The organism is Nocardia sp. NPDC051570 (assembly GCF_044454005.1).
Taxonomy (GTDB): Bacteria; Actinomycetota; Actinomycetes; order Mycobacteriales; family Mycobacteriaceae; genus Nocardia.
Window position 1 is genome coordinate 113,051 of record NZ_JBITDI010000009.1, and the last position, 57,671, is coordinate 170,721.

The following is a 57,671-nucleotide window of genomic DNA, read 5'->3' on the forward strand; positions in this document are numbered from 1 at the left end:
TTCCCATGGCGCGCATGGCGGCCAGCGACTCCGGTGTGCTGGCGTAGGCGAACCGTTCCGCGATCAGCTCCGGCGTGATCAGCGACTGGTCGAAGACCATGATCCGCAGGAACCGCTCCAGATTCTCCCGGGTCGGCTCGACGTTGAAGCGTCCCAGCGCCTTCACACCCTCGGTCGGATCCGGCGCGAACAGATTGGTGCTCAGCCCGCCCGGCCCCATCAGCACGAGCCTGCCCGCGCGGTCCGGATAATCCAGCGCGAACCGCACCGCGGCACCCCCACCGAGCGAATTGCCCAGCAGGTGAACGCGTTCGGTGATCCGCAGGGTGTCCAGCAGATCACGCAGCGCCGACGAGCTGTGTACGAAGTACTGCGGATGCTCGGTCGGCTTATCGGATAACCCGAATCCGGGCTGATCCACGGCCAGCACATGGAAAGTCCGCGCCAGCACCGGGATGTTGCGGGCGAAATTCGACCAGGAGGAGGCGCCGGGGCCGCCGCCGTGCAGCAGCACGATCGTCGGGCCGTTGCCCACGCCCGCCTCGTGATAGTGCAACGTCAGATCGGGACGCACCTGCGCGTAGCGGGAGGTGGATTCGAAGGTCAGCTCTGCTGTGGAAGTCATCGTCTACACCATCGTGTCCCCGACCGGAAGGCCGAATTCGTGGGTGCCGTACATGACGTAGGCCCGCTCCGGATCGTTGGCGGCATGCACTCGTCCGGCGTGCGCGTCACGCCAGAACCGTTGCAGTGGTGTGCCATTGGCCAGCGCGGTAGCGCCCGAGCTCTCGAACAGCCGGTCGATCGAGGCGATCGCGCGGCCGGTGGCGCGCACTTGATCGCGGCGCGCCCGCGCCCGCAGATCGAACGGAACCTCCTGGCCCGCGACCAGATACGCGTACTCGTCGGCCACATTGCCCGACAGCTGCCGCCAGGCCGCATCGATATCGCTGGAGGCCTCGGCGATGCGCACCTTGGCGAACGGATCGTCCTTGGCCTTCTCGCCGGCGTAGGCGGCGCGGATGCGCTTGCCCTGATGGTCGATGTGGGCCTGCAGCGCGCCGTAGGCCATGCCCACGATGGGTGAGGAGATCGTCGTGGGATGGATTGTGCCCCACGGCATCTTGTACAGCGGATCGGTATTCTGCGCCAGGCCTGGGGATTTCAGTTCGCCCATGGTCCGGAAGGACAGGAACCGATGGCTCGGCACGAACACATCCTTCATGACCAGGGTATTCGAGCCGGTTCCCTTCAGACCCACCACATTCCACACATCGTCGATGCGATAGTCGCTGCGCGGAATCAGGAAGCTGCCGAAGTCGACCGGCTTACCGTCCTTGATCACCGGGCCGCCGACGAAGGTCCAGCCGGCGTGATCGCAGCCCGAGGACCAGTTCCACGAGCCGTTGACGAGGTAGCCGCCCTCGGCCACCACGCCCGCGCCCATCGGTGCGTACGAGGAGCCGATCCGCGTCTCGGTGTCCTCGCCCCAAACATCGGTCTGCGCTTGCTGATCGAACAGTGCGAGATGCCAATTGTGGATGCCGATGATCCCCGCGACCCAGCCGGTGGAGCCGCACGCGCCGGCGATCTTGCGGACCGTGTCGTAGAAGACGACCGGATCGGCGGCCAGGCCGCCCCATTGCCGCGGCTGCACGAGCCGGAAGAATCCGGTCTCGGCCAGCGCCTTCATCGTCTCGTCGGGGATGCGGCGCAGATCCTCTGCCTCCTGTGCGCGCTCGCGCAGCATCGGCAACAGCGCATCGACCCGCTCCGTTACTTCTCGCGTCATCTCGGGGGCTGCTCCTGCCTGGTCGCCTGGGACCGGGTGCCTATGTGATTCTGACACTGACACTAGAACACGTTCCTATTCCTGTCGAGAACGGGTATCGGTCGCCGGGATGGTCGGGCCTTTGCCTGGTGGTCGCGGCGATAGGTAGCGCTGGGTCCGACAATTTTGTAACGTGTTCTAGTACTTCAGAGGAGGGATCATCATGGCGGAAACCGCACCTGCGCGCAGCGGGAAGATCCGTGAGATCGATATCGGATCCATGCCCACGCGGTACGCGCGGGGCTGGCATTGCCTGGGCATGGCCGCGGCGTTCCGGGACGGCAAGCCGCACGCCGTGCAGGCGTTCGGCACCAAACTGGTCGTATGGGCGGACAGCTCGGGGGAGTTGCGGGTGCTCGACGCCTACTGCCGGCATCTCGGCGGCGACCTGAGCATGGGCGAGATCAAAGGCGATTCGGTGGCCTGCCCGTTCCACGATTGGCGCTGGGGCGGCAACGGCCGATGCACCGCGATCCCGTATGCCCGCCGCGTGCCCCCGCTGGCGCGCACGCGCTCGTGGATCACCATGGAGCGCAACGGCCAGCTGTTCGTCTGGCACGACCACGAGGGCAATCCGCCGCCGGACGAGGTGACCATCCCGTATATCGAGGGCGCGTACACCGACGCCGAGGGCAACTCGACCGAGATCCTCGGCAGCGGATGGACCGACTGGACCTGGAACTCGATGTTGATCGAGGGCGCCAACTGCCGCGAGATCATCGACAACGTGGTGGATATGGCCCACTTCTTCTACATCCACTTCGCCTATCCGACGTACTTCAAGAACGTGTTCGAGGGCCATATCGCGTCCCAGTTCCTGGAGACGAAGAACCGTCAGGACGTCGGGATGGGCACGCAGTACGGCGAGACGCTGCTGAAGTCGGTGGCCGCGTACTACGGCCCCTCCTACATGGTGAACCCACTGCACAACTTCTACGGCGGGTTCGAGGTGCGCAGTGCGCTCATCAACTGCCACTATCCGGTGACGCAGGATTCGTTCATGCTGCAGTGGGGCATCACGCTGGAGAAGCCGAAGGGCATCGACGAGCAGGCGTCGAAGAAGTTGGCCGCCAAGATGACCGAGGGCATCAGCATCGGCTTCCTGCAGGATGTGGAGATCTGGAAGCATAAGTCCAAGATCGATAATCCGCTGCTGTGCGAGGAGGACGGTCCGGTCTATCAGCTGCGCCGCTGGTACGACCAGTTCTATGTCGATGTCGCCGATATCGAACCGAAGTCGGTGCAGCGCTTCGAATTCGAGGTCGACACCACCAAGGCGAACGAGGTGTGGGAGGCCGAGGTCGCCGACAATCTGCGGCGCAAGCGGGAGGCCGAGGCCGAGCAGGAGGCGAACGCCGGATGACCAAGTGGGCGAAGGCACCGGATTTCGCGGATCGTCCGGAACGGCTCGCGCAGGTGCGCGCCCAGACGGTCGTCGACCGGCAGCGCTATCTCGAGGACGGGATGACCCCGCTCGCCTGCGCGGGTTGCGGCACCCGGGTGCTGGTGCGCAAGGCCAGCTCCCATCAGCAATCGGTGCAGTGGACGGTGGATCCGGCCGCCCACTGCCCGATGTTCCGGAAGCTGGGCGGCGGACCCGGCCGCCCGGAGTCCTGCCCCGATCTCGACCGCACCATCGACCATGCCGTGAGCGAGGGCATGCTCACGGTCGGGGAGTGATCGCCTCAGTCCATCCGGAAGTCGGCGAAGTCGAAGCCCGGTGAGACGATGCAGCTGACCAGGACGTATTCATCCGTCGCCGGATGGGCCCACTGGCTGACCCCGCCGGGGACGACGGCCTGTAGCAGCTGACCGTGTTCCACGCCGGGGCCGAGGATGATCTCCTCGCCGCCGATGTTCAGCGCGAGCGGGCCGCCGCGATGCCACAGCCACATCTCGTCGGAGCGGACCGTATGCGGTGCGGACTTCTCGCCCGGCAGCAGCAGGAAGTAGATCGCGGTCCCGGTCGAGCGCGGACCGGTGTAGCCCGCGGGCTCGAATTCGACCGGGCTGCGCCAGGTTTCGCGGAACCAGCCACCCTCCGGGTGCGGTTGCAGATCGAGTGCTGCCGCTAGCGCGGGCCTGTCGGGCATCGGATCTCCTCCGGGTCGTCGCATTACTTCAGGCCGTGCAGGGTGGCCGTGATCCGTTCCATCATCGACTGCGGCAGCAGCCGCCGCAGCGCGAACGCCAGCGGGGCGCGGCTGCCGACGGCGACGAAGGGCTTGCGTGATTCGATCGCCCGGAGGATCGTCTCCGCCGTCTTCTCGGACGAAATCCCCTTGGCCTCATTGCGTTTCAGCACGGCCAGCACGGTGTCCAGTTCGGCGCGATAGGGCGAGTTCTCCCCGATGAAGACCTCGCGCCGGGTGGTGATGCCGGTATTGACCGAACCGGGTTCGATTGTGGTGACCGCGATTCCGAACGGTGACACCTCCCGCCGCATGGCATCGGCGAAGCCCTTGATCGCGGTCTTCGTCGCCACATAGGAGGAGCGGTAGGCCAGCGGGAAGCTCGCCAGCATCGAGCCGACCATCACGATATGGCCGCGCCCGCGCGTCCGCATACCGGGCAGCACCAGCTGTGCGAGCCGCACCGGGCCGAAAACGTTGACCTGGAACAGTCTTCGGATCGCATCGATCGGCAGCTCCTCGAGCGGGGCGGCCTGGCTCTCCCCGGCATTGTTGATCAGGATGTCGATCTCGCCCAGCTCGGCGGCGAAGGTCTCGATCGCCGCGGTATCGGCCAGATCCAGCGCCCGGTACTCCACCCCCGGGATTCGCGCGGACTCGGCCATGGCCTCTGGTTTGCGGCTGGTGCCGATGACGCGGAAGCCGCGGGCGGCCAGGGCGGCGGCGGTCGCGGCGCCGATGCCCGAGGAGGCGCCGGTGATCAGGACGGTTCGGGATGCCATGGACGATCAGTCTAGGCAGCGAGCGCCGCGTCCGGGGGTGCCGGGCTTGTCCGAGAAGTGACCTATCCGCAGCCGAAAAGACGCCTTATCCGGAGCAATGTAAAGAATCTGTATACGTTCGGGTCAACCGACCAGATGCGGCGTAGCGTCTTTATTACTTCCATTTGGAACATTACATGTTCACAAGGTTCATGGCTGATTGCCAAAGTCTCCGGTAACCGCATCGATCGAACCGTTCCAGCTCCGTTTCACTGTTGATCCGGGCGATGGCATCACAGGATCGACCGGCGCAGCGCAACATTCAGAGGAGCGAAGATGGAATCGTCACTCTCGCGGACCCCCATCGCGATCGTCGGGTTGGGCGGTTTGTTCCCTCAGGCCCGGAATGTCCGGGAGTTCTGGGCCAATATCATCGCGGCCCGCGACTGCATCGAGGCCGTGCCGGAAAGCCATTGGCGGATCGCCGACTACTACGATCCGGATCCGAAGGCGCGCGACAAAACCTATTGCAAGGTGGGCGGATTCGTCCCGACGGTCGATTTCGATCCGATGGAATACGGGATACCGCCCAACGTGATCGAGGTCACCGATACGGTGCAGCTGCTCAGCCTGACGGTGGCCAAGCAGACCTTCATCGATGCCGGCGCCTTCGGCTCGAGCTGGTATGACGCCAGCCGTGCGGGTGTGGTGCTCGGCACTATCGGCGGCGCCTCGATTTCCGAGGGGTTCAACGCCCGATTGTTCACGCCGCAGATTCGTGAGGCGGTGCTGGCATGCGGACTTTCCGAGCGCGATGCCGAGGAGATCGTCACCAAGTACAGTTCGTCTTTCGCGCCGTGGGAAGAGAATTCGTTTCCGGGCGCGCTCGGTAATGTCATCGCCGGTCGTATCGCGAATCGATTCGATCTGGGCGGCACGAACTTCGTGGTGGACTCGGCCTGTGCGAGTTCGCTCACCGCGGTTCGGCTGGCCGTCGACGAATTGTTGTCCGGCCGGGCCGATTTCATGCTCACCGGCGGCGCCGAGTTCAAGAACACGACCTTCAACTATCTGTGCTTCTCCAAGACCCCCGCATTCTCCCCGGAGGGCCGGGTCCGGCCGTTCGACGAATCGGCCGATGGGACGCTCAGCGGTGAGGGGATCGGGATGCTGGCGCTGAAACGTCTCGATGACGCAGAGCGCGACGGTAATCGGATCTATGCCACGCTGCGTGGCATCGGTTCGTCGAGCGACGGACGGTTCAAGAGTATCTACGCCCCGCGGCGCGAGGGGCAGGTCACCGCGCTGCACCGCGCCTACGCCGAGGCGGGCTTCGACGCAGATCAGATGGGACTCGTCGAATGTCACGGCACCGGAACCTCGGTCGGTGATGGCGTCGAGGTGTCCGCGCTGCGCGATGTGTTCGAGATGGCCGGGGCCGGTACGCATTCGGTGGCCCTCGGATCGGTGAAATCGCAGATCGGACATACGAAGGCGGCCGCGGGTGTGGCCGGGTTGATCAAGGCGGCCCTGGCGCTGCACGAGAAGGTGCTGCCGCCCACCATCAATGTCGACCGGCCGGCCACGAGTCTGGACGATTCACCGTTCTACGTGAATACGGTTGCCCGGCCGTGGATTCTCGATCCGAGCCGGACTCGGCGGCGCGCCGCGGTATCGGCCTTCGGATTCGGTGGCACGAACTTCCATTGCGTCCTCGAGGAATACGAGGCGATCGGCGACGATACCCAGGTGTCGCAGCCCGCGGCGCTGGTGTACTCCTGGCATGCGGCCACCGTCGCTGATCTGATCGAACAGCTCGAATCCGGTGTGGCCGGGGATGATTCGATGGAGCCGATACCCGCCGAGCATGTGCGGGTGGCGATCGTCGGATCGGATCCGGCCGAATTCGCCGCGTTGCGTGCCAAGGCGGTCGAGCGGTTGCGCGCCGATGCCGCGGTCGTGGAATTCGCTGTCGATCGCGCGATCTTCTACCGGCGTTCCGCCTACCTCGGTAACCCCGCGGCGGGCCGCGTCGCGGCATTGTTCGCCGGGCAGGGCAGCCAGTATCCGGAGATGGGATCGCGCGCGGTCATGACGCTTCCGCCGCTGCGACTCGAATTCGATGCGACGGCAATGGCGTTCGCGGGAGCCGAATCCCTCGGTGCGGTGGTGTTCCCGCCGCCCGCCTTCGATGCCGCGCGGCGTGCCGAGCAGGACGCTGCGCTGCGCCGGACCGAATACGCGCAGCCCGCGATCGGCGCATTGTCCGTCGGGCAGTACAAGTATCTGCGGGAACTGGGGTTCCGCGCCGAGGGCGCGATGGGGCACAGTTTCGGCGAACTCACCGCGCTGTGGGCGGCCGACAGCCTCACCGATGCCGAATTCCGCCGCCTGGCCGCCGAGCGCGGCGCGGCCATGGCCGGCAATCCGGACGACAGCATCGATGCGGGCACGATGGCCGCGCTGTCCTGTGGTGTCGATCGCGTGCGCGAATTGCTGGCCGGGCATCCGGATGTATTCGTCTGCAATATCAATGCGCCCGATCAGGTGGTGGTCGGCGGGGGATCGGCCGCGGTGTCGGCCTTCGCCGCGGTCTGCGCCGACAACGGCATCACGGTGCGCGAGCTCGCCGTGTCCAGGGCATTCCACACCCCGTATATCGCCCATGCGGTCGAGGGCTTCCGGCGTGCCGTCTCCGAGGTGGAGGTTCGCGAGCCGAGCATTCCGGTGTACTCGAATATGGCCACCGCCCAGTACGTGGCGGATCTGGCAGGCAATCGGGAAAACCTGGTCCAGCAGCTCCTGTCGACGGTGTACTTCTCCGCTCGCATCGCGCAGATGTACGACGACGGGTTCCGGATCTTCGTCGAATTCGGGCCGGGCACAGTGCTTTCCGGACTGGTCCGCAAGACCCTGCAGGGCCGCGAGGATGTTGTGGTGCTGAGCGCGGACGCCGGGCGTGGACAGGATTCCGACCGGGCCGTCAAGCAGCTGGCGGCGCGACTGCTGGTGCTGGGCATGCCCCTGACCGGAATCAACCGCTACACCGCGCCGATTCCGCCCGAACAGCAGGCCGGACGGCTGCGGATTCCGCTGAACGGCGCGAATTACGTGCCGCCGAAACGAATCGAGGAACACGACCGACTGCTGCACAACGGCTACCGCGCGAGCGTGGTGGCGGCGAACGGATCACTGCCGATCGTGAATTCGCATCACCTTAGTCCCGTTCCATCCTCCGCCGCATGACGGAATCGGCTATCCCTCACCGCAATACAGGAAATGAGTTCGACATGACCACCTCGCTTGCCTCGACCAACGGCCATTCCTCCAACGGGGTCGCCTCCTCCACTCCCACCGCTGGCGCCTTGAACGACTATCTCGCGCTGCATCGGGACTTCCTCGCCTCGCAGCTCGGCGTCGGTCAGCGTCTGACCGAGTTGTTGTCCGCCGAGATCGGCAGCGGTAGCCCGCGCAAGGACGTCCTCGACAGTATCGGCGCGGTGGCCTGGCAGAGTGTCGCACTCGGCCAAGCACATGCCAACGCCAACAATGCGCTGAACACCTTGGCGGGCGGCACCGCGATCGCCGCCCCGCCGACCGAATCGGCCGCACCGCAGGTACCCGCCGCACCGGTTCCGGTCGCCCCGGTCCCCGTCGCACCGACGCCTGTTGTCAACGGGAACGGTGCGCACGCAACGCAACCCGCGCCTCTCGTCGACGGGAGCGGTGCGCACGCAGCGCAACCCGCGCCCCTCGTCAACGGAAACGGTTCAACGCAACCCGCACCCCTGGTCAACGGAAACGGTGCGCACGCAGCACAACCCGCGAATCTCGTCATCGAGACACCCGTCGCACCGGCCCCCGCGCCCGTCGCACCGGCTCCGGCAGCACCCGTCGCACCCGCACCCGCTCCGGCAGCACCCGTTGCCCCCGCCGCGGCACCGGCCGCCGGTCTCGATCCCGCGACCGCACAGCGGGTGGTGTTCGACATCGTCGCCGATAAGACCGGCTACCCCACCGACATGCTCGAGCCGGGGATGGAGATGGAGGCCGACCTGGGCGTCGACTCGATCAAGCGGGTGGAGATCATGGGCGCGATGCGGGATCAGTATCCGTCCGTGGGCGAGGTTCCGATGGAGGAGATCGGTGAGATCCGCACGCTCGGCGAGATCACCGATTTCCTCGCGCGCTACGGCGGCGGCGCGGGCGCGAGCGGCGCGACCGTGGCGGAGGCGGCCCCAAAAGCCTGATCGGGCGGTCGTTCGCACACCTCGGCGAACTGCCGGTTCCCGATCGCCTAGAGGCAGGGTTTCGCGACCAGCCTTATGCCCTGATCACGGGTGACCGTGGCGGACTGTCCGAGAGCTTCGCCGCGGCGTTGCGCTCCTCGGGCTGGCAGGTTCGCGATGACGAGTCGGCGGACGAGTTCGATCTGGTCGTCTGGTTCGCCCCGACGGATCCGGCCGATGGCGCCGCGGCGGTCGCGGCGCTGACGGAGGTCATGCTGCTGGCGCAGCGCACGAAACCCATCCTGGAACGGGCCGCGGCCGGTGGCCGGGCCGCGTTCCTGGCGGTCACCCAATTCGACGGCGCCTTCGGCCTCACCGGTGTCGCCGATGATGAAAAGGCCACGCTCGGAGGCGTTTTCGCCCTGGTGAAGACGTTGGGAATCGAGGCGCCGACACTGTTCTGCCGCGGTATCGATCTGGCGAGCGAACAGGGTGTGGATCGGTGCGCGGCGCAGTTGCTGGCCGAACTCTACGATCCGAGAACCGAACTCACGCAGGTCGGTTACGGCGCCGACGCCCGACGCCGGACACTCGAATTCGGCGAGAGTTCCGCGGACCCGCTCATCGACGCTCCCGAGACGGCCGAACCCGGTCCCGGGGATCTGCTCGTCTTCACCGGCGGCGGTCGCGGCGTCACCGCGGCCTGCGCGGTCGCGGTCTCGGCGCGGTTCCACTGCGGTCTGCTGCTGCTGGGCCGCACCGGACTCGCCGAGGAACCGGAATGGGCCGCGGGTGTCCCGGATGCCGAACTGATGAAAGCCGTTGCCGCGCACCGGAAGGCGACGGGGCAATCCACGACGCCGCTGGAACTGCGGAACATCTCGGGCACCCTGCTCGCCCAGCGTGAGATCCGGGCGACGCTGGCCCAGGTGCGCGCCCAGGGAGGGCAGGTCGAATACCTCGCGGTGGATGTGAGCGATCCGGTCGCTGTCCGCGCGGCGCTGGCCCCCTACCGGGACCGGATCACCGGACTCGTGCACGGCGCCGCGGTGCTGGCCGATCAGCTGATCGAGGGTTTGACGCCCGAGGCGATCACGACGGTGCTGACCACGAAGATCCGTGGCTGGTCGGCACTGCTCGCCGCGGTCGACGCCGATCGGCTTCGGCATGCGGTGATGTTCGGGTCGGTGGCCGCGACATTCGGCAACTGCGGGCAGGCGTCCTATTCGGTGGCCAACGATGCGCTCAACCATCTGGCCTGCGCGCTGAAGCTGCGCCATCCCGCGATCGCGGTGACATCGATCAACTGGAGTGCGCTGGCCGGTGGCATGCTGCGGCCGGAACTGCAGAAGTTCCTGCTCATGCGCGGCATCACCCCGATCTCGCTGACCGACGGTGGCGCCATGCTCGCCGAACAGCTGACCGCGGCCCGCTCCCGGGACGTGATGTGCCAGATCGGGCAATGGCCGCCCGCGCCGCTGGAACTCCCCGAGGCCATCGTCCCCGGCCGCGAGATCCGGATCAGCCGCGATATGCGGCCGATCGCCGAAAGCCGGGCGCTGGGCGACCATATGGTCGACGGCCATCCGGTGCTGCCCGCGACGGTCGCCCTGGGTGCCATCTTCGACGTGGTCGGGCAGACGCATCCGGGTCTGGAGATCCGCTCTGCGCGTGATCTGAAGGTGCTCAAGGGACTCGTCTTCGACTCACCCGCGCCGCGGCTGTACTTCACGATCCGGGATATCGGACCGACCGAGGTGTCGGTGCTGGTCACCGACGAGACGAATCGGCCACGCTATCGCGCGACCGTCGGTTCGACTCTGCCGGAACCGGATTCGGCCACGACGAACCAGTACACGGATCTGCCGCCGCTGACCGGTGGCACGCCGGTGACCTGCTATCAGGACGGGACGCTGTTCCACGGACCGTCGATGCGGGGATTGCGTGCCGTCCTCGCCGACGACGGTGAGCGGTTGATCCTGTCCGCTCAGCTGCCCGTCCCGGACTGGGCCGGTGGCTACTGCGGCACCGATCGATACCGCCCACTGACCGCCGATGTGGTGGCACACGGCACGGCGCTGCGCTCATATCTGACCGTCGGCGTCCCGGCCCTGCCGACCGGCTGTATCACGACCGAGCTGCTCGGGCCGCTGCCCGACGCCGAGCCGATGTATCTGGTGGTCCATCGGCCCGAGGTGGCTCTGCCGCTGGTTCGCTGCACGGTCGAGGCATGCGATCCGAGCGGGCGGGTGTTGCTGCGCTTCCGCAATATCGAATTGATCACCAGCGCAGCGCTTGTCGAGAAGTTCAAGAACGCGGGGACGAGGCCCGCCGATGTCTGAGGTAGTCGGTGTGCGGATCGCCGGGACGGCGTGGCGACAGGGCGCGGCACTGTCGGCGGTCGGTGACGCCGCGCTCGCGGATGCGGGCATCGAGCTGGCCGCGGGTTTCGAGATCGAGGGTGTCGCCGTCCTGTTCGCGGGCGTCGATCTCGATGCGGCGCGGCGGTTCGCCCGCGAACGCGGCCTCTCGGGGCCCGTCGAGGTGGCCGGGGTGGTGTCGCTTCTGGACCGGGCCCGAACGCTGTTGTCCGACACGATGATCGACGCCGTCCTGGTAGGTGAGATCGGTTCCGGCGAGGCGGCGTCGGTGGTGCTGGCCGGAACCTCCGGCACGGCCGACCTGCGATATGCCAGGCTGGATGCCGTCTGCGCCGCGACCGGCGCCGACGCGATCGGCACGGCCGCGCGAACAGCGTTGCGGCAGGCCGGGATTCGACCCTGGGAGGTCGGCTGGCTCGGGATGGTCGACCCCGATGTGGTCGCCGCGATGACACCGGCCTATCCCGCCGAGGGCCATCCGCTCTCGACGGTGGTCGGCGCACCCGCGACCACCGTGCTCGGCACGCTCGTCGCCGGGGCGCGCTGCGTCTACGAGGCCATGCTGCCCGCCACGCCGCCCGGCGTGCTCATCGAATCGGTCCCGACCACGTTGTGCCGCACCGAAGATGAGCAGCCGTGGATGTGGCCGGGCCCGACGGGCCGCAGAACCGCGGCGATCGCGGCCTACGACGGCTCGACGGCCGTACATCTGGTGCTGTCCACGGCCACCACGAAAGGCCGTGACGTGCCGGTCGATTGGGTCGCGGGCGGCGGCGCGTTACTGCTGGCGCTGAGCGCCGAGGGCGGCGCGGAGCTGGCACAGGCCGCCCGGGATTGCCTGGCCGAGTTGGCCGGTGACACCGACGCCGTAGCGCTGTGCCGTCGCCGGGCCGCCGCGCCCGCCGAAGGCCGCTATACGGCCGTCCTCGTCGCCTCCGACGGGCCGCGTCTGCGCACCGAACTCCAGGCCGCGATCCGCGATCTTCCGGATGTCATTGCCCAGCAAGGGGAATGGATCACGCCCGCCGGAAGCTTCTGCACCGCGACGCCGATCGGACCGGCCGGCCGGGTCGCCCTGATGTATCCGGGAACCTTCTCCACCTATCCCGGGGCGGGCCGGGACCTGATACGTCTGTTCCCGGCGTTGTCGACCTTGCTCGACGACAGCGGGCAGGCGGAGATGTTGCGTCGACACCTGGTGTGTCCGCGCTCGACCGACGGGCTGGACCGGCAGGCGCTGAAGCGTTACGAGGCCGCCATGCAGGAGGATGTCGCCGGGCTGCTCAGCACGGGTATCACCTTCGGGATCGTGCACACCGCGCTGCTGCGGGATCTGCTCGGCATCCGGGTCGACGGCGGATTCGGCTACAGCCTGGGGGAGTGCAGCATGCTGATGTCGCTCGGGGTGTGGGATCACAGCGCGATCGTCGATCTGGTCAGTCCCGCGCCCGGATTGTTCACCGAGCGATTGGGTGGCCGGAAACAGAGTGTGCGCCAGCCGTGGTCGGTGCCGGAGGAGACGCCGGACGAGGAGGTGTGGACGGTCCTGGTGCTACTGGGCGATGCCGACGAAATCGCCACTGTCGTAGCCGAATTCGACCGCGTCTACATCACTCACGTGAACACCCCCCGCGAGGTCGTCATCGCCGGCTGGCCCGAGCAGTGCAGGGCGGTCGTCGACCGGGTGGGCTGCCCGTCGGTGCGGGGGCCCGACGCCCTGGTGGCGCATTGCCCGCCGTCGGAGGCCGAGGCGGGCGCGCTGGCGCGGGTGGCCGACCATCCGATCATCGCGACCGAACATCCCGGCGAACTGCTGACCGCCTACAGCTACGACCGGGTCGACATCGGCGATCGCGGACGCCTGGCCGACCATGTCGCGCACACCGTCTGCCATACCGTGGACTTTCCCCGGTTGACGCGGCTGGCCCACGATCGTGGGTTCCGTTACTTCGTCGACGTCGGTCCCAGCGCCAATTGCGCACGGTGGGCCGATGATTCGCTGCGGGACAGGAACCATCTGGCCGTGGCGATCGACCGCCGCGGCATGCCCCTGGGATCGGCGCTCGCCCGCGCCGTCGCACAACTGATGAGCCACGGCCTGGCCGTCGATCTGAAACAACTGCTGGGCGAGCCGTGGCCCGCCGGCACACCCCAGTGCGCCCGGGTCCGGGTGCGCAGCCGCAGGAGGTCTCCCGTGTCCGAGGAATACGACGCCATCACCTTCGACGGTGTGCCGATCGCCGACTATCTCGCCGCCGCCGCTGCGGTCGATCGAGCGCCGGCGCACGATATGCCGATCGCGGCTCGCGAGCGCGCCATCGACGGATCGCCCGCCGCGGTGGCCGTGGCGGCGATCGCGCCGAGCACCGCTACGGGCCACCACGCCTTCCTGGCCGCGCACGCGCGAATGGAACAACTGCTGCGCGATGAGCCCGTCGATGTGCCCGTCCCGGCGCCGGCCAGGATCGCGGTGGAATCGGATTCGCGGTTGTACCAATTCATTTCGCGGATCGTCGAGATCCGCGGCGAACCCGGCAGATTCGAACCCCCCGCCTCGATCACCGCCGAATACGACATCCCCGAACATGCCTGGTACACCCTCGACGGCACGGTCCCCGCCGCGATGGTCATCGAAACCACCCAATGCGTGCTCGCCCTGCTCGAACATCTCGGCCTGGACACCCGTAACGGCAACGTCTACCGGCTGCTGTCGGCCGATCCGGTCTTCCACGACCGTCTGCCGCGTGAGGGACGCACCCTCCGATTGCGCGCCGAGGCAACACGATTCGAGGCACGCGGGCGAAGCATGCTGGTGTACTTCACCTTCCGGTGCTACACCGGCGACACCCTTCTCATGGAGATGACCGACGCCTGTGCGGGATCCGGCACACCCGGCGAACTGCTGACCGGGCGCGAATCCGCGAAAGCCTTGCGGGGCAGGCATCAGCGCACTCCCACGGCGGGCGCCCCGTTCAAACCCCTGGAGCGCACCGACCGGGTGAGCCTGCTTTCCCAGGATGTGGATCTGCTGACCAACGGTGAGCTCGGTGCGGTATTCGGTCCCAACTGGGATCAGCGGGCCGACGGCTGCAATCCCTCGATCCGCCTGGCCCCCGGTGGGATTCGGATGCTCGACGACATCACCGCGATCGACCGGTTGGGCGGACCCCGCGGCCTCGGTGAACTCACCGCCCGCCGCACCGTCGATCCGCACGGGTGGTACTTCCACACCGGCGCGGCCGGAGACGATGTGCTGCCGGCCACGCTGGTGGCCGCGGGTGCCGCACAACTGCTGCAGGTCTACGCGATGTATCTGGGGCTGCACCTGGTGTTCCCGGACGGCGAATTCCAGCCCGCGGTCGATATCGCCCGCGCGATGCACGTCTTCGGGCAGGTGACCCCGGAGATCCGGACGATCTCCTATCGCGCGGAGATCACCGACGTCACTCTGCTGCCGCGGCCGACCGTCGTCGCCGACGTGACCGTCTACGCCGATTTCGAACCGATCATGCGGATAACCGATCTCTCGGCGCAGGTCCGGGAGAAGCCGGGTACGCCGAGCGGTGCCGCCCCCGACGGCGCGGTTCGATTCCTGGGCAGGCGCAATCACGAGGGCGAGGCCAGTATCGGCACCGAATACCATCTCGCGCATTCGGCGCGCGGCGCGGCCTCCGCCGCGCTGGGACAGGATTTCGCCCGATTCGACGAGCGGGTCATGCCGCGGCTGCCGAACGGGATCTTCCAATTCGTCGACCGCATCCAGCGCCTGCCCGCCACCCGCGGCGAATTCGGCAGGGGTATCGAACTGGTCACCGAATTCGATGCGGCGCAGGAGGATTGGTACTTCCGCGATAACGGGACGGCGAATATGCCGCACTGCGTCCTGATGGAGACGTCGCTGCAGTCGGCGATCCTGCTCGGCGTCCAGCTCGGTGGGCCCCTGCTCCTGTCGGACGAGCCGGATGTGTACGTCCGCAATCTCGACGGTGTGGCCACCGTGCTGCGCTCGATCGATCTGTGCGGCAAGACGATTCGGCAGGAATCGGTGTTGCAGATGCATCAGAGCGTCCCCGGCGCCGTGCTGGAGAGGTTCTCCTACCGGTTGTTCGCCGACGGAGAGGTCTTCTACGAGGGCGAATCGCTGTTCGGCTTCTTCGACGCCGCGGCGCTGAGCCATCAGGTCGGACTCGACGCGGGCAAGTATCAGCCGCCCTGGCTGGAGGGCAATCCGAATCCGCCCGGGGCGCATACCGTCGCGGTTCGCTCCGACGATCGCTGGTTCGCGCCGCAACCCGGAACCGGACTGCGGCTGGGCGACGGGCATCTGCGCATGATCGAGAACGCCACGGTGGTCCCCGGCGGCGGCCGGTTCGGCCAGGGTTATGTGCACGGCACCCGGGTGATCGATCCGGAGGACTGGTACTTCGCCTGCCATTTCCACCGCGACCCGGTGATGCCCGGTTCGCTCGGTGTCGAGGCGCTCATTCAGGCGCTGCAGTTGTACGTGATCGACAGCGGCCTCGCCGCGGACATGGGGCCGGTGACCTTCGAGCTGCCCGTCGGCGTGCCGACGAGCTGGCGGTACCGGGGCCAGATCGATCAGGGCGATCAGGAAATGACCTTCGACGTCAGCGTCAAGGAGATCCGGCGCGAACCGGAACGGCTGCTGATCATCGCCGATGCGAACGTCTGGAAGCCCGGACTGCGCATCTACCAGCTCACAGATATCGCGGTCGAGGTTCGGCCGGTCGCTCGTTAGGAAGAATGCCATGCTCAACGAACTCACCGCACAGGTCGCCCTGCAGCAGCGGCTGTTGAAGCAGCTCGATCGGGTCGCCGGACGTCCTTCCGTCGCCGATGGTGTGCAATCGCCGGATCTGCCGTTGTATCAGTTCGTCTCGCGAGTGATCGAAATGCGCGGCGCGCCGGGCCGATTCGAGCCGCCCGCCTCGATCACCGCCGAATACGATGTCCCCGAACATGCCTGGTACACCCTCGACGGTGTGGTCGCGGCCGGTGTCGTTGTCGAAACCACCGACTGTGTGCGCACTCTGATCGAGCATCTCGGTCTCCGGCTCGGCACCGGGCAGGTGTTCCGGCTGCTGTCCGCCGATCCGGTCTTCCACGGTCGGTTGCCGCGCGTGGGGCAGACGATCCGATTCCGCGCGGACATCACGCGATTCGAGGCCCGAGGCGGCATTCTGCTGGTGCATTTCACCTTCGGATGCCATATCGGTGACACCCTCGTCATGGAGATGACCGACGCCTGCGCCGGATTCGGCGCACCGACCGAACTACTGGCCGGGCGTCGGGAACTGGCCGACAGACAGGGCAGTCATCGCCGCGATCCCAGGGCGCCGACGAAATTCAAGCCGCTGGAACGCAGCGTCCGGACGTGCCTGGTGGACGAGGATATCGATCTACTCACCCGGGGTGAGCTCGCGACGGTATTCGGGCGGTACTGGGATCAACGGGCCGACGGCTGCAATCGGTCGATTCGCCTCGCCCACGGCGGAATTCGGATGCTCGACGAGATCGATATGATCGATCGGCACGGCGGCTCCCGCGGTTTCGGCGAGCTGATCGCGAGCCGGGCCGTGGATCCGAACGGCTGGTATTTCCGTGGCGTGCAGGGGGATTCGGCGGTGCCCGCCACCCTGCTCGCCGAGGGCGCGGCGCAACTGCTGCAGGTGTTCGCGATGTACACGGGGTTGCATCTGGTATTCCCGGACGGGGAATTCCAGCCCGCGTTCGACATTCCCGCCGGGGTGTATCTGCTCGGGCAGGTGACCCCGGACATCCGCAGGGTCTCCTATCGCGCGGAGATCACCGACGTCTCCCTGCTGCCGCGGCCGACCGTGGTCGCCGATGTCACGGTCTGCGCCGACGGCGAACCGGTGCTGCGGTTGACCGATCTCGCGGTGCAGGTCCGGGAGAAGCCGGGTACGCCGATCGGCCCCGGCGCGGACGGGATCATGCCGTTCCTCGGCCGCCGCAATCACGAGGGCGAGGCCACGCATTCGAACGAATTCCATCTGGCCCTGGCAGGGGTCGGCGAATTCGCCGCGGCTATCGGGGCGGAGCTGAGCGAGGCCACCGGAATCGGTAATCGCGTGCCGCGGACGCCGGGCGGCGACTATCAGCGGTTCGACCGGATTCAGCTGTTCAACGGGACGCCCGGGGAATTCACCGAGGGCGCTTCGATCGTGACCGAATACGATTCGGCGCCGGAGTGGTGGTACTACCACGACAACGGGGCCCCGACCACGCCGAACTTCATCTTCCAGGAGATCGCGCTGCAGTCCTCGCTGCTGCTCGGCTATCTGCTCGGCGGTCCGCTGCTGTTTCCCGAAGATGATCTGTTCGTCCGCAACCTGGACGGCTACGCCACGCTGACGCGGCCGATCAATCTGCGCGGCAAGACGATTCGGCAGGAGACGACGCTGCGGACGCATCTGCCGGGTTCCGGTGTGCTGTTGCAGCGGTTCGCCTTCCGCCTGTTCACCGATGGCGAGCTGTTCTACGAGGGGCAGACGCTCTACGGCTACTTCCCCGGGGAGTGGCTGAGATCCCAGCGCGGGCTCGACGGCGGCACGTACCGGCCGAGCTGGCTGGAGGAGCATCCGAATCCGACCGGGGCGCATACCCTTTCGCTGCGTACCGATGATCGATGGCGCGAGCCGCAAGCCGGGACCGGACTGCGGCTGGCGAAGGGGCGGCTGCGCCTGGTCGACGAGATCACCGTCGTTCCCGGCGGTGGCGTCCACGGCAAGGGGTATGTGCACGGCTGCCGGGCGATCGATCCGAACGACTGGTACTTCGATGTCCACAACGACCTGGACAAGGTCATGCCGGGCACGCTCGGTATCGAGTCGCTGGTCCAGGCCCTGCAGGCCTATGTGCTCGATACCGGCCTCGCCGCGGGCATGGGTCCGGTGACCTTCGAGGCTCCCGTGGGAGTGCAGGTGCGCTGGAGTTACCGGGGGCAGGTCGAGGTCCACGACAAGCAGATGACCTTCGACCTCAGCATCAAGGAGATCCGTCGCGAACCGGACCGATTGCTGGTCATCGCGGATGCGAACGTCTGGAAACCGGGTCTGCGTATCTACGAGGTCAGCGATGTCGCGGTCGAGGTGCGCCCCACCTGGGAGGTGATCGCGCGATGACGATCGAGACGATCGGCCAGACGGCGCGTCACGAGGCATCCGGCGTCGCGGATCCGTATGCGGTTCTGAGTCGGCTGGAGGCGCCCTGCTACGTCGTCGAGGGATCCGACGGCATCGTGCTGACCAACGAGGTGCCCGGCCCCAGCGCCCGGATTCTCACCGTGGCCGCGCCCCTGCCGCCGAATCGGCTGGGCTCCAGCGACTTCCGTACCGCGCACCGGGTCGGCTATGCGTACATGTCCGGCGCGATGGCCGGGGGCATCGCCTCGGCGGATCTGGTGATCGCGATGGCGCGGGCCGGATGTCTCGGATCATTCGGCGCCGCAGGTCTTTCCGTCGATCGCGTCGACGCCGCCCTGACCAGGTTCGCCGCCGAGATCCCGGGCCTGCCCTATTGCGTGAACCTCATCCACAGCCCCCAGGAACCCGCCATGGAAACGGCCCTGGTCGAGCTGTTGCTGCGTCGCGGTGTCGACTGTGTGGAGGCCTCGGCGTTCATGGATCTGACGCCCGCCCTCGTCCGCTATCGCGTGGCCGGGCTGACGCGGGGGCCGGACGGCCGGACGCGGATCGGCAACCGCGTGATCGCCAAGGTGTCTCGCGCCGAGGTCGCCGCGCGGTTCCTGCACCCGGCGCCCGAACCGATCCTCGCCCAGCTGCTGTCGTCCGGTGTGATCTCGAGCGAACAGGCCGAGCTGGCCGCGACGGTGCCGATGGCCGACGACATCACCGTCGAGGCCGATTCGGGCGGGCATACCGATCGTCGTCCGCTGTCGGTGATCCTGCCCGCCATCGCGGCCCAGCGCGATGCTGTCCAGGCCCAGCGGCGGTATCCGGGCAGGGTTCGGGTCGGTGCGGCGGGCGGCCTCGGCACTCCCGCCGCGGTCGCGGCCGCCTTCGCGCTCGGCGCGGAGTATGTCGTCACCGGTTCGGTCAATCAATCCTGTGCGGAGTCGGGAACCTCCGATGCCGCACGGAAACTGCTGCGCGCGGCCCAGGTCAGCGACTGTGAGATGGCCCCCGCCTCGGATATGTTCGAACTCGGCGTCGATGTGCAGGTGCTCAAGCGCGGCACCATGTTCGCGATGCGGGCCAAACATCTCTACAGCCTCTATCGCGGCTACGACGGAATCGACGCGCTGCCCGACGCCGAACGGACCAAGCTCGAGCAGCAGATCCTGCGCCGCCCCGTCGAGGACGTCTGGGCGGATGTGGTCGCCCACTTCCAGGCGCGCGATCCGGCTCAGGTCGAGCGGGCGACGGGGGACGCCAAGCGCGCGATGGCGTTGATCTTCCGGTGGTACCTGGGCCTGGCGTCGCGCTGGGCCAGCTCCGGCGAGGCCGATCGCGTGGCCGACTACCAGATCTGGTGCGGGCCTTCGATGGGCGCGTTCAACGAATGGGCGGCTGGTACGTACTTGGAGCACGATCGGCGCGCCGGAGACGTTGCGCGGCAACTGCTTCAGGGTGCGGCCTACGGTGCGCGGATCAATCAGCTGGCATTGCTCGGCGTGGGCTTGCCCGCGCACCTGCGCCATTATCGGCCCGTGGCGCCGATCATCGCGGAGGTGGTGTGATGGCAATCGCGCAGGCGCGGATGGACATTCGTGACGACGGTGCGAGCCGGACCCGGCGGCGAGCGCTGCTGGCCATTCTGGCCTGCTCGATTCCCGAATTCATGGTCGCCCTGGACAATCTGGTGGTCAGCAACGCGCTGGTACCGATCTCACACAGCTTGCATGCCGATGAGGCGCAGCTGCAGTGGGTGGTCAACGCCTATACGCTGTCGTTCGCCAGCCTGTTGCTCACCGGCGCGGCCCTCGGCGACCGGTTCGGGCGACGCCGCATCTTCCTCGCCGGACTCGTGCTGTTCATGGTCGGATCGATGGTGTGCGGGCTGTCGGGCACGGTACAGATATTGATCCTGGGCCGGGTCATCCAGGGCGCGGGCGCGGCCGCGGCGATGCCGCTGTCGCTGACGTTGATCGCCGAATCGGTACGCCCCGAAAAGCGCAGCGCCGCGGTCGGATTGTGGAGCGCGATGACCGGATTGGGCACCGCGCTGGGGCCGGTCATCGGTGGCGCCATCACCCAGGGGCTGGCCTGGCAGTGGATCTTCTGGATCAACATTCCGGTCGGTGTCGTCGCGGTCGTATTGATTGTGGCGGCGGTGCGGGAAAGTGAGGGTCCCGACCGGGCCGTGGATCTGCCGGGTGTGGTCATGGGCGGCGCGTCGGTGTTGCTGTTCGTCTGGGCGATCGTCAGCGGCCACCGATACGGCTGGGCCTCGGCGCGGATCGACGGCGCCTTCGTGGCCGCGGTGGCGCTGCTGATCGCCTTCGTGTTCTGGGAGCGTCGCACCACCAATCCGCTTCTTCCGCTGCGCTTCTACCGGATCCCGAGTTTCGTGCTCAGCAATGTGGTGTCCGCGACCTTCTACTTCGGGCTGTTCGGGGCGATCTTCCTGCTCGTGCAGTATCTGCAGATAGTGCAGGGGTTCAACGCGTTCGAGGCCGGATTGCGAACGTTGCCGTGGTCGCTGGGGCCGTTGATCACGGCGCCGCTGGCCGGGCTGGTGACCGATCGGGTCGGGGGCGGGCGGCTGATGGCGATCGGAATGACGCTGGACGCGGTGGCACTGGGCTGGCTGGCCCTGATCGGCCGCGAGGGCCTGCCCTATACGCATGCGATTCCGGCGCTGGTGATCGGCGGCATCGGCATGGGAATCGTGTGGACGCCGGTGACCGCGGTGGTGCTGGCCTCGGTGCGCCCGGACGAACGCGGTAAGGCCTCCGGCGCCAACAGCACCGTGCGGGAGGTGGGCGGTGCGCTCGGCATCGCGGTGAGTACCTCGGTGGTCGCGCACTATGCGACCCCGATCCATTCGTTCGCCGATATCGGCATGTCGTTCAGTAACGGCATGCGCCCGGCGCTGTGGCTGTCGGTCTGTGTGCTGATGGTCGGCGCGGCGGCCGGGGCCGCGATACCGCGTAAGCGGGTTGATCTGCTGTCCGACGAATCCCAGGAGGTAAATCGGTGACGCTCAACGAATCTCGGCAGATGGACAGGGTCGGACCGGCGCGCTGGGATGCGATCGTCGTCGGCGCGGGCCTGGGCGGGCTGTCCGCGGCCGCCTATCTCGCCGCCGCCGGACAGCGCACCCTGCTGCTCGAGCGCTACCAGGTGCTGGGTGGTTTCTCGCATGTGTTCCGCAGGCAGGGTAAATGGGAATTCGATATCGGCATGCATTACATCGGCGACTGCGGACCCGACGGCCTGACCGCGCGGGTGCTGCGCGGTGTGGGACTCGAGGACCGGATCACCTTCCGGCCGTTGGACCGCGACGGTTACGACATCGTGGTCGGACCGGACTTCGAATTGCGGATCCCCTCGGACTGGGATGGTTACCTGGACAACCTGATCGCGGCCTTCCCCGGGGAGGAGCGGGCGTTGCGCCGCTACCTCTCGGTCATGCGCAAGCTCGGCAGCGGCGTCGACCGCAGCCGGGCGGCGGCCTCACTGCGTGGTGAGGCACAAGCCTGGCGGCATGGCGGGGCGGCCGCGCCCTGGCGCTATGTGCCGCATGGGGTGCTGTTGGCCGCCTGCGGATTGAGTCCCCGTGCGATCCAGGTGCTTTCGCAGTACTCCGGCGCGTACGCGTCGGCCCCGACCGCCGCCCCCGTCGGCCTGCATGCGGGATTCATGGACGGCTTCATCTCCGGCGGCGCCTGGTATCCCGAGGGCGGAGCGCAATCGCTGGCCGCCAACTTCGCCGATGTCATCGTCGCCCATGGCGGCGAAATACGCACCAGCACAAGTGTTTCGGAGATCCGCGTCGAGGGTGGGCGGGTGTGTGGTGTGCGGCTCGACGACGGTGAGACGCTGGACGCCCCGGTCGTGGTGTCCGATATCGATATCAAGAAGACCTATCTGGACCTGATCGGCCGCGATCGGCTGCCGTGGCGGCTGGCCCGGCGGGTCGACCGCTGGAAGATGGCGACGCCCTATCTGGCCGCGTACTTCGGGCTGGAACTCGATATGCGACAGCAGCGCAACGCCAACTACTACGTCATACCCAGCTGGGACGATGCCACCAGTGTCCGCAATCTGTCGCGGATCATCCCGGATCTGGCGACCGATGCGCAGGGCCGTGTTCCCCAGGAGTGGGCGCGCGACCACGCGGCGCGCATGCCCGGGATGTTGTTCTCCGGGACGACCCGGGATCCGGGGAACCTCCGATCCGCCCCGCCCGGTTGCGGTTCCGTGGAGATGCTGTCGATCGTGCCGCCCGTGGGACCGGTGTGGGGCATCGAGCCGCAGGAGCTGGCCGATGGTTCCTACCGCCGGTCGGGCATCTACCAGGAGGTCAAGGAGATCCTCCTCGAGGGCATGCTGGACCGGGTCGAGCAGGTCTACCCCGGGGCCCGATCGCTGGTGCGCTTCCGCGAGGCCGCCACCTCCGCAACGCATTTCCGTTACACCGGAACGCAGAGCGCCGCCGGTCTGCAGCTGCGGCCCAGCCAGTTCGGCATGTTCCGGCCGCGCTCGGCCACCCCGATCCCGGGCCTGTTCCTGGCCGGTGCGAGCACAGCCTGGGGTCCGGGCACGCTCGGCGCGATGCTCAGCGGAATGCATGCGGCGGGTGCGATTCTCGACCGCGATCTCGATGCCGAGGTGCAGGCGGGTCTGGTACTCGCCGATCGTAGCCGCCTCGGCCGCTACCCCATCGAGGCCGATCCGCTGCGGGCGAGCCGCGGCTTCGGCCGCGTGCGGCACGACGCCACCGCCTGATCCGTCGCCGCCGGGTAGCCGAATTACCGTGGCGCGCGAAGGAACTCGTCGAGCAGTGCGGCGATCGTCGCGCCCTGTGCGGGCGCGTCGAGATCGCGATCGCCGCCGGTATGCCCGTGCCCGCGCAGATCGATCCGGATCACGCGGTGCCGCGGCGCGAGCAGCGGGGCCACCCGGTCGTACCAGTGCATCGATCCGCTGAAACCATGAAGCAGCACAATGGGTTTCGCCGCAGGAGCACCATCGTCGCGTAGATGGACGCGGATATCGCCGATGTCGGCGAATTCCCCGATCGGGGCGCGGGCGGGCGGGAACATCAGCACGGCTCGCTGTAGGCCAGCACCACATGATGGAACAGGTCGACGCGCTGCGTCCGCACGGTGGCGCTGTCCGGTTCGAGCAGGCATTGGGTGGCGGTGCCGTCGTGCACGGCCACCAGAGCCCGGCCCAGTGCCGCGGCATCGGTCACCCGGCGGTCGGCCAGGCTCAGCAGCGCCTCGACCATCGGCAGCAACGCCGCGGTGATCGCATCCTCGCGGGCGGCCATGATCCGGCGCAGCTCCGGATTGCGCAGCGCGTGGGCGGTGAATTCGTAGGTGATGCGAATCCACTTGTCGTCCAGGGGGATCACGCGCAACGCGCGTTCGACGCCGCGCCGCAGATCGGTCACCTCGACGGCGTGGCCCTCGTCGAGCAGCGCGGTCACCTCGCTGAGCATGCGTTCGGATCGCTGCTCCCACATGGCCAGGAACAGTTCTTCGAGGGAGGCGAAGTTGGAGTAGAACGCGCCGCGGGTGTAGCTCGCGCGCTCGCAGATCTGCTCGACGGTGCAGCGGCCGAACCCCTCGGCGGCGAAGGCGTCGAAGGCCGCGTCGAGCAGGCGCTGCCGCGTCTCGGCGCGGCGCTTGGTCATGCGCACGCCGGGATAGGCGGTCGGCTGATCGGCCTCGGTGGACATCGCCATGAGCAAGTCCTCTCCGTCGGTGATCGGATACATGAGCGTATCAAACCTCGGTTACGCTGAATTGGTGGATGTTCTCAGCGACACCATCGCGGCCGTGCGCACCGGCAGTCCCGTATCCGGGGTGTTCGTCCGGCACGCGCCCTGGGGCCGTCGATATCCGCTGGTGCCCAGCGCCGGATTCCATGTCATGGTGCGGGGCTCGTGCTGGCTGCTGGCGCCGGAGCGGGAACCGCTGGCACTGGATCCCGGCGATGTGCTGTTCCTGCCGCGCGGTGCGGCCCACCTTCTGGCCAGCGATCCCGGCGTCGCGGTGACCGAGATCGCGATGCCCGGCGCGCCGCACGAGATCGCCGGAACCGGCGAGCGCGCCGAAGTGCTCTGCGGCGCATACGAACTCGGGCGGCGTCATCCGCTGCTCGAGGGCCTACCCGAATTCGTCCATCTCCCGGCGCGTTCCGAGGATCCGGCCCTGCGCGGTGCGGTCGAGCTGTTGCGCGGCGAGTTGTCGCAGGCGCGGCCGGGCGGCGATGCGGCACTGCCCGCCCTGCTGGACATGCTGCTGCTGTTCATCCTGCGGGCCTGGTTCGAGAATCCCGAAAGCCGCGGCAGGTCAGGCGTTTTCGCCGATGCCGCGGTATCGGCCGCATTGCGTGCCATCCACGGCGATCCGGCCCATCCGTGGTCGGTATCGGCGTTGAGCTCGGTCGCGGGTGTCTCCCGGGCGACGCTGGGCCGTCGATTCACCGCCCTCGTCGGCGAGCCCCCACTGGCCTACCTCACCCGCTGGCGCATGCTCACCGCCGCCCGCCTGCTCCGCGAGACCGACGCCGCCCTCGCCGCGATCGCCCACCGGATCGGCTACACCTCCGAATTCGCCTTCGCCAAGGCCTTCAAGCGCGAATTCGGCCTTGCCCCGGGCCAGTACCGCCGCACCCAGACCCGGGCGGCCGCCTGAGACCCTCTCGGCCTGAGCCCTATTCGTAGTGGCCGCGACAGGCGATCACGATCACGCCGCCCTCGTCGGCGTGATAGACGATGCGATGTTCATGATCGATGCGCCGCGACCACCATCCGGTCAGGTTCTGTCGCAACGGTTCCGGCTTTCCGATGCCCTCGGCGTTGCCGTTGCGGCGTATGTCCTCGATCAGCCGGTTGAGCTTTCGGAGCATGGCCCGGTCCTGTGCCTGCCAGTACAGATAGTCGGTCCACCCGGTGTCGGTGAACGTGAGCTTGCGGCTCAAAGGTCGGCGGCCTGTTCGTCGTCGTCGGCGTCGATCAGTTCGCGCGGAGTCGTCTGCCCGGCCTCGGCCTGCGCGATCCCCTTCGCCAACCATGCGGCATTGGCCGGGTTGGACAGCAGGTAGGCGGTTTCCTTCATTGCCTCCCACTCGCGAAGGGAGACGACCACGGCCGCTTCCTTGCCGCCGCTGCGGGTGATCACCACCTCTTCGTTGTCCTCGGTGGCGGCGTCGAGGACCGCGGCGAAGTTGTTTCGTGCGTCGGTTGCGTGCATCGCGCGCATGGACGTGTCCTTTCTCTACGCCTCCATGATAGCGATCACGTACGCAATTCTGTACCTAAAAGTGGTAATCGTTCGAGCGGGCCGGTTCCGTCTTGTTTCCGCCGGTCAGTTGAACGGGGTCTTCGGGCGGTCCTGGAGTTCGCCATCGATGAAGAGGTCGACCTTCTCGTTGTAGAAGCAGACCAGGCCCGCTACCTTTTGGCTCTCGGGGAGGGGGGTGCGGTAGAGCCAGACCAGGTCCGGGTATTCGGCGTCGCCGATGTGGATGGTGAAGTATTCGGCGGTGCCCTTGTACGGGCAGCTGGTGCGGGTGGGGGACGCGGTGAGCAGGTCCATGCGGACGTCGGTCATCGGGAGGTAGTAGCGCGGGGGGAGGCCGGTCTCGTACAGGATGTGCGGGGCGTGGGATTCGGCGACGGTCTGGCCGCCGATCGCGACCCGGACGTGTCGGGAGCTGGTCAGGACGTCGACGCGGGTGTAGGGATTGCGGGGATGGACGTAGATCGGCTCGTCCTCCTCGAACCACTCGTCCATCAGATCCCAGTCCAGCCGGACCCGATCGCGCAGCTCGGGGATGGGAGAGTCCGGATAGCGCAGGGCCGCAGCCGATTTGGTCACGCCGTCGACGATCACGTCGTACTGTAGGCCTTCACCACGGCTGGGCGAGTGGCGGGTGGAGCCGGACGGCTCCAGTTTTGCGTGGAGATCGGCGACCGGTAGGTAATACGTTGGGTAATAAGGACTTTCCCACACCAGCAGCGGTGTGGTGGTATCTGCCACCAGGCGACCCTCGACGTAGGTCCGGACCCGCTTCGGGCTGGGTTCGATCCGGACCCGCCCCCGATTCGTTTCGGTCATACCTCCCGACGGTACTCCCGGGGCGTAAACGATCGCTGGCTACGCTGTGACCGCAACACCGGGGCGAACAAGAAGTAACTGCATGACCGAACAAGAGGTAATTGCATGACGAAGACGAGCGGCGCCGAGCGCGGGGGCCTGCGCACCGGCCTACGCCGTCGCCATATGACGATGCTCGCGATCGGCGGCGCGGTCGGCGCCGGCCTGTTCGTGGGCAGCGGCTCGGTGATCAAGACCGCCGGCCCGGCGGCGGTGCTGTCCTATGCGGCCGCGGGCGCGCTGGTGCTGTGCGTGCTGCGGGCGCTCGGCGAGATGGTCGTGGCCCGCCCGGTGGCGGGTTCGCTGGCCGAATACGCGCGCCTGGCGGTCGGGCCGTTCGCCGGATTCACCGTGGGCTGGCTGTACTGGTACCTGTATGTCGTGCTGGTCGGCGCGGAGGCGACCGCGGGCGCGGCGATCCTGGAGCAGTGGATCGACCTGCCGCAGTGGATGCTCTCGGCCGCGCTGCTGATCGTGATGACGGCGGTCAACCTGATCTCGGTGCGCTCGTTCGGTGAGTTCGAGTTCTGGTTCGCCTCGATCAAGGTGGCCGCGATCATCGTATTCCTCGTCCTGGGCGCGCTCTATGTGCTCGGCATGTGGCCGAACGGGCATGGCGGACTGGGCAATCTGACTCAGCACGGTGGATTCGTGCCCAATGGCGTCAGCGGGCTCTTGTCGGCGATCGTGGTCGTGATCTTCGCCTTCGGCGGCACCGAGATCGTCACCCTGGCCGCGGCCGAGAGCGCCGAACCCGGTAAGGCGGTGGCGCGGGCCACCAGCAATGTGCTGTGGCGGGTCGGCCTGTTCTATGTGGCGTCGATCTTCCTGGTGGTCACGATCCTGCCCTGGAACGATGCGAAGGTGCTGACCAGCCCGTTCGTCAGCGCGCTGGACGAGATGGGCGTGCCCGCGGCGGGCACGATCATGCAGGTGGTCATCCTGACCGCGGTGCTGTCGGTGCTGAACTCGGCGATCTACGTCTCCTCGCGCATGCTCTACGTGCTGACCCGCGACGGCGACGCCCCGGCGGCGCTGGTGAAGGTGAATCGCCGCGGCGTGCCCGCGCGGGCGGTGCTGCTGGGCACCGTGGCCGCATGGTGTGCGGTGCTGGCGTCCTATGTCTCCCCGGACCGGGTGTTCACCTTCCTGGTGAATTCCATCGGCGTCCTGCTGGCCTTCATGTATCTGGCGATCATGTTCTCGCAGTTGCGGTTACGCGCCCGGTTGCAGCGCGAGGATCCCGCCGCGCTGAAGTTCCGGATGTGGGGCTATCCGTATCTGAGCTGGCTGGTGATCATCGCGCTGCTGGTGGTGCTGGTCTCCGAGGCGGTCATGCCCGCGCTGCGCCCGCAGCTGATCGCCTCCACGCTCAGCCTGCTGGTGGTCGCGGCGGCCTATCCGCTGCGCGCGAAGTTCGGCAAGACGCCGCCGGTGCGCGAGGTGCATGTGCTCGAGCACTGACGGCCGATACCGAGGGAGGTCTCAGGCGGGCCGCGCCAGCGGCCGCGCCGGGGAACCGAACAGCTGGGCGTCGGCATGGGCGCGCTTGAAGTACAGCTGGGCGTCGTGTTCCCAGGTGATGGCGATGCCGCCGTGCATCTGCATCGTCTCGCCGGCCACGGTATCGAACATCCGCGTGCAGTGGCGACGGGCGGCCGCCAGATCCAATGCCGCCGACGGACTCTCGTCGTCCAGTGCCGCGATCGCGGTGTAGGCCATCGAACGCGCGGATTCGACCAGCACATACATATCGGCCATGCGGTGCTTCAGCGCCTGGAAGCCGCCGATCGGGCGGCCGAACTGTACTCGGGATTTGGTGTACTCCACCGTCATGGTCAGGCAGTGCTCGGCGGCGCCGACCTGCTCGACGGCCACGGCGGCCCAGGCGGTTTCGCGCAGCCGGGCGATCGCCCGCGAATCGCCGCCGAGCGCGCGAGCGGGTGCGGCGGCGAAGGTGATCTCCGACAGCCGCCGCGTCGGGTCCATGGTCGGCGACACCACGCGCGTCACTTCCGGTGCGGCGGTATCGATCTCGAACAGGCCGTCGGCGGTGACGACGATCAGCGTATCCGCGCTCGCGCCGTCTAGCACGTAATGCGCGGTGCCGCTGAGCCTTCCGTCGGCGGCCCGCACGCCCGGCTCGTCCCAGCCGCGTGCATCGGCCCAGCAGACGGCCAGGGTGCGTGACCCCTCGGCGACCTCCGGCAGCAATCGCCCGGCGGCCTCGGCATCGCCTGACAGCAGCACCGCGCGCACGCCGAGTACGGCCGAACCGAGCATCGGCGGCGCGTGCAGCGTGCGCCCCAACTCCTCGACCACGACCAGCGCCGCCTCGAGCCCGGCGCCGATCCCGCCGTACTCCTCGGGAATCGCCAATGCGGCGACCCCGACCTGCTCGCACAGCAGCTTCCACAGCTGTTCGTCGTGGCCGAGTTCGCCGGAGACGGCCCGCCGCAACGCCTCTCGATCGCCGTGTTTGGCGAGGACGGCCCGCACGGTCTCGGCAAGCTCCCTGAGTTCGGTGGCGTCGCTCATCCCCGTGCTCCCGTTCGCAGCGCCTCGGCAACCCGGGCGCGATGGAAATCGTTGGTGCCCCAGGCGGACCGCAGCGCGGGGACCCTGGTCAGCCAGAGCGACAGATCGTATTCGGCGGTGAAGCCGATCGCGCCGTGCACCTGCAGCGCGGTGCGCGCGGCGCGCTGTGCGGCGTCGGCGCAGGCGATCTTCGCGGCCGAGGTGTCGCGGGCCCGGTCGGGGGTGTCCGCGGTCAGCGCGGCGCGCAGCAGCAGCGGCTCGGCCAGCTCGAGGCCGATGAGCACATCGGCCAGCTGATGTTTGACGGCCTGATACTGGCCGATCGGCTTGCCGAACTGATGCCGCTGCTTGGCATAGGTGACGGTGCGGTCCAGCAGCGCCCGGCCCGCGCCGAGCAGCTGCGCGGCCGTGGCCAGGGCGCCCGCGTCGAGGGCCGCCGCGAGCGCCGACCGCACCGAATCACCCTCGGCCACCAGCTCATCCGCGGCCACGGTGAACAGCCGCCGGGGCGGATCGATCGAGCGGATATGGTCCTCGGCGCGCGCGGTGTAGAGCCGATCGCCGTCGGCCAGCAGCACCACCTCGGCGATATCGGCGTCGACCGCGGGCAGTCCCGGCTCGAGCGCGATGGTTCCGAGCGCCCGGCCCTCGGCGAACGCGCCCAACCACCGCCCCGCGGGTTCGGACTCCGAAAGTCCCTGCAGCAGAGCGGGAATCACCGCCGCGGTCTCCACCAGGGGACCCGGCACCGCGGCCCGGCCGAATTCCTGGGCCGCCACCACCAGATCGATCGGCGTCGCGCCGAGCCCGCCGTACTCCTCGGCGATCGTCAGGCCGAGCGCGCCCGCGCCTGCCAGCTGGCGGATCAGGGTGCGCCCGCCGCGATGGGCGCCGCCGCCCCACGCCCGCACGAGCCCCGGCGTGCCCGCGGCATCGCATATCTTGCGCAGACTTCCGGCGAATTCGCGCTGTTCGGGTGCTAAGGCAAATCTCATCGACAATCCGTTCGAGGGTGCGATCACCGGGGCAGGCCGAGGAGGCGTTCGGCGATGATGTTGCGCTGAATCTCGTTGGTACCGGCGTAGATCGGGCCCGCCAGCGCGAACAGATAGCCGTCGGTCCACGCACCGGCACGTTCCGCGGCCGCGCCCAGCAGATCCAGTGCGGTCTCGTACATGGCGATGTCGAGCTCGGACCAGAACACCTTGTTCACCGACGATTCCGCGCCCAGCTTGCCGCCCTCGGCGAGCCGGGTGACGGTCGCGAGCGTGTTGAGCCGGTATGCCTCGGCCCCGATCCAGCTGTCCACCACTCGATTTCGGGCCGCGGTATCGGCCGGGTCGGCGGTGTCGCGCCACAGCTCCACGAGCCGGGCGGCGGTGGCATTGAACCGGCCGGGACTGCGCAGCGACAGGCCTCGCTCGTTACTGGAGGTGCTCATCGCCACCCGCCAGCCTTCGTTCGGCTCCCCGATCACGTCGCGATCGGGGACGAAGACATTGTCCAGGAAGATCTCCGCGAAACCCGGTTCGCCGTCGAGCTGCGGAATCGGCCGCACGCTCACCCCGTCGGCGGTCAGCGGGAACATCACATAGGTCAGCCCGCGATGCCGCGCCTGGCGGGGGCGGTCAGGCCCGGAGGAGGCAGCCTGCGTAACCACGGAGGGCCCCGCGCCCGCCACCTCGGACGCAGCCTGGGGATCGCTGCGGAACAACCCGAAGGCCCAGTCCGCGAACGACGCTCGCGAACTCCAGGTCTTCTGCCCGTTGAGGATCCAGCCGCCGCTCGCGCGGCGCGCGGTGGAGCGGATGCCCGCCAGATCGCTGCCCGCCTCCGGTTCGGACCAGGCCTGCGCCCAGATATCGTCGGCTCGCGCCATGCGCGGCAGGATCCGCCGCAGCTGTTCGGGAGTCCCGTGTTCGAACAGCGTCGGCGCGAGCAGGAAGATGCCGTTCTGGCCGACCCGCCCCGGCGCGCCGGACGCGTAGTACTCCTCCTCGAACAACACCCATTCGAGCAGCGAAGCCTCCCGCCCGCCAAAGGATTCCGGCCACGAGACCACCGAGAGCCGCGCCTGCGCCAGGGTGCGCTCCCACTCCCGATGCGCCTGGAAGCCGGCCTCGGTATCCATCGACGGCAGCGGTGTCGCGGGTACGGTGGCGCGCAGGAACTCCCGTACCTCGAGCCGGAATCGCTCTGCGGCGGTGTCGAATTCGAGATCCATCTACGTCGCCCCGTCCGTGCGTGCGCTCGCCTTCATGGACCGGGCATCCATGCCGCCCAGCGAATCGGCGCCGACCTCGGCGTTATGGGCGTGCGCGAAGTGATGCAGACCGAATACCGAATCCATTCCGGCGCGCATACCCATCAGGTCCTCGCACTGGTTGACGGCCTTCTTGGTCAGCGCCAGCCCGAATTGCGGCATGGCCGAGATCTTCTCGGCCAGCGCCAGCGTCTCGGACTCCAGCTCCGCGCGCGGCACCACGCGATTGACCATGCCCCATTCGTAGGCCTGTGCCGCGGTGAAGCGATCGCCGGTGAACAGGATCTCCTTGGCGCGGCGGGGTCCGAGCACCCAGGGATGCGCGAAGTATTCGACGCCCGGAATGCCCATCCGCACCACGGGATCGGAGAAGAACGCATCCTCGGACGCGACGATCAGATCGCAGGTCCACGCCAGCATGAGCGCACCGGCGATGCAGGCGCCCTGGATCATCGCGATGGTCGGCTTGGGCATCTCGCGCCAGCGCCGGCACATGCCCAGATACACCTCGAGCTCGCGGGCGAAGCGCTGATCGCCGCCGGGGCGGTCCACATGGTCCCACCACAGCGCGGCCTTGTTCTCGTAGTGCACATGATGATCGCGGCCGGGGGTGCCGATATCGTGTCCGGCGCTGAAGTGTTTTCCGTTGCCCGCCAACACGATCACCGTGACCTCGGCATCCTCGACGGCCCGGGTGAACGCGGCGTCGAGCGCATAGGTCATCACCGAATTCTGCGCATTGCGATAGTCCGGCCGATTCATCGCGACGATCGCGATCGGTCCGCGCCGTTCGTAGGTGACGACCTCACCCTCATCGGGAATCGGATCGGTACTCACGAAATCTCCTCACGTAGTTGCCGTTTGAGCACTTTCCCGGCCGCGCTGTAGGGCAGTCGATCGCGGAATTCGACCCGGCGCGGGACCTTGAAGTTCGCCAGAGTGCCCTTGGCGTGGTCGATCACATCCTGTTCGGACAGCGCCGCACCGGGTTTGCGCACGACATAGGCCTTGCCGACCTCGCCCATCCGCTCGTCCGGCACGCCGATCACGGCCGACTCCGCGACGCCGTCGAGCCGGGCCAGGACCTGTTCCACCTCGGCCGGATACACATTGAATCCGCCGCTGATGTACATGTCCTTGAGTCGGTCGGTGATCGTCAGATAGCCACGCTCGTCGAGGATTCCGATATCGCCGGTATGCAGCCAGCCCTCGGCATCGATCGTCGTCGCGGTGTTCTCCGGATCGTCGAGATAACCCAGCATGGCATTCGGTCCACGCAGCAGGACCTCGCCATTGTCGCCGATCCGGAGTTCGAATCCGGCGATGGCCTCGCCGGAGGTGTTGGCGATGGTCCGCGGATCGTCGTCCGGTCGGCACATGGTGCCGAATCCGGCCGATTCCGACAGCCCGTAGGCGGTGACCACCACATCGAATTCCAGTTCCCCGCGCATCCTTTCGATCAGCACCACCGGCACCGTCGCCGCCCCGGTGACCGCGACCCGCAGGCTGCTCAGATCGAACTCAGTGCGGCGCGGATGGTCGAGAAGGGTCTGGTAGATCGTGGGTGGACCGGTCAGCACCGTGATCCGCTGATCCCGCACGATCCGCATCGTCTCGGGCACATCGAACCGCGCCTGCGGCACGATCGTGGCGCCGGTGACCAGGCACGCGAGAATGGCGGCCTTATAACCGAAGTTGTGAAAGAACGGCGGGATCACCAGATACCGGTCGCCGCTGCGCACTGTCGACCGCTCCGCCCAGGCCCGCACGACGCTCAGCGCCTGACGATGGGCGATCAGCGTGCCCTTGCTGCGCCCGGTGGTTCCGGAGGTGAACAGGATATCGGAAATATCCTCGGGCCCAACCGATTCCGCGCGGCGAACGATCTGTTCGGCCGGGACCGCCGCGGCGAGCTCGGCCAGCGTCGACCAGGCGAGGACCCCGTCCGGGGTGCCGGTGGCCGAGTCACCCGGAATGACGATGATCGTGTCGATCGCCAATTCGGGCGCGGCGGAACGCAATTCGGTCAGTCGATCCCTGCCCAGGAACGGCCCCACCACGAACAGCGCCTCGGCATGCACCCGTTCGAGCACATCGACGGCCTCCTCGGCGACATACCGGGTGTTCAGCGGCACCAGCGCGGCCCCCGCGTACTGCGCCCCGAGGGCGGCCACCACCCAGTGCCAGGTATTGGGCGCCCAGATGGCCACCCGGTCCCCGCGCTCGACGCCGCGCGCGATGAGCGCCCCGGCGGTCCGGCGGACCGCGTCGAGCAGCTGTGCCCAGCTCAGGCGGGTCTCGCCGTCGCTGATCGCGATCTCGTCGCGGAACTCGCGCGCCGCCTGGTGCAGGGCGAGCGGGGTGGTCTGGACCAGGGTCGTCACGGCCGTCCTCGATCGGTGAACAAGCAAGTGCTTGGTAGGTTACTCTACCGGAGTGAGTGTGATCCAGACCCCGGATTCGGCCACCGGCACCGATACCTCGGATGATGCCCGCTTCCGGGCCGAGGTTCGCGCATGGCTGGCCGAGAATCTGAACGGACGGTTCCGGGAACTGCGTGGCAGCGGCGGTCCGGGCCGCGAGCACGAGGCATTCGAGGAGCGGCTGGCATGGGATCGCCACCTCGCCGCGGCCGGGTGGACCTGCCTGGGCTGGCCGAAGCGCTACGGCGGCCGGGAGGCGACGCTGCGCCAGCAGGTGATCTTCCACGAGGAGTACGCCGCCGCCGATGCGCCGAGCCGGGTCTCGCATGTGGGCGAGGAGCTGTGCGCCCCCACGCTGCTGGCCTTCGGCACCGAGGAGCAGAAGCAGCGCTTCCTGCCCGGCATCCGGTCGGTCACCGAGCTGTGGTGCCAGGGCTATTCGGAGCCGGGCGCGGGTTCGGATCTGGCGGCGGTCACCACCTCGGCGCGGCTCGACGGCGACCAGTGGGTGCTCAACGGGCAGAAGATCTGGACCTCGCTGGCTCATCTGGCCGATTGGTGTTTCGTGTTGTGCCGCACCGAATCCGGGTCGAGCCGTCATCACGGGCTGTCGTATCTGCTCGTGCCGATGCGGCAGCCGGGTATCGAGGTACGCCCGATCGTGCAGCTCACCGGCACGGCCGAATTCAACGAGGTGTTCTTCGACAATGCCCGCACCGCGGCCGATCTGGTGGTCGGCGCGCCGGGCGACGGCTGGCGGGTGGCCATGGGCACCTTGACCTTCGAACGCGGCATCTCCACGGTCGGCCAGCAGATCCGTTTCGCCCGGGAGCTGGGGAATCTGGAGGCTGTCGCGAAAGATAATGGCGCCCTGGATGATCCGGTGCTCGCGGACCGCTTCGACCAGGCGTGGGTGGGGCTGCGGGTGTTGCGCGCGCATGCGCTGCGCACCCTGGAATCGGCGCATACGACCGTCGACGCGCGCACGGCCGCGGGACAGGCGTCGGTATCGAAGCTGTTGTGGGCCAACTGGCATCGCGGCCTGGGCGAACTCGCTATGGACGTGCTGGGCGCGCCCGGGCTGATCGCGCCGCCCGGCGACCTGACCGACTGGCAGCGGCTGTTCCTGTTCAGCCGCGCCGACACCATCTACGGCGGCTCGAACGAGGTGCAGCGCAACATCATCGCCGAACGCGTGCTGGGACTGCCGCGTGAGGCTCGATAGGAAGGACCATCCGTGACAGATCTCTCCATTGCGCCGCAACCGATTCCGGGCCACGGCCTGCTCACCGGCAAGGTCGCCGTGGTGACGGCCGCCGCGGGCACCGGCATCGGCTCGGCCACCGCCCGGCGCATGCTCGACGAGGGCGCCGATGTGGTGGTATCCGATTGGCACGAGCGGCGTATGAAGCAGACCGCCGAGGAGCTGGCCGCGGCCCATCCGCAGCGCCGGGTGGCGGCGGTGATCTGCGATGTGACCAGCTCGGAGCAGGTCGACGAGCTGGTGCGCGCGGCGGCCGAACGATTCGGCCGCATCGACATCATGGTCAACAACGCCGGATTGGGCGGGGAGACACCGGTTGTCGATATGACCGACGAGCAGTGGGATCGCGTTCTCGACATCACCCTCAACGGCACGTTCCGCTGTACCCGCGCGGCGCTGAACTACTTCCGCTCCGCCGGGCACGGCGGTGTGATCGTGAACAACGCCAGCGTGCTCGGCTGGCGCGCGCAGCACGGTCAGGCCCACTACGCGGCGGCCAAGGCCGGGGTCATGGCGCTGACCCGATGCAGCGCGGTGGAGGCCGCGGCGCTAGGGGTGCGCATCAACGCGGTGGCCCCGAGCATCGCGCGACATCCGTTCCTGGACAAGGTCTCTTCGGCCGATCTGCTGGACCGCCTCGCCGCCGACGAGGCCTTCGGGCGCGCGGCGCAGCCGTGGGAAGTGGCGGCCACCATCGCCATGCTCGCCAGCGAGTACACCTCGTATATGACCGGCGAGGTCGTTTCGGTGAGCAGCCAGCGCGCCTGAGGTCTCGCCTCGGCGTGGCGACTCGCGCCGGCGAAATTGGGTGGCGCCGACCACCCGGAGTTGTGCAATCCTGAGAATGGCCGGTTCCCGGATTTCGAAGGGACCACGACCCATGGGTCTGGACCGTCGTCAGGAAGATAACGAAGAGCTGGAACTCGAGCTGGTACGCGAGGTGGTACTGGCCCGTCGGCGCTTGGACAGCATCGTGCTCGCCGCGCTGACGTTCGGCGCGGAATTGCTCGATCACTCCTCGGAATGTGCCACCGCCATGCGCGCCACGCAGATCCTCGAGGAGCATGCCGTCGACGAGCACGATGTCGCGCGCGATCCGCGCGGCGCGCTGCGCGAGGATATGGCCCGCGACCGTGAGCGCGCGCAGCGCATCGGAATGGTCCGTGAGCCGGGCGGTCCCGAATCCGAGGGCGATCGCCGGCGGCGCAAGCAGTCCGCGCTGCTGCGTGAGGTCCGCGCCGATCTGCTGGAGGTGGTGCGCCGCTGCCGCTCGTTCAGCTTCGATCGCGTCGCGTTCGCCGACGGCATCGCCGAGGGGCTGTGCGCGGCCACCGACAAGCTGGTCATCGGCGCCGATATGGAGACCTATCGCGCCTGGCAGCGCGGCATGGTGCTCAAGATCAGCGAGGAGCCCATGCCGGGCGGCCCGCCGCGCGCCATGGCCACCGTCGACGCGGGCCCCGGCCGCGGCCCGCTGATCGTCGAATGGGATAGCTGCGAACGACGATTGGCGCTGGTCGCCCGGATGGCCCGGGCGGGGGTCTCCCCGGTGGTGATCTGCGATCGCCTGCTCGCCGATCTGTCGGTCTCCTCGCCGCTGCGCTATTCGGTGCGGTGAGTGCCGTGGACCAAGCAAATGCTTGGTTGTACGATGGGCGGGTGACCGCACCCGACACCTCCAAGTCCGCACGTCGCAACGAGCTGCTCGCCCTGGCGGCCGGTCTGTTCGCCGAGCGAGGGCTGCGCGCCACCACGGTCCGCGATATCGCCGATGCGGCCGGAATCCTATCCGGAAGTCTCTACCACCACTTCGATTCCAAGGAGTCGATGGTGGACGAGATCCTGCGCGGCTTCCTCGAGGATCTGTTCGGACGCTATCGCGAGATCGTGGCCTCGGGCCTGTCGGCCCGAGATACCTTGGAGGCGTTGGTGATTGCGTCCTACGAGTCGTTCGACCACTGGCATGCCGCGGTGTCGATCTATCAGGCCGAGGCCAAAAGACTCAGCGACACCGAGCGTTTCGGCTACATCGCGGAGTACAACCGCGAGTTCCGCGAGCTCTGGCACAACGTGCTCACCCGGGGCGTCGAGGACGGCAGCTTCCGTCCCGAACTCGATATCGAGCTGGCCTTCCGCTTCCTGCGCGACACGGTCTGGGTGGCCGTGCGCTGGTATCAGCCCGGCGGCCGCATCACCGTGGACAACCTCGCCAAGCAGTACCTGACCATTGTGCTCGACGGACTCACCGCCCAGGAGTCCAAGTCTCCCTAGGAGTTTCACCATGTCCGCACCGTCCACCCGCCGGTATGCCCCGCTGCGGGAGGCGTACGTGATCGATGCCGTGCGTACTCCCGTCGGCAAGCGTGGCGGGGCGCTGTCCGGTGTGCATCCGGCCGATCTGGGCGCGACCGCCCTGCGAGGTCTGCTGGCGCGCAACCCGATCGATCCTGGCCGGGTCGACGACGTGATCCTCGGCTGTGTCGACGCGATCGGGCCGCAGGCCGGAAACATCGCGCGCACAGCGTGGTTGGCGGCGGGATATCCGGAGGAGATTCCCGGCGTGACGGTTGACCGGCAGTGCGGCTCGAGTCAGCAGGCGATCAACTTCGGCGCGCAGGCCATCATGAGCGGCACCGCCGAGGTGATCGTCGCGGGCGGCGTGCAGAACATGAGCGCCATCCCGATCTCGGCGGCCATGCTGGCGGGTCGCGAATACGGCTTCGACTCACCGTTCGTCGGCGCGCAGGGCTGGGATCACCGCTACGGCACCGGCGAGGTCTCGCAGTTCCACGGCGCGACGCTGATCGCCGAGAAGTGGGGCATCAGCCGCGCGGATATGGAGCGTTGGGCGCTGCGCAGTCACGACCGCGCGCGACAGGCGATCGCGCAGGGCCGATTCGACGGTGAGATCGTGCCCGTCGGCGACTTCTGGATCGACCAGGGCCCGCGCGAGACCAGCCTCGAGAAGATGGCCGCCCTCACACCGCTCAGCGACGGCAGCCCGCTGACCGCCGCGGTGGCGAGCCAGATCTCCGACGGCGCGAGCGCGACGCTACTGGCCTCGCAGTGGGCGGTCGAGGAGTACGGGCTCACCCCGCGCGCCCGCATCCATCACGTCAGCGCCCGCGGTGCCGACCCGATCTACATGCTCTCCGCCCCCATCCCCGCCACTCGGTGGGCGCTCGAGCGGACCGGCCTGAGGATCGAGGATATGGACGTCATCGAGATCAACGAGGCCTTCGCCTCGGTGGTGCTGGCCTGGCTGAAGGAATCCGGGGCCGATCCGGAGAAGGTGAACGTCAACGGCGGCGCGATCGCCCTGGGGCATCCGCTCGGCGCGACGGGCGCGAAGCTGTTCGCCACCCTGCTCAACGAGCTGGAACGCGTCGACGGCCGCTACGGCCTGCTCACCATTTGCGAGGGCGGCGGCACCGCGAACGCCACCATCATCGAGCGCATGTCCTGAGCCGGGCCTCTACGATCGAGATGTGAAGGTTCTGGGTGCTTGCCCGCTGGACTGCCCCGATGCCTGCTCCTGGGTGGTGACCGTGGAGGACGGGGTGGCCGTCGGGCTGCGGGGAAACAAGGAGCATCCGGTCACCCGCGGGGCGCTGTGTGTGAAGGTGAATCGCTATCTCGAACAGGTCGGCGCGCCCGATCGGATCCGCTATCCGATGCGACGGGTCGGGCGTAAGGGCGAGGGCCGATTCGAGCGGATCACCTGGGACCAGGCGCTCGACGAGATCGCCGAACGTCTCGGCGGCATCGTCGACGAGTTCGGCGGCGAGGCGATCTGGCCGTTCCACGGCACCGGCAGCCTGGGCTATATCCAAGGGCTGGAAGGGCTTTCGGGCCGCCGGCTGTTCAATATGCTCGGCGCCTCGCTGCATGACGCCACGATCTGCTCGGTCGCGGGCACGGAGGGGCTGAAGTACACCCTCGGCACCGCGGGCGGTATGGATCCGGAGGATTTCGCGAAGTCGAAGCTGATCCTGCTGTGGGGCACCAATCCGCTCACCTCCGGCCATCATCTGTGGAAGTTCATCCAGGACAGCGGCGCCTATCTGGTGGCGATCGATCCGGTGCGCAGCCGCACGGCCGAGCGCTGCGACGAACATCTGGCCCCGCTGCCCGGCACGGACGCCGCGCTCGCTCTCGGATTGATGCATGTGATCGTGTCGATGGGCGCCCAGGACGACGAGTTCATCGCGCGCCATACCGTCGGCTGGCCCGAATTCCGCAGTCGCATAGCAGAATTCACCCCCGAGCGAACCGCGGAGATCACCGGGTTGGCGCGCGAGCAGATCCTGGCGCTCGGCGAGCGGATCGCCCGCACCCGGCCGACCGCCATCCGCGCCTCCCAGGGCATGCAGCGGCATGCGGGCGGCGGTATGGCGCTGCGCGTGCTCGCCTGCCTGCCGGGCGTGACCGGTGATTGGGCGATACCCGGTGGGGGACTGCACTATTCGACCAGCGGGCACTTCAAGCTGAATCTGCCCGACCTGATCCGGCTGGATCTGCTGCCGAATCCGGTGCGCACCCTGTCGATGACCCGGCTCGCCGAGGGGCTGCTCGAGGCCGACGAGCCGCCGGTCAAGGCGCTGTTCGTGATCGCGGCCAATCCGGTCGGCTCGAATCCGCAGCAGGGCAGGGTGATCGAGGGGCTGCGCCGCGAGGATCTGTTCACCGTTGTGCTGGAACACTTCCCGACCGATACCGTCGACTATGCCGATATCGTCCTGCCCGCGACGATGCAGCCCGAACATCTGGATGTGATCGCCGGATACGGCCACCTGTATCTGGTGTGGAACGAGCCCGCCGTCGAACCGCCCGGCGAATGCCTGTCCACCACGGAGACCTTCCGCCGCCTCGCGCATCGGCTGGGCCTGACCGAACCGTCGCTCTACGACTCCGACGAGGAGCTGGCCCGTCAGCTGCTGAAGGGCTATGACCTGGATCGCCTGCGCGCCGAGGGCTATCTCAAGGTCGAGCCCGGCCCGGTCCCCGCCGATAAGCTGGCATTCGTCTCCGACCGCGCCGCCGCGGCCGGACACGACGCCCTACCCGCGTACACCCCGCCCGGCGACCAGGGCGACGGTCTGATCCTCATCTCCGCGGCGTCGCACCACTTCCTGAACACCACCTTCGGCTCGAACCCCGAATTGCTCCGCCGCGCGGGGGAACCCACGGTGACGATCCATCCCGACGATGCCGCGGCCCGCGGAATCATCGACGGCACAAAGATTCTCGTCAGCAACGCCCGCGGCTCCTTCGAGGCGCTGGCCGAGATCTCCGACCGGGTCCGCCCGGGCGTCGCGGCGACCACCAAGGGCCGCTGGGCCAAACTCTCCGGCGGCGCCACCGTCAACGCCACCGTCGCCGAGCGCGACGCCGACTTCGCCGGCGGCGCGGTCTTCCACGACAATCGCGTCGAGATCGCGCCGCGCTGAGCTTTATTGAACGATCGGTCCAGATCTTATAGGCTGTCGTGGTGGGTAGGGCGAAGGAGTTCGATCCGGATGTCGTGTTGCGGGCGGCGATGGAGTTGTTCTGGCGCAAGGGGTATGAGGCCACTTCCGTGCAGGATCTGGTCGAGCATCTCGGGCTCGGGAAGGGCAGTCTCTACGGGGCCTTCGGCGGGAAGCGGGAGTTGTATCTGAAGGCGGTCGAGCGGTATGCCGAGGACGCTCGGCAGGGGATGCTCGATCGGCTGTCGGGGACGGACTCGCCGCTGGAGGGCGTGCGGGACTTCGTGCGGTGGTATGCGCGGGATTCCTTGGCGGACAGCGATCATAAGGGTTGTCTGCTGACGAATACCGCCGTCGAGCTGCCCGGGGATGATGCGGCGGTGCGGGTGGTCGCGGGTGGGCTCGACCTCTTGGAGACCATGCTGACCAGTGCGCTGTTGCGCGCCCGCGCGCAGGGGGAGTTGTCGGCCGATCGGGATCCGGCCGCGCTCGCACGATATCTGGTGACGGTGCTGCAGGGGATTCGCGTGGTCGGGAAGACCTCGCTGCGCGAACGTCTGCTCCAGGACGCCGTCGAACAGGCGCTCACTACTCTCGCCTGATTCCGCCGCCTTCGGTCGGCGGCTTTGCCGTGCCCACATTCTGGACCGTACGTTAAAGAAAGAAGGACATGAGCGTGATCGACGTTGCTACCGATGCCGAACTGGCGGCCAGCCTGGACGGCGATTTCGTCAGCGGATACGCCGACGTGAACGGCGTTCGCCTGCACCATGTCACGGGCGGCGCGGGTGAACCGCTGATCCTGCTGGGCGGGTGGCCGCAGACGTGGTGGCAGTTCCGCAAGGTGCTTCCGGCGCTCGCCCGGCACTTCCGGGTGACCGCCGTGGATCTGCGCGGCATGGGCGGATCGCAGAAACCGGAGAGCGGTTATGACAAGAAGACGATGGCCCGCGACATTCACGAACTGATCGGGCATCTCGGCCACGAATCGGCGTTCGTCGCGGGCCATGACATCGGCGCCTCGCTGGCCTATCACTTGGCGGCCAACTTCCCCCGGTCGGTGCGCCGACTGGTCACCATGGATCTCGGCGTCCCGGTCGAATCGTGGCTGCGCATCCCCATGCTCCCGGCCACCGACGAGCAGCAGGCGGCCCTGGTGCACGGCAAGGGTGGTTACCCCTGGTGGTTCGCCTTCAACCAGCTCTACGAACTGCCCGAACAGCTGCTCGCGGACCGCTTCCGGCTGGTCATCGACTGGCTCTACGGTCATATGCTGCGCGATCAGTCCTCGGTCGACGAGCAGGCGCGTCGCGTCTACGCCGCCGCCTACGACCGTCCGGACGCGATCCGGGCGGGCAACGGCTGGTATCGGACCATGCGCCAGGACATCGCGGACCTCGCGACCTATGCGCCGGTGACCTTGCCGATCCTCACCCTCGCCGGTGAGGAGTCCTATGCGCAATTGCGAGAACAGATGGCGGACAGGGGAACCGACGTGCAGGTCGTGGTGGTCGAGGGCAGCGGACACTACATTGCCGAGGAACGTCCGGCGGCCGTGGTCGACGCACTCGTTCGCTTCTGCACCCTCACCCGCGCGTGATGCTCTCCGCCTCTCCCCCATGGGGGAGAGGCGGACCGAGCTATCGCAGCGCCGCGATCGCGTCGATCCGCGCGATCGCGTCGGCGACGATGCGCTCGACGAGTTCGGCGACGGTCGGCAGATCCTCGATGATGCCGGTGACCTGTCCGGCCGCCAGCACCCCGGCCTGGGTATTGCCCTCGACCAGGCCCGCCCGCAGCAGCATGGGGGTGTTGGCGGCCATGACGACCTGAGACCAGGTGAGGTCCTTGGCCTTTCGCATCGCCAGGCCGTCGCGAACCATGGTGGACCATGTCATGCCGGTCATACCCTTGAAGCGGGCCGCATTGGCGACCGCGGCGGTCAGGCCGCGCCAGCGGCCCGAATGTTCCAGGCGGTCGACCAGATCCGTATTCAGCACGCGATGCGGCATGCCGTCCACCTTCAGCGAGACGACGGTGTCCTGCAGGCCGCGGCGCAGATACTCCTGCTTCACGGCGGCCGGGACCGTGCTCTCCCGGGTCAACAGGAACCGGGTGCCCATCGCGACCCCGGCCGCGCCGTAGGCCAGGGCGGCGGCGAGGCCGCGGCCGTCGAAGAAGCCGCCCGCCGCCACCACCGGAATATCGACCGCGTCCAGCACCGACGGCAGCAGCAGCGTGGTGGCCACCGGACCGGTATGCCCGCCGCCCTCGCCGCCCTGCACGATTACCGCATCAGCACCCCAGGACGCGACCTTCACCGCGTGCCGGGCCGCGCCGATCGACGGAATCACCACCACCCCAGCATCTTTGAGCCGGGCTATGAGCTCCAGCTTCGGTGCCAGCGCGAACGAGGCGACCCGCACCCGCTCCCGGATGAGCAGTTCGATGCGCTCGGGCGCATCGGTGGCATCGGCGCGGATGTTCACGCCGAACGGCTTATCGGTATTCGCCTTGGTCTTGGCGATGGCCGCCTCGAGCTCCGGATAGGTCATGGTGGCCGAGGCCAGAATGCCCAGCCCGCCCGCCTCGGCGGTGGCCGCGACCAGCCGGGGCCCGGCCACCCAGCCCATGCCGGTCTGCACGATCGGATGTTCGATGCCCACCAGTTCGGTGAGCGCGGTGCGCAGGGTCACGACGACACCTCCTTATCGCGAATCCCCTTGGGGTCCAGCACCGTCCGGATGATCCGCAGCTCCTCCTCGGTGGGCCACCGCGTGGTCTGCGCGGCCGCCAGCCCGGCGATCTCGAAGGAGGTGTTCTCGGCGACCTCGTCGGCGGTGACGCCCGGATGCAGTGACAGCGCCCGCAGCGTGTGATCCGGTCCGCCGAAGTCGAAGACGCCGAGATTGCTCACCACCCGGTGCAGATGATGGAAGCGATAGGCCGGATTCTCGGAATCGACCTTGTCGTAACCGATTCCGCTCACGATATCGACCCGCTCACAGAACACCCGCTTCCCGTGGCGCGGCACGAAGTAGCTGGTGGGATGGTTGATCGTATTACCCGGTGCGCCGCGCACGCCGAACATCTGGCGGGTGGGCCGCTGTAGCGTGCCGAACGCCGACAGATTCTGGTTGCCGTAGCGGTCGATCTGATTCGCGCCCATGACGACATGCCGCCGCCCGGAGGCGACCACATCGAAGACCTTCCCGAACGGAATCCAGCCCTCCGCAGGCGCTTTCGCGCCCAGTGCGGGAACCTCGGCCAGGTACAGCGCCTCGCCGTCGGACAGGACCAGATCCGGTTCGAAGGTCAGCCGGGCCAGCCGCGCCCCGAGGGTCGGGATCGGCGACATGGGGCTCGCCATGATTTCCCCAGCGCCCCGGAAGATCTCGGCGCAGGCGACCGCGCAGACCTCGGCGCGGGTCGCGGTGGTGGTGTCGGTCATTTCGCCTGCTCCTCGCCGAATTCGCGCACGGCCGTCTGGTATTCGGCCTCGGTGACGTCCAGATAGCGGGCCTTGAACGCGGCCCAGGTCTCGGGATCTCCGGCCGCGGACACATAGTGGCGCTGGAACCGTTCGTCGCGGCCGTAGCTGCCGGAGAAGGTGAAGTGCGCGCCGCCGGGCGCCTCGACCACACCGTCGACCATCATGCGATTGAGGAGAAGCGCCTGCGGTGCAACGGACTTCACCAGTTCTTCGGTCTCCACGAGTCGATCCACCGACAGATAGCGGCGCTCGGCGGCCAGGCAGAACAGATCGTCGAGATACGGATCGACACCGGTGTAGGCGGCGTTGCCGTGCTTATCGCCCAGATCCAGATGGACGAACGCGGCGTCCAAAGTCAGTGCGGGCATGGCGATCAGCGTCTCGGTCCGGCCGTCGGCGTCCGGATACGGCGACCGTACCGTGCGCAGCTCGCCCTCCCAGAAGTTCGGGACATCGGATCCCAGCCCGGCGCGGATCGGCAGGAACGGCAGCCGCGCGGCCGCGGCCTGCAGCCCGCATTTGACCATGCCCTCGTCCATCTCGCGCGCTATCAGCTCGCCCGCGGTCCGCGCGTTGGCGAACCACGGATCGTAGAAGGGCGCCGAATCCAGGGAGACGAATCCGTAATACGCCTTGCGTACCTTGCCCGCCGAGCACAGCAGCCCCAGATCCGCGCCGCCGTAGGTGACCACGGTCAGATCCGTGACCTCCGAACGCAGCAGCGCCCGCACCAGCGCCATCGGCTTGCGCCGCGACCCCCAGCCGCCGATGCCGATCGTCATACCGCTACGCAGCTCGCCGACGACCTCGTCGAGCGTCATTCGCTTGTCCCGCATGGTCACTTCCCCTCCCGCTTCGCCGCGAGATCGGTGTCGAATCGGGCCCGGATCTCATCCGCGACGCCCGCCAGATTCAGCTCGAAGGTGAAGCCCTGTTCGAATCGGTAGCTGCGGTGCACGTCCTGCACGTCGATCCCGTTCAGCGCCCGCTTGGCCGCCCGGATCACCCGCCCGTCCTTGGCGGCGATGTTCTTGGCCACTTCCAGTGCGGCCGAATCCAATTCGGCCCGCGGCACCACCTTGTACACCGAGCCGAAGTGGTGCAGCTGCTGTGCGCTCACGGTGCTCGCGGTATAGAACAGCGCTCGCATCAGATGCTGGGGCACCAGCCGCGCGAGATGTGTCGCGGCGCCGAGCGCTCCGCGCTCCACCTCGGGCAGGCCGAAGGTGGCGTCCTCGGCGGCGACGATCACATCGGCATTGCCCACCAGGCCGATGCCGCCGCCGAGGCAGAAGCCGTGCACCGCCGCGATCACCGGAACCTGACATTCGTAGACCGCCGAAAATGCCTCGTAACAACCATGATTGGCATCGATCAGCGCGCTGTGCCCCGAATCCCGTTGGATTTCCTTGATATCCACGCCCGCGTTGAAACCGCGGTGCTCCGCGCGCAGCACCACCACCTTGGTCTCCGGATCGCGCCCGGCCGCGCGGACCGCATCGGCCAGTGCGAACCAGCCGGCGGTGGGCAGGGCGTTGACCGGCGGGTAGTCGATCGTGACGACCTCGATGCCGGAGCTCTCGGTGTGACGGTAGATGCCCATCGCATGTCCATTCGTTGGCCAAACAAGCAAGTGCTTGGTAGGTTAGCATGGTGGCAATCGAAGTGGACCTCTCCGGAGCGGTCGTTCTGGTCACCGGCGGGGTGCGGGGCGTGGGGGCCGGAATCAGCCGGATCTTCCTCGATGCCGGGGCAGTGGTGGTCACCTGTGCGCGCCGCCCGGCGGACGCCCCGATCGAGAGTGCGGGCCACACCGCCGAATTCCTGCCCTGCGATATCCGCGACGGCGAGGCCGTCGATGCGCTGATCGATGCCGTGGTCGACCGGCATGGGCGGCTCGACCACGTGGTCAACAATGCGGGCGGCGCACCCTTCGCCCCCGCCGCCACCGCGAGCCGCAACTTCCACGCCAAGATCGTGGAACTCAATCTGCTCGCCCCGCTGCTGGTTTCGCAGGCGGCCAATCGTGTGATGCAGTCACAGTCCGGCGGCGGCTCGATCGTGATGATCTCGAGCGTCAGCGGCCACCGCCCCTCGCCCGGCACGGCCGCCTACGGCGCGGCCAAGGCCGGTCTGGACAACCTCGTGGCCTCGCTGGCCGTGGAATGGGCGCCGAGGGTGCGGGTGAATTCGATCGTCGTCGGCCTGGTGCACACCGAGCGCAGCCACCTGCACTACGGCGACGAGGCGGGCATCGCGGCCGTTGCCGACACCGTCCCGCTCGGTCGGCTCGCGACGCCCGAGGACATCGGCCGCGTCGCGGCATTCCTGGCCTCACCGCTGGCGGATTACATCAGCGGCGCCGCGCTGACGGTGCACGGCGGCGGCGAACGCCCGGCGTTCCTGACCGCGGCCACCGTCAACGATCCAGCAGCACAACGGAAATGAGAGCAGTGGATATGGCTGAGAAGATCTGCGCGGGCCGCACCGTCATCGTCACCGGCGCGGGCCGCGGCATCGGCCGCGCGCATGCGCTGGCCTTCGCCGCCGCCGGGGCCGATGTCGTGGTCAACGATGTGGGCGCGGAATTGGATGGGGCGGGCCGCAGCGGTTCGCCGGCCGCGCAGGTGGTCGAGGAGATCCTGGAACTGGGCGGCAACGCCGTGGTCAACGGCGACGATGTGGCCGACTGGGCCGGTGCGAAGCGGATGATCGGGCAGGCCGTGCACACCTTCGGACGCCTCGACGTGCTGGTCAACAACGCCGGGATCGTCCGGGACCGGATGCTGGTCAACCTCGGCGAGCAGGAGTGGGACGCGGTCGTGCGCGTGCACCTCAAGGGTCACTTCGCCACCATGCGGCATGCCGCCGAATACTGGCGCGGCGAGGCCAAGGCGGGCCGCGCGGTCGATGCCCGGATCATCAACACCAGCTCCGGCGCGGGCCTGCAGGGCAGCGTCGGGCAGGGCAACTACGCCGCCGCCAAGGCCGGGATCGCCGCGCTGACCCTCACGGCCGCCGCGGAATTCGCCCGCTACGGCATCACGGTCAACGCCATCGCCCCGGCCGCGCGCACCCGCATGACCGAGGCCGTATTCGCCGACATGATGGCCGAGCCCGAGGACGGCTTCGACGCCATGGCCCCCGAGAACGTCTCCCCGCTGGTGGTCTGGCTGGGCAGCGCCGATTCGGCCGGGGTGACCGGACGCATGTTCGAGGTCGAGGGCGGCAAGGTGGCAGTGGCCGACGGGTGGCGCCACGGCGTGCCCGTCGATCGCGGCGCCCGCTGGGATCCGGCCGAACTGGGTTCGGCGGTACGCGAGCTGATTGCCAAGGCGACCCCGCCCGAACCGGTCTACGGGGCCTGATCACCGGGTTCTCCGGATCGGCCGCACCCCTCGCGGCCCCCTCGGCACCCCTATGATCATCCGCTGCCAGTGCGAGCGATCCGAATGCCCGTCGGCACCGAATAACCTTGTGCGACCGGCGATAATGGAGAGCGATCCGGAACCGCGTCGATGCGCTCCGGCGCAGGCGGTCCGCTCGCCCTCGTTCGTCGTTCGCGGCTCGGTGCACGTCTTCGCCGTGTGATGTTCGCTGCGCGGTGAAAGTGGGTCAGCTCACATACTTGCTCTGCGCGGGCAAACAATTGGCAGTTATGATGATCGACATCCGTCAAAACTCTCGGGTGTAGGGCAGCCGGGAGAAGATCTGCGCTGTAGGTGGGATGAGGGGAAGGCTTGGCGCATGACCTTTGGTCGCATAGCGCGCGTGGTGGCAGCAGCCGGGATCGTGGCCGGTTGCGGCCTGCTCGGCCCCCTCACGGCACAGGCGCAGCCCAACGGCGGCTGCCCCCGCTGTGCGATCGGAGGCCCCGACAACGGCACTCCGCTGGCCATTCCGGGCCGCACCCGCTCCACCGATACCTCGACCAGGGCCCACGACCCCGCGGACGTCGCGGGGCAGACCGGTTCGGCGCAATCGAAGCCCGCGGCCGGTTTCGCGGGCCTGGCGGCCATCCTCGATCCCGGCTCGGCCGGTCTGCTCGGTAGCGGTTCGGCCGCACTCGGCTCCGCGGCGACCGGTTCTGCCGCGGTGGGTTCGGCGGCGGTCGGTTCGGCCGTCGGCGGAACCGGTTCCGCCGCAGTGGGTTCTGCGGATTCGACCACCGGTTCGGCGGTGCTCGGCGCGGGTTCGGCCGGAGTGGCCACCGGTTCGGGCGCGGTCGGATCGGCCGGTGGTGCAACGGGTTCCGCGCTCGCGGGCACCGGCTCGGCGACGGGTTCGGCGCTCACGATTCTGTTCGGCACCGGTTCGGCCACCCTGCTGGGCACGGGTTCGGCCACCGGATCCGCGCTGGCGACGCTGTTCGGCACCGGTTCGGCGGCGGTGGGTTCCGCGGGAGTCGGTTCGGCCGCGACCGGTTCGGCCGCGGTGGGTTCGGCGGCCGTCGGCTCGGCCGCGGTGCTCTCCCCGCTGCTCCTTCTGCTTCTGCTGCAACCGGTTCCGGTACCGCCCCCGGTCGTACCCGCGCCGCCGCTGGCCATTCCACCGGTGCCCGCACCGCCCGTGGTCCCGGCGCTGCCCGCGCTCGCGCCGCCGGTTCCGGCCCCCGTCGCCGCGCCCGTGCCGCCACCCCCGGCTCCGCCCGCACCGCCACCCCCACCGCCCCCGCCACCGCCGCCGGTGATCGCGCAGCCCGCCCCGGCCGTGCAGCCCACCTCGGCCAGCAGCCCGCTGCCGCCGATCAAGGTGTTGGCCGTCGCCGGTGGTCTCGCGGCAATGGCGTTGGCGGCGGCCGGATCCGGTGCGGTCAGCTTCCAGAGTGCCTCGGCCGCGCAGGCGCGGATCGACGCCGCCCGCGCGGAGTTCTTCGGGCCGAGGGCATAAGGGGGTGACGAGATGACCGAGAGCCGTGCGCAGAGCAGCCGTTCCTATCGTCGCGTCGCCGCGGCCGTCGACGCGGTCTGCGCGGTGGCCGCCGACTTCGACGCCACCACACTGGACGAAGTGGTGCAGGCGATTTCGGCCGAGCGCCGCCGCCCCATCGAGATCGCCAGCGCACATCTCGGCCCCGGCGTCTGCGGCCAGCGGCGCAGCTATCCGGAGCGGGACGTGATCGTGATCGCCTCGGCACTGCCCAGCCGTGAGCACACGCTCGCACACGAGTTGGGGCACATCATCTTCGACCATCCGGGTGAGCCCGCGGCCGAGGTCACCCTGGAGGCCAGCGACGATCTCATCGCGTACATGCTGAGCCAGCGCGCCCATCAGCAGATCTTCGATGACGGCGAGGACGACCAGTGTGAGTGGGAGGCAGAGACTTTCGCGAACATGTTGATGACGAGGCTGCGGGTGTTCAACAACCGGGGCGCAGGCGTCTCGGTCCTTCGATTCGATGAGGCGCTCGGGTGACCGAGGCGGGCCGGGAGGAGGCAGCGTGAAGGGGGACGCGGCATGACGTTCTGGTTGACTGCCCTACTGGTCTGGGTGGCGGCCGGTGCGCGCGTCGGACGCGTGCTGGTCAAGCCGGCCACGACCGCTCGGGTCGCGATCGTGGTGGCGGTCTCCGCCGTCGCGGTGGCGGCCACCCTGTCCATTCCCGAGGTCGGCGTCGCACTGGATCATCTGATGCCGCATGGGATTCGAGGTCAGGCGCTGGCCGATAAGGCGCAGGTCGCCGCGTGGCTGCTGTTCGTGGTGGCCACCTCGGTGGTGGCGGCCGCCGCGTGGCCGGTGGTCTCGCGCCGCAATCTGCGCCAGATCGGCGCGATGATCTACGCCGCCGGTCTGATCGTCGTGGCCGTCACGCTCGCCTGGTCGACGACGCTCGGCTGGGTCGCGGTACTGCTCGGCTGCGCGTTCATCGCGCTGACCGGTCTGCGCAATCTGGACTGGACCGCCCTGGGCCGCGGTATCGCGCTCTACACCTCCGGAACCATGCTGGTCGGCGTGCTCGCCGTGCTGTCGATGCGGCGGTTGATCATCGAGCAGGCCGCGGCGCGGCCGGGGGATCCGGGCTGGTTCTGGCCGGCCTGGCAGGCGGCCAGTCTGCTGATCGCGGTCGGCGCGGTGTGGATCGTGATCGAGCTGTGGGCGCGAGCCCGCCTGCTGCTGCGGCAGATTCGCGTCCTGCACCGGGTGATGACCAAACGCTTCCCGGAGGTGGTGGCGCACGATCAGACCGGTTCGGCCACCCAGCTCAAGGCCTCCGATCAGGTGGCGCAGATCATGGACGCCTTATATCTGCAGTCCGGCGGCGGTGTGGAGCTGGCGGCCGCCGGGCCGCCACCCGCCTCGGTCGGCGCGCGGGCCGACCGGGTCGCGCGCTGGGCGCGTAATCCCCTCGGCGATGCGATCGTGGACGCGCGCTGGATCGCCCCACCCGAGGGCCTGAGCCCGCGCGGATGGGTCCAGGCCATAGCCCGAGCGTTCGAGAACACGGACAGTAATCGGCCCACGGCCAGCCACCACAGTCGCTGACATCACAAGACGCCGGAGGTTCGCCCAACCGGCCGGTATGGAGTCGTAGGTCACATCCGGGCATGGAAGAGGACCGAAGCGGACACCACGCTTCGGTCCCATAGCCCTAAACAAACACAGTGCGGCTCCGAGTTGCCGCACTGTGTTGCCTTGGGGTACTTCCTATTCCGTGCCGTCCGGCGGAATCTCGGGCAGACCCTCGCTTGCTCGCAGCTTCTCGGCCATCGAGGTCAGCAGGTTCTGTGACTCTTCGGAGAGGTCGAACGCCCTACTCGACAGGCGACGCAGCCCATAGCCCTGCAGCTGCGACAGCAGCTCCAGGTCATGATCGATCTTGGCAGCATAGATGTCGTTGAAGAAGTAGTCCGGTTTGACCTTGAAGAACTTCGCCAGTGCCGCCACCGTCTCGTCGGACGGGTTTGTCCGTTGTCCCGACCGCAACTGCGAGAGGTACGGTTTGGAGATCGGATGCCCTGCTGCCGTCAACGCGGCAGCCACCTCCGCGTTGGTGTGCGGCTTACGCCCCGGGGGATGCACGGTTTCGAACAGCTTGTTCAGCCGCGCCGCGAAATCAGCCATTGTGAGCCGCCCAATTCCCTTCGCTGTACTAACAGTCGTTATCTCGGATACGTATCATTGATATTAGCGGCTAAGTAACTGAAAACCTACGCCTGATTCGTGATTTCCTTGAAGCTTCCAGGTGCCCGGTTCGGGAACGGAAGATAGACGGTACGTTTGCGGGCCACCGCACCGGTTGTTGGGAAGCGCTGGCGCAGAGCGGTTCTGGCCCGTCGCGAGCGTCTTGCGCGACGGGCTGCCGATAACCGTGAGATAGCTGACGTCTCATCTTCCCGTCTGTACCGTGTTTTGTGTGGCGTACGCCACGTTCTGCGGCTCTGGGGATGAACGTTCAACTTGGGCCGAAAAGGCCGGTGTCCTACAGTCGTTCGATGATCGTGCCGGTCGCAAGTGCGCCACCGGCGCACATGAGGACCATCGCGATCGAGGTATCCGACCGTTCGAGTTCGTGCAAAGCCGTTGTGATGAGCCGCGATCCGGTGCTCCCGACCGGATGTCCCAGGGCGATCGCGCCGCCGTTGACATTCACCCGGTCCAGATCGGGCTTGTGCACCGACGCCCACGACAGCGGCACCGCCGCGAATGCCTCATTGATCTCGAACCGGTCGATATCGGACATGCTCATCCCCGAGCGCTCCAGCAGCCGGGCGCATGCCTGAACGGGTCCGTCCAGGTGGAACTCCGGCTCCGAGCCGACCAGGCACTGCGTGACGATGCGCGCCCGCGGCGGCAGTCCGGCCCGGTCGGCCGCCTCGGAGTCCATCAGCAGGACCGCGGCCGCGCCGTCGGAGATCTGCGAGGAGGTGCCCGCGGTATGGATGCCACCCTCGAGTACCGGCTTCAGCTTGGCCAGCCCCTCCCGCGTGGTCTCGCGCAGGCCCTGGTCGCGGCCGACGTCGAGCGTCCCGCCGGTCGATTTGCCCTCTTTGTCCACCTGTGGCGCGTTGACGGTCAGCACCTCGCGATCGAACCTGCCCTCGGCCCACGCCTGGGCGGCCAGACGCTGTGAGCGAGCGCCGAATTCGTCGATATCGTCGCGGGTGATCCCGCGCCGCCTGGCGATTCGCTCGGCCGCCTCGAATTGGTTGGGCAGATCGATATCCCAGCTCGCGGGCCGCCGCGGTCCGGCGTTCTCGCCGACGTTCGCGCCGAGCGGCACATGGCTCATCGCCTCGACGCCGCAGGCGATGCCGACCTCGATCGCACCGGCCGCGATCAGCCCGGCGACCAGATGATTGGCCTGCTGCGCCGAACCGCACTGCGCGTCGATGGTGGTGGCGCCGACCTGCCAGGGCAGTCCGGAGTGCAGCCAGGCCGTGCGGGTGATGTTGTTGGACTGCTCCCCGGCCTGGGTCACGCAGCCGCCGATCACCTGCTCCACGAGGGCCGGGTCGAGATGGGCGCGCTCGAGGACACCGCGCTGGGCGGCCCCGAGGATCTCGGCGGCGTGCAGGCCGGCCAGCCAGCCGCCGCGCTTACCGATCGGGGTGCGCGCGGCCTCGACGATGACGGGGGTGCCCATGGTCCATCCTTTCGACCAAAAATGAAACAAGTTCTCTATGTACTGGGACTGCCTGAGACGGCTTCTTTACTAGTGATACCACCTATGTTGCAATGAAGGTAGAACGTGTTACAACACGCGTTCGGGTACGTGTTTCAGTTTGTCGAAGGAGACACCTGGTGGTACACACTCGCAGCGAGCCCAATCTTCCGGACGGGTTCGACGTCACCGATCCGACGCTGTGGGCGGAGCGGATTCCGGTAGAAGAGCTCGCCGAGCTGCGCCGCACCGCGCCCATCTGGTGGAGTCCCAAGTCGCCGGAGGTCGGCGGCTTCCGCGACGACGGCTTCTGGCTGGTCACCAAGCATGCGGACGTCAAGGAGGTCTCGCGGCGCGGCGATGTGTTCTCCAGCTTCGAGAACACCGCGATCCCGCGGTTCAATGACGACATCAAGCGCGAGAACATCGAGATGCAGCGCTTCGTAATGCTCAACAAGGACGCCCCCGAGCACACCAAACTGCGCAAGCTGATCGCGAAGGGTTTCACCCCGCGCGCGATCAACGGCCTGCGCGCGGAGCTGTCGGCGCGCGCCCGCTCGATCGTCGAGGCCGCCGCGGCCGCGGGCTCGGGGGATTTCGTCACCCAGATCGCCTGCGAGCTGCCGCTGCAGGCGATCGCGGAGCTGATCGGCATCCCACAGGAGGACCGGATGAAGGTCTTCCGCTGGTCCAACGAGATGACCGGCTACGACGATCCCGATATGGCCGACATCGACCCGCTGGCCTCGTCGATGGAGATCCTCGGCTACGCCTATCAGATGTCCGAGGCGCGCAAGGCTTCTCCGGCCCAGGACATCGTGACCGAACTGGTCAACGCCGATATCGACGGCGAGTCGCTGACCTCGGAGGAGTTCGGATTCTTCGTGATCCTGCTCGCGGTGGCGGGCAACGAGACCACCCGAAACGCCACCAGCCACGGCATGATCGCATTCCTGGAGAATCCGGACCAATGGGAGCTCTACAAGCGTGAGCGGCCGGCGACCGCGGTCGACGAGATCATTCGCTGGGCCACTCCGGTGAGCTCGTTCCAGCGCACCGCGCTCGAGGATGTCGAACTCGGTGGCGTACGGATCGCCAAGGGCCAGCGAGTGATCATGTCGTACCGCTCGGCCAACTTCGACGAGGACGTCTTCGAGAACCCGGGCAAATTCGACATTCTGCGCGATCCGAATCCGCATTTGTCATTCGGCGGCACCGGCGCGCACTTCTGCGTCGGGGCGAATCTGGCTCGCCTGCAGGTCGATTTGATCTTCAATGCCATCGCCGATCATCTGCCGGATATCACCAGGCTCGGTGATCCCCGGCGCCTGCATTCGGCCTGGCTGAACGGGATCAAGGAGTTCCCGGTGTCCTATCGGTGACCACCGGGTAGGCGTGGCGATGGGCGGGTACCGAATCGGTACCCGCCCATCGTCTTTCGCCTCAGGCCTTGGTCATCGTCGCCATCGCGCGGTCGGTCTCCCAGAACGCCCGCAGTGCCGCGATCCGGCCCGCCTCGTCGACCCGGTAGGTGAACACCCCCTCGGCGTCGATCACGCGTCCGCCCAGCCGAGTGCGGATGCGCCCGGTGAAGGCGACCTCGTTACCGCAGGCGAAGGAGTCCTCGAAGAGGAATTCGATGGATTCGGTCTGTGCGATGGCCCGATCCCAGAACGCCGCGATGGCCTCGCGCCCGCGGTGCCCGCGGCCCTCCGGATCGAAGACCGAGGGCCCGATAGGGTCCTCGACGATGCCGTCGGGCGCGAACAGGTCGAGCCATGCCTGCTTGTCACGGGCGCGCACCGCGGCTTGGGAAGCGCGGCCGGCCAGTCGTGCGGGATGATCGGTGGTGGTAGTCATGCGGCCTCGGATGAGTTTGCTGATGATTTTGCAAATGTGCTTGAATTCTGCACCAAGGTTGCTGCCGAATTCGAATTGTGCTTTCTCTCAATAGGTTCCGACTGAAACTACGGCCGTTCGCTGCCGACCACCCACATCGAGAAGTACTGCGAGCCACCGCCGTACGCGTGGCCGAACGCCTTGCGCGCATCGTCCACCTGATAGGCCCCGGCCCGGCCCATCACCTGTTTGGCGGCCTCGGCGAAGCGGATCAGGCCCGAAGCACCGATCGGATTGGAGCTCAGCACGCCGCCGGACGGATTGATCGGCAGCTTGCCGCCGATCTCGGTCTCCCCGGCGTCGGTGAGCTTCCAACCCTCGCCCTCGGGCATGAAGCCGAGGTTCTCGAGCCACATCGGCTCGAACCACGAGAAGGGAACATAGATCTCGGCGGCGTCGATCTCCTCGAGCGGATGGGTGATGCCCGCCTGGCGCCACAGCGCGGCGGCCGCATCGCGACCCGCCTGCGGGCTGACCTGATCGCGTCCGGCATAGGCGAGCGGTTCGGTGCGCATCGCGGTGCCGTGTACCCATGCGACCTTCCGGCCTGAGGATTCCACCGCCTTCGCCGCGGACTCGTCACCGAGCACGATCGCGCACGCGCCGTCGGAGGAGGGGCAGGTCTCATCGAAACGGATTGGGTCCCAGAGCATTTGGGAGGCCAACACCGATTCCATCGTGATATCGGCCTGCTGCAGATGGGCCAGCGGATTCTTGGCGCCGTTGCGGCGGTCCTTCACCGCGACCATCGCCCCGATATGCAGCGGCGCGTTGGCGCGGCGGATGTAGGCGCGCACATGCGGGGCGAAGTAACCGCCCGCCCCGGCGCCGACCGGTTTGGTGAATGGCACCGGATTCGACAGTGCCCACATGGCATTGGATTCCGACTGCTTCTCCCAGGCGACCGCGAGCACCCTGCCGTGCACTCCGGCCTGCACGTGATTGGCCGCGACCACGCCGGTCGAGCCGCCGACCGAACCCGCGGTATGCACTCGCAGCAGCGGTTTTCCGGTGGCGCCCAACGCATCTGCGAGGAACAGCTCGGGCATCATGGAGCCCTCGAACAGGTCCGGCGCCTTGCCGACCACGACCGCATCGATATCGGCCATCGTGAGCTCGGCATCGGCGAGCGCGCGATCGATTGCCTCCCTGACCATCCCGGCCATCGAGACATCGGATCGTTTCGTCACGTGATGGGTTTGTCCGGTGCCGAGCACCGCGGTGGGGTTGCTCATCGTGCCTCCAGAAATCCTTGATGGTCCCGGCGCGGCCGGGATCCTGCGGCGCTGTGGACTGTCATCGCGCCTCCAATGTGGCCACGAGGTTCTGCTGTAGCGCCGGGCCGCTCGCCGCGTGGGCGAGGGCACGCCGGGCGTTGCCGTTCATGATCTCGGTGGCGGCGAAGCCGATTCGCTCCAAGCCCGCGGCGAACATGGGGTTGCCCGCCAGCGGTCCGCCCGAGGGATTGATGCGGGTGCTCTCGCCCAGGCCGATGGCCCGCTTCAGGATCAGTTGTTCGTGACTGTACTGGGCGTGCAGCTCGGCGATATCGAAATCCGTTGCGCCGCTGCCGATAACGTCGCGCGCGGCCGCGGCGGCGGAGGTGGAGATGGTCAGATCGCGGGCGCCGAGCACCGGGGTGTCGATGCGGTGGGCGATGCCGGTCAGCCAGGCCGGATTCTCGCACAGTTCGCGGGCCCGGTCGCCCGCCGCGAGCACGATGGCCGCGGCGCCGTCGGTGATCGGGGCGATATCGTGCGCGCGCAGCGGATCGGCCACATATGGTGCGGCCAAGCGCTTTTCGAGGTCGGCGTCGTCGGTCGCGGTGACGGCGGCCAGATCGCGTTCGGTCCACGTCCCGGCGTCCAGCCCGGCGCGGGCCTGCAATCCGGCGATGGATACCGCGTCCGGCCACAGCGGTGCGACCAGATAGGGGTCGGTCTGCAGGGTGAGCACCTGGCGCAGCGTGCCCGCCGAGGGCTTGCCGAATCCGTACACCAGGGCCGTCCGCACCTGTCCGGAGCGGATCTTCACCCAGGCCTCGTACAGTGCCCAGGCCGCGTCCATCTCCACATGCGATTCGTTGATCGGCGGCACCGCGCCGATCGAGTCGATCGCCGAGATGAACGAAAAGGCCCGCCCAGCAAGGTAATCCGATGACCCCGAGCACCAGAAGTCGATATCGGAGACGCCGATGCCGAGCCGGTCCTTCAGCGCTCGGAAACAGGGGGCGAGCATCTCGACGCCGTTGGTGGTGCCGTAGGTCTCTCGCACATGCGGTGCGTGCGCGAAGCCCACCACCGCGATGTCGGTTACGTTGTCGCTCAAGGTCTTTCAGCGCCTCTCTAGAGGTGGTGCGCGAAGGTCTCGTATTCGGCGTCGGGCTCGCCGGTCGGTTCGAAGTGCGCGACGTTGTCCAGGCCGTCATAGGTCCATTCCGCGCGCGGCTTCCAGGCGGCCTTGACCCGCAGGCCCATGCGCACCTCGCTGGGTTCGCAGCCGAGCACCAGATGCAGGAACGGGATATCCGCGCCGTCGAGCAGGACGTAGGCGGCCACATACGGCGGCTTGATGCGCTGGCCCTGGAACGGCACGTTCACGATGCAGAACGTGGTGACGATGCCGGTATCGGCCAGATCGACGTAATCGTCGGTCGGCTCGCCGGTGCGCGGATCGGCCCCGCGCGGCGGGAAGTAGACCTTGCCGTCGGCGGCGCGGGCACCGAGCAGGCGGCCCTCGGCGATGGCCCGCAGGAATACCGTCTCCTGCGGGGCGGCGGTGTGCTTGTAGCGCAGGTCGATCGGCGTGACGATGCCGGTCACGGGCTCGCCGGGCTCGGATTCGGCCGGGGCCGTGGAGATTTCGCCGGGCTCGAAGCAGGCGATGTCACCGATGGCGCCGGTACGCTCGGCCGCCCAGCGGGCCCGCACACGCAGGCCGGTGTGGATATCGTCGGGGGAGGCCACATCGACCGCGTGCAGCAGGCCGGTATCGGCGCCGTCGAGCTTGATCAGCGCCCAGGCGAACGGGCGGTCGAAGGGCTGACC

General features: G+C 67.9%; 50 protein-coding genes (2 of these 50 running past the window's edge). 26 read left to right on the forward strand and 24 right to left on the reverse strand.

Annotated elements, in window-relative coordinates; translation table 11 throughout:
- Together hsaD and hsaA are read right to left on the reverse strand one after the other, a co-directional pair.
- A protein-coding gene (gene hsaD, locus ACIA76_RS23390) for a 4,5:9,10-diseco-3-hydroxy-5,9,17-trioxoandrosta-1(10),2-diene-4-oate hydrolase (RefSeq protein WP_397154028.1) crosses the window boundary here: on the reverse strand, window positions 1-625 show its 5' portion. Its footprint begins 251 nt before the window's first position; the window shows 625 of its 876 coding nt (coding positions 1-625); its start codon is at window positions 623-625; its stop codon lies beyond the left edge, outside the window.
- Between the two features lie 3 nt (window positions 626-628).
- A complete protein-coding gene (hsaA, locus tag ACIA76_RS23395; RefSeq protein ID WP_397154030.1) occupies window positions 629-1,792 on the reverse strand; it encodes a 3-hydroxy-9,10-secoandrosta-1,3,5(10)-triene-9,17-dione monooxygenase oxygenase subunit in 1,164 nt (387 codons plus the stop codon).
- 202 nt (window positions 1,793-1,994) lie between these two features.
- Here hsaA and ACIA76_RS23400 point away from each other — a divergent pair, with 202 nt between their 5' ends.
- Both ACIA76_RS23400 and ACIA76_RS23405 read left to right on the forward strand, forming a co-directional pair.
- Complete coding sequence (locus ACIA76_RS23400) at window positions 1,995-3,194, forward strand: Rieske 2Fe-2S domain-containing protein (RefSeq protein WP_397154032.1); 1,200 nt, start codon at window positions 1,995-1,997, stop codon at window positions 3,192-3,194.
- Window positions 3,191-3,511, forward strand: coding sequence for a hypothetical protein (locus ACIA76_RS23405; protein ID WP_397154034.1), 321 nt, complete (start codon window positions 3,191-3,193; stop codon window positions 3,509-3,511). The genes ACIA76_RS23400 and ACIA76_RS23405 overlap by 4 nt, the downstream gene beginning before the upstream one ends.
- A gap of 5 nt (window positions 3,512-3,516) precedes the next feature.
- On the opposite strand, the gene ACIA76_RS23410 is transcribed toward ACIA76_RS23405, so the two are convergent.
- Together ACIA76_RS23410 and ACIA76_RS23415 are read right to left on the reverse strand one after the other, a co-directional pair.
- Window positions 3,517-3,924, reverse strand: a complete 408-nt coding sequence (locus ACIA76_RS23410; protein WP_397154036.1) for a cupin domain-containing protein — start codon at window positions 3,922-3,924, stop codon at window positions 3,517-3,519.
- Between the two features lie 23 nt (window positions 3,925-3,947).
- The gene (locus ACIA76_RS23415) at window positions 3,948-4,745 is read right to left on the reverse strand and encodes an SDR family oxidoreductase (RefSeq protein WP_397154038.1); all 798 of its coding nucleotides are present in this window, start codon (window positions 4,743-4,745) and stop codon (window positions 3,948-3,950) included.
- Between the two features lie 315 nt (window positions 4,746-5,060).
- On the opposite strand from ACIA76_RS23415, the gene ACIA76_RS23420 reads away from it, so the two are divergent.
- From ACIA76_RS23420 to ACIA76_RS23455, 8 genes are all read left to right on the forward strand, one after another.
- Window positions 5,061-7,970 (forward strand): beta-ketoacyl synthase N-terminal-like domain-containing protein, encoded by a 2,910-nt coding sequence (locus tag ACIA76_RS23420; protein WP_397154040.1) that lies wholly within the window; start codon window positions 5,061-5,063, stop codon window positions 7,968-7,970.
- A 44-nt stretch (window positions 7,971-8,014) separates the two neighbouring features.
- Entirely contained in the window at window positions 8,015-8,974 is a 960-nt protein-coding gene (locus ACIA76_RS23425) for a phosphopantetheine-binding protein (RefSeq protein WP_397154042.1), read from the forward strand.
- Between the two features lie 128 nt (window positions 8,975-9,102).
- Window positions 9,103-11,295 carry an SDR family NAD(P)-dependent oxidoreductase gene (locus ACIA76_RS23430; protein WP_397154044.1) on the forward strand — a complete coding sequence of 731 codons (2,193 nt, stop codon included), beginning with the start codon at window positions 9,103-9,105 and terminating at the stop codon, window positions 11,293-11,295.
- Window positions 11,288-16,093 carry a hypothetical protein gene (locus ACIA76_RS23435; RefSeq protein WP_397154046.1) on the forward strand — a complete coding sequence of 1,602 codons (4,806 nt, stop codon included), beginning with the start codon at window positions 11,288-11,290 and terminating at the stop codon, window positions 16,091-16,093. The genes ACIA76_RS23430 and ACIA76_RS23435 overlap by 8 nt, the downstream gene beginning before the upstream one ends.
- A gap of 10 nt (window positions 16,094-16,103) precedes the next feature.
- A complete protein-coding gene (locus ACIA76_RS23440; protein WP_397154048.1) occupies window positions 16,104-18,500 on the forward strand; it encodes a hypothetical protein in 2,397 nt (798 codons plus the stop codon).
- Window positions 18,497-20,077, forward strand: coding sequence for a PfaD family polyunsaturated fatty acid/polyketide biosynthesis protein (locus ACIA76_RS23445; RefSeq protein WP_397154050.1), 1,581 nt, complete (start codon window positions 18,497-18,499; stop codon window positions 20,075-20,077). Before ACIA76_RS23440 ends, ACIA76_RS23445 begins: the two co-directional genes overlap by 4 nt.
- On the forward strand, window positions 20,077-21,540 hold the full coding sequence (locus ACIA76_RS23450) for an MFS transporter (protein WP_397154052.1): 1,464 nt from the start codon (window positions 20,077-20,079) through the stop codon (window positions 21,538-21,540). The genes ACIA76_RS23445 and ACIA76_RS23450 overlap by 1 nt, the downstream gene beginning before the upstream one ends.
- Entirely contained in the window at window positions 21,537-23,291 is a 1,755-nt protein-coding gene (locus tag ACIA76_RS23455) for a phytoene desaturase family protein (protein WP_397154054.1), read from the forward strand. The genes ACIA76_RS23450 and ACIA76_RS23455 overlap by 4 nt, the downstream gene beginning before the upstream one ends.
- Before the next feature lie 23 nt (window positions 23,292-23,314).
- Here the strand turns inward: ACIA76_RS23455 and ACIA76_RS23460 are convergent, their stop codons facing one another.
- The gene (locus tag ACIA76_RS23460) at window positions 23,315-23,608 is read right to left on the reverse strand and encodes an alpha/beta fold hydrolase (RefSeq protein ID WP_397154056.1); all 294 of its coding nucleotides are present in this window, start codon (window positions 23,606-23,608) and stop codon (window positions 23,315-23,317) included.
- Entirely contained in the window at window positions 23,608-24,255 is a 648-nt protein-coding gene (locus ACIA76_RS23465) for a TetR/AcrR family transcriptional regulator (RefSeq protein WP_397154058.1), read from the reverse strand. The genes ACIA76_RS23460 and ACIA76_RS23465 overlap by 1 nt, the downstream gene beginning before the upstream one ends.
- 64 nt (window positions 24,256-24,319) lie before the next feature.
- Here ACIA76_RS23465 and ACIA76_RS23470 point away from each other — a divergent pair, with 64 nt between their 5' ends.
- The gene (locus ACIA76_RS23470) at window positions 24,320-25,210 is read left to right on the forward strand and encodes an AraC family transcriptional regulator (RefSeq protein WP_397154060.1); all 891 of its coding nucleotides are present in this window, start codon (window positions 24,320-24,322) and stop codon (window positions 25,208-25,210) included.
- Between the two features lie 19 nt (window positions 25,211-25,229).
- Here the strand turns inward: ACIA76_RS23470 and ACIA76_RS23475 are convergent, their stop codons facing one another.
- The 3 genes from ACIA76_RS23475 to ACIA76_RS23485 all read right to left on the reverse strand — a co-directional run bounded on the left by ACIA76_RS23475 (window position 25,230) and on the right by ACIA76_RS23485 (window position 26,635).
- A complete protein-coding gene (locus ACIA76_RS23475) occupies window positions 25,230-25,496 on the reverse strand; it encodes a Txe/YoeB family addiction module toxin (protein WP_397154062.1) in 267 nt (88 codons plus the stop codon).
- Complete coding sequence (locus ACIA76_RS23480; protein WP_397154063.1) at window positions 25,493-25,777, reverse strand: type II toxin-antitoxin system Phd/YefM family antitoxin; 285 nt, start codon at window positions 25,775-25,777, stop codon at window positions 25,493-25,495. The genes ACIA76_RS23475 and ACIA76_RS23480 overlap by 4 nt, the downstream gene beginning before the upstream one ends.
- A gap of 105 nt (window positions 25,778-25,882) precedes the next feature.
- Window positions 25,883-26,635, reverse strand: coding sequence for a DUF427 domain-containing protein (locus tag ACIA76_RS23485; RefSeq protein ID WP_397154065.1), 753 nt, complete (start codon window positions 26,633-26,635; stop codon window positions 25,883-25,885).
- 105 nt (window positions 26,636-26,740) lie between these two features.
- Between ACIA76_RS23485 and ACIA76_RS23490 the strand changes: the two genes are divergently transcribed.
- Window positions 26,741-28,138 carry an amino acid permease gene (locus ACIA76_RS23490; protein WP_397154066.1) on the forward strand — a complete coding sequence of 466 codons (1,398 nt, stop codon included), beginning with the start codon at window positions 26,741-26,743 and terminating at the stop codon, window positions 28,136-28,138.
- Between the two features lie 21 nt (window positions 28,139-28,159).
- Here ACIA76_RS23490 and ACIA76_RS23495 read toward each other — a convergent pair whose 3' ends face one another.
- The 5 genes from ACIA76_RS23495 to ACIA76_RS23515 are packed head-to-tail and all read right to left on the reverse strand — an operon-like array spanning window position 28,160 to window position 33,859.
- Complete coding sequence (locus ACIA76_RS23495) at window positions 28,160-29,212, reverse strand: acyl-CoA dehydrogenase family protein (protein WP_397154068.1); 1,053 nt, start codon at window positions 29,210-29,212, stop codon at window positions 28,160-28,162.
- The gene (locus ACIA76_RS23500; protein ID WP_397154070.1) at window positions 29,209-30,207 is read right to left on the reverse strand and encodes an acyl-CoA dehydrogenase family protein; all 999 of its coding nucleotides are present in this window, start codon (window positions 30,205-30,207) and stop codon (window positions 29,209-29,211) included. Before ACIA76_RS23500 ends, ACIA76_RS23495 begins: the two co-directional genes overlap by 4 nt.
- Before the next feature lie 23 nt (window positions 30,208-30,230).
- Entirely contained in the window at window positions 30,231-31,436 is a 1,206-nt protein-coding gene (locus ACIA76_RS23505; RefSeq protein ID WP_397154072.1) for an acyl-CoA dehydrogenase family protein, read from the reverse strand.
- The gene (locus ACIA76_RS23510; protein WP_397154073.1) at window positions 31,437-32,312 is read right to left on the reverse strand and encodes an enoyl-CoA hydratase; all 876 of its coding nucleotides are present in this window, start codon (window positions 32,310-32,312) and stop codon (window positions 31,437-31,439) included. It abuts the gene before it with no gap.
- Entirely contained in the window at window positions 32,309-33,859 is a 1,551-nt protein-coding gene (locus ACIA76_RS23515; protein ID WP_397154075.1) for a FadD3 family acyl-CoA ligase, read from the reverse strand. Before ACIA76_RS23515 ends, ACIA76_RS23510 begins: the two co-directional genes overlap by 4 nt.
- A 61-nt stretch (window positions 33,860-33,920) precedes the next feature.
- Here ACIA76_RS23515 and ACIA76_RS23520 point away from each other — a divergent pair, with 61 nt between their 5' ends.
- The 8 genes from ACIA76_RS23520 (at window position 33,921) to ACIA76_RS23555 (ending at window position 42,230) form a co-directional block, all read left to right on the forward strand.
- Window positions 33,921-35,123, forward strand: a complete 1,203-nt coding sequence (locus ACIA76_RS23520) for an acyl-CoA dehydrogenase family protein (protein WP_397154512.1) — start codon at window positions 33,921-33,923, stop codon at window positions 35,121-35,123.
- Window positions 35,124-35,135: 12 nt separating this feature from the next.
- On the forward strand, window positions 35,136-35,930 hold the full coding sequence (locus ACIA76_RS23525) for an SDR family oxidoreductase (protein WP_397154077.1): 795 nt from the start codon (window positions 35,136-35,138) through the stop codon (window positions 35,928-35,930).
- A gap of 112 nt (window positions 35,931-36,042) precedes the next feature.
- Entirely contained in the window at window positions 36,043-36,780 is a 738-nt protein-coding gene (locus ACIA76_RS23530) for a hypothetical protein (protein WP_397154078.1), read from the forward strand.
- A gap of 41 nt (window positions 36,781-36,821) precedes the next feature.
- Window positions 36,822-37,433, forward strand: a complete 612-nt coding sequence (locus tag ACIA76_RS23535) for a TetR/AcrR family transcriptional regulator (RefSeq protein WP_397154080.1) — start codon at window positions 36,822-36,824, stop codon at window positions 37,431-37,433.
- A 43-nt stretch (window positions 37,434-37,476) separates the two neighbouring features.
- Window positions 37,477-38,628: an acetyl-CoA C-acetyltransferase gene (locus ACIA76_RS23540; RefSeq protein ID WP_397154514.1), complete on the forward strand. Its 1,152-nt coding sequence runs from the start codon at window positions 37,477-37,479 to the stop codon at window positions 38,626-38,628.
- Window positions 38,629-38,650: 22 nt separating this feature from the next.
- The gene (locus tag ACIA76_RS23545; RefSeq protein WP_397154081.1) at window positions 38,651-40,612 is read left to right on the forward strand and encodes a molybdopterin-dependent oxidoreductase; all 1,962 of its coding nucleotides are present in this window, start codon (window positions 38,651-38,653) and stop codon (window positions 40,610-40,612) included.
- Window positions 40,613-40,653: 41 nt separating this feature from the next.
- Window positions 40,654-41,232 carry a TetR/AcrR family transcriptional regulator gene (locus tag ACIA76_RS23550; protein WP_397154083.1) on the forward strand — a complete coding sequence of 193 codons (579 nt, stop codon included), beginning with the start codon at window positions 40,654-40,656 and terminating at the stop codon, window positions 41,230-41,232.
- A gap of 74 nt (window positions 41,233-41,306) precedes the next feature.
- A complete protein-coding gene (locus ACIA76_RS23555; protein WP_397154085.1) occupies window positions 41,307-42,230 on the forward strand; it encodes an alpha/beta fold hydrolase in 924 nt (307 codons plus the stop codon).
- Window positions 42,231-42,270: 40 nt separating this feature from the next.
- Here ACIA76_RS23555 and ACIA76_RS23560 read toward each other — a convergent pair whose 3' ends face one another.
- The 4 genes from ACIA76_RS23560 to ACIA76_RS23575 are packed head-to-tail and all read right to left on the reverse strand — an operon-like array spanning window position 42,271 to window position 45,726.
- Window positions 42,271-43,326: an NAD(P)H-dependent flavin oxidoreductase gene (locus tag ACIA76_RS23560; RefSeq protein ID WP_397154087.1), complete on the reverse strand. Its 1,056-nt coding sequence runs from the start codon at window positions 43,324-43,326 to the stop codon at window positions 42,271-42,273.
- Window positions 43,323-44,081, reverse strand: coding sequence for a CoA-transferase subunit beta (locus ACIA76_RS23565; protein WP_397154088.1), 759 nt, complete (start codon window positions 44,079-44,081; stop codon window positions 43,323-43,325). Before ACIA76_RS23565 ends, ACIA76_RS23560 begins: the two co-directional genes overlap by 4 nt.
- The gene (locus ACIA76_RS23570; RefSeq protein WP_397154090.1) at window positions 44,078-44,959 is read right to left on the reverse strand and encodes a CoA transferase subunit A; all 882 of its coding nucleotides are present in this window, start codon (window positions 44,957-44,959) and stop codon (window positions 44,078-44,080) included. Before ACIA76_RS23570 ends, ACIA76_RS23565 begins: the two co-directional genes overlap by 4 nt.
- Before the next feature lie 2 nt (window positions 44,960-44,961).
- Window positions 44,962-45,726, reverse strand: a complete 765-nt coding sequence (locus ACIA76_RS23575) for an enoyl-CoA hydratase family protein (protein WP_397154091.1) — start codon at window positions 45,724-45,726, stop codon at window positions 44,962-44,964.
- Between the two features lie 50 nt (window positions 45,727-45,776).
- Between ACIA76_RS23575 and ACIA76_RS23580 the strand changes: the two genes are divergently transcribed.
- The 5 genes from ACIA76_RS23580 (at window position 45,777) to ACIA76_RS23600 (ending at window position 50,606) form a co-directional block, all read left to right on the forward strand.
- Window positions 45,777-46,571 (forward strand): SDR family oxidoreductase, encoded by a 795-nt coding sequence (locus ACIA76_RS23580; protein ID WP_397154093.1) that lies wholly within the window; start codon window positions 45,777-45,779, stop codon window positions 46,569-46,571.
- A gap of 11 nt (window positions 46,572-46,582) precedes the next feature.
- Window positions 46,583-47,491, forward strand: a complete 909-nt coding sequence (locus tag ACIA76_RS23585; RefSeq protein WP_397154095.1) for an SDR family oxidoreductase — start codon at window positions 46,583-46,585, stop codon at window positions 47,489-47,491.
- A gap of 379 nt (window positions 47,492-47,870) precedes the next feature.
- Window positions 47,871-49,013 (forward strand): hypothetical protein, encoded by a 1,143-nt coding sequence (locus ACIA76_RS23590; RefSeq protein WP_397154096.1) that lies wholly within the window; start codon window positions 47,871-47,873, stop codon window positions 49,011-49,013.
- A 12-nt stretch (window positions 49,014-49,025) separates the two neighbouring features.
- Window positions 49,026-49,538, forward strand: a complete 513-nt coding sequence (locus ACIA76_RS23595) for an ImmA/IrrE family metallo-endopeptidase (protein WP_397154098.1) — start codon at window positions 49,026-49,028, stop codon at window positions 49,536-49,538.
- A gap of 42 nt (window positions 49,539-49,580) precedes the next feature.
- Window positions 49,581-50,606 carry a hypothetical protein gene (locus ACIA76_RS23600; RefSeq protein WP_397154099.1) on the forward strand — a complete coding sequence of 342 codons (1,026 nt, stop codon included), beginning with the start codon at window positions 49,581-49,583 and terminating at the stop codon, window positions 50,604-50,606.
- A 162-nt stretch (window positions 50,607-50,768) separates the two neighbouring features.
- On the opposite strand, the gene ACIA76_RS23605 is transcribed toward ACIA76_RS23600, so the two are convergent.
- Window positions 50,769-51,185: a helix-turn-helix domain-containing protein gene (locus ACIA76_RS23605; RefSeq protein WP_062508866.1), complete on the reverse strand. Its 417-nt coding sequence runs from the start codon at window positions 51,183-51,185 to the stop codon at window positions 50,769-50,771.
- Window positions 51,186-51,543: 358 nt separating this feature from the next.
- Window positions 51,544-52,707 carry a steroid 3-ketoacyl-CoA thiolase gene (locus tag ACIA76_RS23610; protein WP_397154102.1) on the reverse strand — a complete coding sequence of 388 codons (1,164 nt, stop codon included), beginning with the start codon at window positions 52,705-52,707 and terminating at the stop codon, window positions 51,544-51,546.
- Window positions 52,708-52,865: 158 nt separating this feature from the next.
- Here ACIA76_RS23610 and ACIA76_RS23615 point away from each other — a divergent pair, with 158 nt between their 5' ends.
- Window positions 52,866-54,107: a cytochrome P450 gene (locus tag ACIA76_RS23615; protein ID WP_397154104.1), complete on the forward strand. Its 1,242-nt coding sequence runs from the start codon at window positions 52,866-52,868 to the stop codon at window positions 54,105-54,107.
- A gap of 61 nt (window positions 54,108-54,168) precedes the next feature.
- On the opposite strand, the gene ACIA76_RS23620 is transcribed toward ACIA76_RS23615, so the two are convergent.
- From ACIA76_RS23620 to ACIA76_RS23635, 4 genes are all read right to left on the reverse strand, one after another.
- On the reverse strand, window positions 54,169-54,585 hold the full coding sequence (locus ACIA76_RS23620; protein ID WP_397154106.1) for a nuclear transport factor 2 family protein: 417 nt from the start codon (window positions 54,583-54,585) through the stop codon (window positions 54,169-54,171).
- Window positions 54,586-54,692: 107 nt separating this feature from the next.
- Window positions 54,693-55,859, reverse strand: coding sequence for a thiolase domain-containing protein (locus ACIA76_RS23625; protein WP_397154108.1), 1,167 nt, complete (start codon window positions 55,857-55,859; stop codon window positions 54,693-54,695).
- A gap of 61 nt (window positions 55,860-55,920) precedes the next feature.
- Window positions 55,921-56,952 carry a thiolase domain-containing protein gene (locus ACIA76_RS23630; RefSeq protein WP_397154109.1) on the reverse strand — a complete coding sequence of 344 codons (1,032 nt, stop codon included), beginning with the start codon at window positions 56,950-56,952 and terminating at the stop codon, window positions 55,921-55,923.
- 17 nt (window positions 56,953-56,969) lie between these two features.
- Window positions 56,970-57,671, reverse strand: partial view of a Zn-ribbon domain-containing OB-fold protein gene (locus ACIA76_RS23635; protein ID WP_397154111.1) — the 3' portion only. The gene runs 261 nt beyond the window's last position; only the last 702 of its 963 coding nucleotides appear in the window; its start codon lies beyond the right edge, outside the window; its stop codon occupies window positions 56,970-56,972.

Bases quoted from the DNA above. Each gene is read 5' to 3' on its own strand.
- hsaA (WP_397154030.1), bottom strand. From the start codon at position 1,792: ATGACGCGAGAAGTAACGGAGCGGGTCGATGCGCTGTTGCCGATGCTG.
- ACIA76_RS23400 (WP_397154032.1), top strand. From the start codon at position 1,995: ATGGCGGAAACCGCACCTGCGCGCAGCGGGAAGATCCGTGAGATCGAT.
- ACIA76_RS23405 (WP_397154034.1), top strand. From the start codon at position 3,191: ATGACCAAGTGGGCGAAGGCACCGGATTTCGCGGATCGTCCGGAACGG.
- ACIA76_RS23410 (WP_397154036.1), bottom strand. From the start codon at position 3,924: ATGCCCGACAGGCCCGCGCTAGCGGCAGCACTCGATCTGCAACCGCAC.
- ACIA76_RS23415 (WP_397154038.1), bottom strand. From the start codon at position 4,745: ATGGCATCCCGAACCGTCCTGATCACCGGCGCCTCCTCGGGCATCGGC.
- ACIA76_RS23420 (WP_397154040.1), top strand. From the start codon at position 5,061: ATGGAATCGTCACTCTCGCGGACCCCCATCGCGATCGTCGGGTTGGGC.
- ACIA76_RS23425 (WP_397154042.1), top strand. From the start codon at position 8,015: ATGACCACCTCGCTTGCCTCGACCAACGGCCATTCCTCCAACGGGGTC.
- ACIA76_RS23435 (WP_397154046.1), top strand. From the start codon at position 11,288: ATGTCTGAGGTAGTCGGTGTGCGGATCGCCGGGACGGCGTGGCGACAG.
- ACIA76_RS23440 (WP_397154048.1), top strand. From the start codon at position 16,104: ATGCTCAACGAACTCACCGCACAGGTCGCCCTGCAGCAGCGGCTGTTG.
- ACIA76_RS23445 (WP_397154050.1), top strand. From the start codon at position 18,497: ATGACGATCGAGACGATCGGCCAGACGGCGCGTCACGAGGCATCCGGC.
- ACIA76_RS23450 (WP_397154052.1), top strand. From the start codon at position 20,077: ATGGCAATCGCGCAGGCGCGGATGGACATTCGTGACGACGGTGCGAGC.
- ACIA76_RS23460 (WP_397154056.1), bottom strand. From the start codon at position 23,608: ATGTTCCCGCCCGCCCGCGCCCCGATCGGGGAATTCGCCGACATCGGC.
- ACIA76_RS23465 (WP_397154058.1), bottom strand. From the start codon at position 24,255: ATGGCGATGTCCACCGAGGCCGATCAGCCGACCGCCTATCCCGGCGTG.
- ACIA76_RS23480 (WP_397154063.1), bottom strand. From the start codon at position 25,777: ATGCGCGCGATGCACGCAACCGACGCACGAAACAACTTCGCCGCGGTC.
- ACIA76_RS23485 (WP_397154065.1), bottom strand. From the start codon at position 26,635: ATGACCGAAACGAATCGGGGGCGGGTCCGGATCGAACCCAGCCCGAAG.
- ACIA76_RS23490 (WP_397154066.1), top strand. From the start codon at position 26,741: ATGACGAAGACGAGCGGCGCCGAGCGCGGGGGCCTGCGCACCGGCCTA.
- ACIA76_RS23495 (WP_397154068.1), bottom strand. From the start codon at position 29,212: ATGAGCGACGCCACCGAACTCAGGGAGCTTGCCGAGACCGTGCGGGCC.
- ACIA76_RS23500 (WP_397154070.1), bottom strand. From the start codon at position 30,207: ATGAGATTTGCCTTAGCACCCGAACAGCGCGAATTCGCCGGAAGTCTG.
- ACIA76_RS23505 (WP_397154072.1), bottom strand. From the start codon at position 31,436: ATGGATCTCGAATTCGACACCGCCGCAGAGCGATTCCGGCTCGAGGTA.
- ACIA76_RS23530 (WP_397154078.1), top strand. From the start codon at position 36,043: ATGGGTCTGGACCGTCGTCAGGAAGATAACGAAGAGCTGGAACTCGAG.
- ACIA76_RS23565 (WP_397154088.1), bottom strand. From the start codon at position 44,081: ATGACCGACACCACCACCGCGACCCGCGCCGAGGTCTGCGCGGTCGCC.
- ACIA76_RS23570 (WP_397154090.1), bottom strand. From the start codon at position 44,959: ATGCGGGACAAGCGAATGACGCTCGACGAGGTCGTCGGCGAGCTGCGT.
- ACIA76_RS23575 (WP_397154091.1), bottom strand. From the start codon at position 45,726: ATGGGCATCTACCGTCACACCGAGAGCTCCGGCATCGAGGTCGTCACG.
- ACIA76_RS23585 (WP_397154095.1), top strand. From the start codon at position 46,583: ATGGCTGAGAAGATCTGCGCGGGCCGCACCGTCATCGTCACCGGCGCG.
- ACIA76_RS23590 (WP_397154096.1), top strand. From the start codon at position 47,871: ATGACCTTTGGTCGCATAGCGCGCGTGGTGGCAGCAGCCGGGATCGTG.
- ACIA76_RS23595 (WP_397154098.1), top strand. From the start codon at position 49,026: ATGACCGAGAGCCGTGCGCAGAGCAGCCGTTCCTATCGTCGCGTCGCC.
- ACIA76_RS23600 (WP_397154099.1), top strand. From the start codon at position 49,581: ATGACGTTCTGGTTGACTGCCCTACTGGTCTGGGTGGCGGCCGGTGCG.
- ACIA76_RS23605 (WP_062508866.1), bottom strand. From the start codon at position 51,185: ATGGCTGATTTCGCGGCGCGGCTGAACAAGCTGTTCGAAACCGTGCAT.
- ACIA76_RS23610 (WP_397154102.1), bottom strand. From the start codon at position 52,707: ATGGGCACCCCCGTCATCGTCGAGGCCGCGCGCACCCCGATCGGTAAG.
- ACIA76_RS23620 (WP_397154106.1), bottom strand. From the start codon at position 54,585: ATGACTACCACCACCGATCATCCCGCACGACTGGCCGGCCGCGCTTCC.
- ACIA76_RS23625 (WP_397154108.1), bottom strand. From the start codon at position 55,859: ATGAGCAACCCCACCGCGGTGCTCGGCACCGGACAAACCCATCACGTG.